Raw genomic sequence first — 54745 nt, 5'->3', positions numbered from 1 at the left:
GCGATGCGCACCGGCTGCCGGCCGTCGGAGCGGAGCTTCCGGGGACGGCGACCGATGTACCAGACCACCGCGCCGATCCCGAGCCCGAGCAGCCCGAGCACACCGCTCGCGTACTGCGCCCATCGGAAGCCGGGGAAGGGCCCGAGCTCCTTCTGCAGCAGCGGGATCGCCGAGACGAAGAGGCCGCCCCGGTGGGTGAAGCCGTCCCACATCACGTGGCTGGCGGCTCCGATCGCGATGCCGGCGGCCGCGAAGACGAGCACGCGGATCCATGCGGCGGCCCCGCGGGGAGGCGAGCGCCGGGGACGCAGGCGCGAGCGGACCAGCGCGGGCGCGAGGTCGCGCCAGGCCGGAGCGACGACCGCGCTCCACAGCGCGAGGCCGAGCATCCCGAGCAGCAGGTCGACGGTGACGACGCCGAGGAGGGAGTGGGTGGACTCGCGGGCGACGGCGATCGGGAGGTACATGCCGATGTCCGGGACCATCGCGCCGATGGCCACGGCCGCGGCGGGGATCCGGCCGTTCGAGAACGCGAGCGCGACGACGGCGTGGCTCGGCGTGAAGGGCATGACACGCACGCTATCCCGGCAACGCGACCGGCGAGTGTCCGCGTCGCGAAGCGCGCGTCACCGATCGCGGTCCGGCTCCTGCGCTCCGCTCCGGCTCGTCGGCCTCCCGGGGCCGGCGGTCAGCCCGAGGAACGTGATCCCCAGGACGAGGAACACCGGCCAGACCGGATTCCCGAGGACCGCGAAGACCGCTCCCGCCGCGAGGAACAGCGGACCCGTGACCGCGTTCCAGCGCCGGGACGCCTCCTCCGACGACATCCGACCCGAACCCTTCCCGTCCTGTGCGCGCGCCATCCCTCCACGCTAGATCGCCTCCGCGGGGCCCGCCTCCCCCGTCCGGCGGAGCCGCGCGCTCGGGGAGCTCCGAGCGCGGCGACCGTAGAATCGTCCGGAAGTCCGGCCCTCCGGGCCCAGCGGCGACGGATCGGAGCGGGTGTGCGGAAGGCGTTCGCGATCCTCCGCCTGGCCCTCGCCGGGCTGGGCGCGGTCGGACTCGTCGGCGACTTCTTCTACACCCTGGGCTTCCGCGCGTTCCAGATCGACAACTTCTTCGCCTACTTCACGACGCAGTCGAACATGGCCGGGGTCGTGGTGCTGGGCCTGTCCGGCCTGGTCGCCCTCGCGCGCGAGCGGGAGCCGCGCTGGCTCAGCACCGTGCGGGCGCTCGTGCTCACCTACATGGTCGTGTCGGGGATCGTCTTCGGGCTGATCGCGGTGGAGGCCAACAACCGCGGCGTGCGGGTCGACGTGCCCTGGTCGAGCGCGCTCCTGCACTTCGTGATCCCGACGCTCGCGATCCTCGACTGGATCCTCGGACCCGGCCGCCGCCCGGTCGCCTGGCGCGGGGCGCTGACCGTGCTCGGCTTCCCGATCGTCTGGGGCGTCATCACCCTGGTCCGCGGGGCCCTCATCGGCTGGTACCCGTACTTCTTCCTCGACCCCGGCCAGGTCGACGGACCCGTGATGTTCGTGCTCTACGACGTGATCGTGCTGAGCCTGATCTCCGGCATCGCCGCGTTCGTCCTCGCGCTCAGCCGGGTGCGGCCGCTCGGGGCGGCGCACGCGTCGGAGTGGAGGGGCCCGCTGGCGCGGCTCCGCGAGCTCGTCAGCCGGGGACGACGGCGAACGGCTCGAGCGCCGTCTGCGCGAGGGTGACCAGCTCGTCGTCGCTGAGGTCCTGCAGTGAGAGGGCCTGATCCGCTCCGACCAGCCCGACGAGCACCGCCTCGCCGGTCGACGGCTGGAGGTTGAGCCACTCGGTGATGCCCGCCTCGGAGCCGACGAGCGACCAGCGCGCGGGGGCGTCGGCCTCCCAGAACGCCTCGTCGAAGCGCAGCCACAGCGCCTCGACGACACCGGAGCCGAGGGCCGCGACGGCCGCGCGCTGCGCGAACGGGAGCGGCGGGTCGAAGGCGATCGCGTCCGTCTGGAGCACCCCGATCGGCACGGTGACCAGCACCCGGTCGGCTGTGAACGACTCGCCGGTGCCCAGCCGGATGCTGACCCCGGTGTCCGTGTAGCCGATCCCGCTCACCACGGCGCGCAGCGAGACCTCGACGTCGGCGAGCAAGGTGTCGACCAGGGGCGCGAGCCCGTCGGTCAGCAGCGCGTCGCCGGAGTCGTCGCTCAGCTCCTCCGCGGTCGTGGCGGCGGAGGCGTCGCCCAGTCCGTACCAGGAGGAGAGCTCCTCGGGAGCGGCGCCGGTGCGCAGTGCGGTCGTCCCGGCGAGGTGCGCCGCCACGCGGGCGGCGTCGCCGTCGCCGGAGCCCGGCTCGGCCTCGGCGGGATCGGGCGCTCCGGAGCCGGCGAACGACTCGGCGAGCGCCAGATCCTCCGGCTGCTCCGCTCCCCACTCGAGAGCACGGGTCAGGGCGTCGGCACCCGTGGTGCCGGTGTCGAGAGCCGCGCCGTCGGCATCGCTCGAGCGGACGTCGGCGAGGTCGACCGCGGTCGTGACCACGCCCGCGTCCGCGATGCTCTCGCGCAGGGCGGCTCCCGCGCCGGTGAGGGCCCAGGCTCCGGTCTCGACGGCGATCGGCCAGCCGTCCGGAGTCGCGGTGGCGATGCGGCCGCCGGTGCGCTCGCGCGCCTCGACCACGGTGACGTCGAAGCCCGCGTCGGACAGGCGCCGCGCGGCGACCGCTCCGGCGAGACCGGCCCCGACGATCGCGATCCGCTCGCCCTCGTCGGCGACGGCGCTGATCTCGGCGGCCGCGCGGACCCCGGAGCTCCAGGCGCCCTGGAGCGTGCCGGGCGCCTCCGTGTCGGTGGCCTCGCCCGCGAGGAAGACGCGGTCGAGGACCGCCGTGCCCAGGTCGGTGCGGTGCTGCGGCGTCGCGCCGACGGGCAGGTACGAGACGGAGCCGAGCGCGTACGGATCCTCGGCCCAGGCGGAGCGCACGAAGGCGGCCGGCGCGGGGACGGCGGTGGTGCTCGGCGTGGGCACGGGGGCCTTCGTGACGGAGCGGGTCGGCGTCGGACGCGACGGCGTGCAGCCCGCGAGAGCCAGGAGCCCGACTCCCGTGGCGGCTCCCGAGAGGAAGAGGCGGCGTCCGATCGTCATCCCGGACATCCTACGTTCTCGGCGTTCGGCCGGGGCGGCGTGTGCGGCGCGGTGCTGACGCCACCGGGCACGCGGCCCGCTCGGAGGTGGGGGGTGACGGCGGGACGGCGAGCGGATAGCGTCGGGGCAGCGCGGACCGGACCGCGGCGACGGGGGACGCGGCATGGACACGACACGGACGCGGACCGCGACGACGACGGCCGGGGCCCCTCCCCGCAGTCACCTCCACGCGGTGCTGCTCGGCGCGCTGGGCATGATCGTGGTCCCGCTGCTCATCGTCCTCGCGACCACGGCCTGGTCCTCCCCCGGTCCCGAGGAGTACGTCCGCATGGCGCTCGGCTCGGTGGTCGCGGCGTGCGTCTCGGTGGTCGGCGCCTGGTGGCTCGCCTTCGAGCGGCGCAGCGCCGGGGCACCCGGTCGCACCTGGTTCTGGGGCGTCGCGTGCCTCTTCACGGTCAGCGCGGTCTCGACCGTCGGAGCCGCCGCCGACCGCCTCACCGGCCTGATCACGGGCTGAGCGGGTGGACGTCCAGGCGCGGTCACCGCGCTCGCCTCACTCCTCGGCGACCGCCCCGATGGCCCCGAGTCCCGCCTCGAGCGAGCGGCAGCAGCATCGGCGCCGGTGATCGCCCCGACGAGACGACCGAGCGGCTCCGGCTGTTCCGTCCCGCCGAGAGCAATCTGGACGAGCTGTGGCGGCTGTACTCCGACGAGCGGATCGCGGCGGGCGACCCCCTCCTCCGACACGGCTCCGTCGAGCAGACCCGGGCGGTGCTCGCCCACCGGACGGCGCAGCGGGAACGGGACGACCTCAGCAGCTGGGTCGTTCGGGTGCGGAGTACCGAGGGCTGCGCGGACGGCGCGATCGGGGTCGGCGGCTGCACTCTCCTCACCGACACGGCCTGGAACGTCGCATTCACCGTCCATCCGGACCACTGGGGCAGGGGGTACGCCCAGGAGGTCGCCTCCGCAGGGATCGCTCGGGCGCGGCGGCTCCGGCCGGAGCTCCCCGTGACCGCGGTCGTCGCGGAACGGAACGAGCGATCGCACCGCACGGTCGCTCGACTCGGTCTCGAACGGAGGTGGGCGGGCCCCGACGCGCACAGCCCCGACCCCGCGGCTCGCATCGTGCTCTACTCCGACCGCCTCCTCTCCGAGGACGAGATCGGCCGCCTCACGAGCTGAACGCGCCGCGTGACGCTGATCGCCGCAGGCAGCAGCGGAGCCGAGACGCCTGCGCGAGACCGCGACGTCTCGTTCCGGTGCGCCTCCTGGCCCCATCTTTCTTCCCGGCGGGCGGCGCTGCGCACGAGTGGGTGGGTGGGCGGCGCGGCACTCGCGCCGACCCCTCTCGCGATCGCGCTCAGCGGCCGCCCGCGAGTCGGGGCAGGAAGGGCGCGGAGGTACTCGCCGGACGGAGCATTCGAAGCCCGTCACCGCGAGGGGCGTTAGCGTCATCGGATGGCGAGCATCACGTACCCCACGCCCCTCCGCGCCGGAGGCCGGGTGGAGGTGCCCGCGCCCTCGATGGGAGTCCCCGAGCCCCTGCACGACCGGCTGCAGGACGCCGCGCGCCGACTCGGCTCGGCGGGCTACGACGTCCGGGTCCGGCCGCACGCCCTCCTCGGCGGACTCGCTCCGGCGTCCGCCGCGGATCGGGCGGCCGACCTGCACGACGCCTTCCGGAGCGGGGACGCGGTCCTTCCTCCGTGGGGCGGCGAGCTCGCCGTCGAGCTGCTGGAGAGGCTCGACTGGCACGCCCTCGCGGAGGCCCGGCCCTGGTTCGTCGGCTGGTCGGACGTCTCGACGCTGCTCCTGCCCCTGACGACGACGACCGGGCTCGCGACGATCCACGGCGCCAATCTGATGGACGAGCCGTGGGAGCTGCCGGTCGGATTCCACCGCTGGACGGAGGTCGCCGGCCTCGAGCCCGGAGCCGCGTTCACGCAGCACGCCGCGCCGCGACGCCGGAGCCGTCCGTGGGGTGCGTGGGCGGACGAGCCGCTCGACCGCGATCGGGCCTACGAGGAGCCGACCCGCTGGCGCTCGCTCGACGGGTCAGCGGACGCGGCGATGTCCGGCCGCTTGATCGGCGGATGCCTCGAGACGGTGTCCCTGCTCGCGGGCACGCCCTACGGCGACGTTCCGGGCTTCGCTCGCCGGCACGCGCCGGAGGGGACTGTCGTCTACCTGGAGGCGGCCGGGTCCGACTCCGTCTCGGTGCTCCGGATGCTCACCTCTCTCCGGCTCGCGGGCTGGTTCGAGCAGGCGACCGGCGTCCTGATCGGCCGGACCGAGGGCGCCTGGCTGCCCGAGCTGAGCCAGGAGGACGCGGTGCGGCGGGCTCTCGGCGATCTCGGCGTGCCGGTGATCCTCGACGTCGACATCGGGCACCAGCCGCCGCAGATGCCCCTGGTCAACGGCGCGCTCGCCGAGATCGCGCTGAGCGGGCCGACGGCCTCGATCACGCAGCGGCTCGTGCCCTGACGGCGCGTGCGGAGAGATCCCGTCGAGCAGTGCCGCCGCCTCGAGGCAAGGCCGCCGCCGCCCCGGCCCTCCTCCGCCCGCCGAGCGCAAGGCCGAGCGGCGGGGAGGCGCCGAGTGGTAGACCTGGGGGCATGAGCAACGACATCCGCGCACTCGCCGAGGGCGAGAGCTACCTCGCCTTCTTCCAGGGCGGGCCGTTCGACGGCCAGACCGAGAACCGCGTCAGCACCGAGGGGGGCTACGAGAAGGAGGTCGACGTCTACGCCGCCGTCGACGGCCAGGAGACGCACCTCGTCTACAACGCCGTCTCCGCGAAGGAGGTCGGCGAGGCGGTCCACGTGACCTACTCGATCGACACTCCCGACTCCGACCCGATCGAGGACCCGGAGGACCGTGGCGGCGGCTTCCAGTAGTCCGCACCACCCTTCGGATGCCGCTCCGGCGTCGCGCTCAGCGCGGCCGGGGCGGCATCGGCATGTGAGGACGCGCCACTCCGGAGACCACGCCTCCCGCCGCTCCTAGGATGATGGTTCCTCACTGTCTCGGCCGATTCAGGTCCGCGTTCCTCGGGAGCCGCCGTGTCCGATCCGCTGATCCGCCCGATGCCCCTCCGCGGCGACTCCGCCCGGCACTGGCTGCGGGCCCGCCACGCCGAGGCCGGGCCCGACCCCGCTTTCGCCGTCACCGGGCAGGAGGCCGCCGTCGAGGGCGTGCTCCTCCGGCGGATCTGGCACACGGCCGGCACGATCGACTTCCGCCCGAGCCCCCGCGCCGACCCGGGGTCGGTGGTGCTCCTGCTCCCGCTCGAGGGCGCGTTCACCGTCGCCAGTCGGGAGGAGCGCGAGTTCGTCGGCCGCGGCACCCTCGCGGTACTGCCCGCCCGATCGGGAGCGTCGATCAGCACGAGCGCACCCAGCTCCCGGCTCGTCCTGGTCGTGCGGCCCTCGGGCGAAGCGGATCCGCCCGCCGGCCTCACCGTGGTCTCCTCCCCCGCGGCACCGGTGCTGGTCGCCGCCGCGAACGCCGTGCTCGACGCCGGGCTGCCCATGAGCCCCGGGCTGCACACCGCGCTGCGGGGCCTCGCCGCGGCCGTCGTCGCGGAGTGACGGGAGCTGTCAACCCTCCCCGCCCCGGCCATCCGCTCGCAGGGACGTCCTCGAACATCATGTGACGCCGATCGTCGGCGCCGGAAGGAGCACTCGCCATGGCCGAGATCACCGCCCACCACGGACTCTTCAAGGACACGGACCTGCACGTCGACGACACCGGCGGATCGGGCCGCCCCGTGGTCCTCATCCACGGCTGGCCCCTCTCGGGCGAGTCGTGGAAGGAGCAGGTCCCCGCGTTCGCCGAGGCCGGCTACCGCGTCGTCACCTACGACCGCCGCGGCTTCGGGCGCAGCGACAAGCCGCTCACCGGCTACAGCTACGACACGCTCGCCGAGGACCTGCACACCCTCCTCACCGAGCTCGACCTGCAGGACGTCACCCTGGTCGGCTTCTCGATGGGCGGCGGCGAGGTCGCCCGCTACTTCACGAAGTACGGCGCCGATCGCCTGCACAGCGTCGTCTTCGCCTCGGCCGTCCCGCCGTACCTGATGAAGACGGACGACAACCCGGACGGCCCGCTCGAGAAGGCGCAGGCCGCGCAGATGACCGCGGGCCTCACGAAGAGCGAGGACGACTTCTACGACCGGTTCACCACCGACTTCTTCTCGGTCGACGGCGTGCTCAAGGTGACGGAGGAGCAGCGCCAGGAGGCGATCGCTCTGGCGAAGCAGTCGGCCAAGCACGCGGCCCTCGCCTGCATGACGGCGTTCGCGACCACCGACTTCCGCGAGGACCTGCCCAACGTGTCGGTGCCCGCGCTCGTCATCCACGGCGACGGCGACGGCACGGTTCCGTTCGAGGGCTCCGGCGCCCGCACCCACGCGGCGATCCCCGGCTCCGAGCTGCACGTCGTCCACGGCGCCCCGCACGGAGTGACCGTGAGCCACCCGGAGGAGTGGAACCGCGTCGTCCTGGAGTTCCTCGCGAAGTAGCGGCGGCACTCCCGCATGCTGGTCGAGCAGCCCCGCAGGGGCGTATCGAGACCCGTCGCACGGACACGGATCTCGATACGCGCCCTGTGCGCTGCTCGATCAGCAGGAACCGGTCACCCACGCGTGATGCTCGCTCAGCAGGAGCCGGAGCCCCCGCGTCAGCCCTTCTCCGCGCCCTCGGTCGTGTTCATGATCCGCCGCTGGAAGACGAAGAACAGCACGGCCACCGGGATCGACATCAGCACCGCGGCCGCGAGCTGCAGCGGGTACTGGTTGCCGGTGCCCAGCTGCTGCCCGCTCTGGAGGCGGCGCTGCGCTGGCTCCGCGACGACGGCGACTCCGACGGCGACGGGTTCCTCGAGTACGTCGACACCACGGGGCACGGCCTCGCCAACCAGGGCTGGAAGGACTCGGGCGACTCGATCCAGTGGCGCGACGGCACGCTCGCGGAGGGTCCGATCGCGCTCTGCGAGGTGCAGGCCTACGCCCACGAGGCCATGGTCGGCGGAGCGGCGCTGCTCGAGCACCTCGGCCGTGACGGCTCGGAGTGGCGCGAGGCGGCGTCGACGCTGAAGGCGCGCTTCGCGGAGGCGTTCTGGATCGACGACGCCGACGGCGGCTACCCGGCGATCGCGCTCGACGCGGCCGGGCGCCCGGTCGACACGATCACCAGCAACCTCGGCCACCTCCTCGGCACCGGCATCCTCTCCCCCGAGCACGCCGCCCGGGTCGCCGAGCTGCTGGTCTCCCCCGGGCTCGACTCGGGCTTCGGCCTGCGCACCCTGGACACCGGCTCGGGCGGCTACTGGCCGCTGTCGTACCACGGCGGCTCCGTCTGGGCCCACGACACCGCGATCGCCGTCACCGGGCTCGCCCGGGAGGGCTTCGGGGCGGAGGCGACGACCCTCTCGCGCGGACTGATCGCCGCGGCCGAGGGCTTCGGCTACCGGATGCCCGAGCTGCACTCGGGCGACCCCGCCGCCGAGGTGCACGCGCCGGTGCCGTACCCGGCGGCCTGCCGACCGCAGGCCTGGTCGGCGGCCGCCTCCGTCGCCGTGCTGTCGGCGGCGCTGGGGCTCGCTCCCGGAGGCGACACCCTGGTCGTCGCGCCGCTCTCGCCCGCGCTCGCCGGGCCGATCCGCGTGGACGGGATCCGCTACCGCGGCTCCGTGGTGCCGGTGGACTGGGACGGCAGGATCTGAGGCGCCGCGCCGCTCAGGGCGGACCGGCTCAGATCAGGCCGGCTCAGGGCAGGCGCGCTCAGGGCAGGCGCGCCACGACCGCGCGCGCGATGCGCCGGCCCGAGCGGTTCGCCCCGATGGTCGAGGCCGTCGGGCCGTAGCCGGCGAAGAAGACGCGCGGATCCGTCAGCGAGGCTCCGTCGGCGACCGCGATGCCGCCCTCGCGCTCGCGCAGCCCGAGCGGAGCGAGGTGGCGCAGCTCCGGCCGGAAGCCCGTCGCCCAGATGATCGCGTCGGCGCGCGTGAAGGAGCCGTCCGGCCAGCGCACGCCCTCCTCCTCGATCGACGAGAACATCCCCCGCTCGTGCAGGAGCCCGCGCTCGATCCCGGCGACCACCCGGCGGGTGCGCTGCACGCCCGTGCCGCCGACGATGCTCGGGAGGGGCAGCCCGGCGCGGGCGGCGCGGTCCTGCTCGGCCACCGCCTCCACCGCCGACTCCATCGCCAGCTGCTCGCCGTCGTGGTAGACCACCGGTCGCCGCGTCGCCCACGTCAGGGAGCGCGCCACCCGCTCGAGCTCCAGCAGGAAGCCGATCGCCGAGGTGCCGCCGCCGACCACGAGCACCTGCTTCCCGGCGAAGTCCTCGGCGCGGACGTACTCGGTCGGGTCGATCTGCACGCCGCGGAAGCGGTCGCGCCCGGGGTAGTGCGGGACGAAGGGCGATCCCCAGGTGCCGGTCGCGTTGACGAGCAGGCTCGCGCGCTCGACCGCGCGGTCGGACTCGACGACGAGCGGCGACCCCGTGTCGTGCGGCGTCGCACTCGTGACGCGCCGCACCGACTCCGGACGGCGGATCTCGAGACCGAGCTCCTCCTCGTAGCGCCCGTAGTACTCGCGGACCACGTCCCGTGCCGGTCGCCGGTGATCGGCCGTGCGGAACGAGAGCCCCATCCGCTCCATGCCCGGGAGATCGTGCACGCGGTGCGCGGAGCCGAGCCGCAGTGCCTCCCAGCGGAACTGCCAGGCCCCGCCGGGCTCCGGACCGCGGTCGAGGACGATCAGGTCGCGCCCGGGGACGAGGCCGAGACGGCGCAGGTAGTAGGCCACGGACAGACCCGCCTGGCCCGCGCCGATCACCACGACGGGACGCGGTGGGGCGACGCTGTCCACGGTGCTCCTGACGCGGTCGAGGATGGGCGGCCGTCCGGCAGATCGAGGCCCGGGGTGGCGTGTCCCCCGTCTGCTAAACTACCGCGTAGATTTCAACTTTCCCTGTCTGCTCTTTTCCCCAGCCGGCTCACTGCCCGTCTGGCCTGTCATCGTGAGGGGGTCACCCATGGGGCGCGGCCGTCAGAAGGCGAAGAACACCAAGATCGCCCGTGAGCTGAAGTCGTTCAGCCCGGCGGTCGATTACAGCGCGCTCGAGCGCGAGCTCAGCCACCCGGACGAGCCGGACTACTCGAAGTGGATCGACGCCGAGGACGACGGCGACGACACGGACCTCGTCGAGGAGCCGCACCAGAAGCGTGCGTGACTCCTCCCGTGAATCGGGGCCGCTCCCTCGGGGCGGCCCCGATTCGCGTGCGGACGAGGATCCGGCGGGCGAGCGACCCGAGGTCGAGGAGCCGCTCCGCGCAGCCCCCGCCGACGTCGCCGTCCGGCAGCTGTCGACGCGGGTCGCCTACGAGACCCCGTGGATCCGCGTCCGCGAGGACGAGGTGCTCTGGCCGGGCGGGACGCGCGGCGTCTACTCGGTCGTCGAGCGCGACGACTACGCCCTCGTGCTCCCGCGGGAGCGCGGCGGGTTCTGGCTGGTCGAGCAGTACCGGTACCCGATCGGCCGCCGCGCGTGGGAGTTCCCCGCCGGCGGCTGGCCGCACGGCTCGGCCGGCGGCGACCCCGAGGCTCTCGCCCGTGCCGAGCTGCGCGAGGAGACGGGCCTCCGGGCCGAGCGCCTGACGCACCTGGGCAGGCTCGCGGAGGCGTACGGCTTCGTCGCGCAGTCCGTGGACGTCTTCCTCGCCGAGGGTCTCGAGCACGGCGAGCACGAGCGCGAGGACACCGAGCAGGACATGCGGCAGCAGTGGTTCCCCGATGCGGAGATCGCGGAGATGGTCCGCTCCGGGGCGATCGTCGAGACGGCCGCGGTGGCCGCGCTCGCCCTCTTCCACCTGGAGCGCGGGTCGCTCGGCTGAGCACGTTCTCCCGCTTTCCGCCACTGAGTGCAGAATGTCGGTGCCCCCTGGGACACTGACCGGATGAGCACTTCCCCGCCCGCACGGCTGCCCGTGTGGCAGTCGGAGCGTCGCGGGAACGACCTCGACGAGGCGCGCGACTTCTACGCCGGCTCGTACAACGGCTCCGGCTTCCGGGCCGAGCGCTCGGTCGTGCCGTTCGCGTTCCGCTACACGACGACCGGGCCCGGGCCCGTGAGCCTCCACTCCGCCTCCTTCCTCGGCCGGGTGCGCGGCACGGTGGCCCCGAGCGACGTCTACGTCGCCCTCTGGCTGACCGCGGGGCGCGCCTCCCTCGACCTGGGGCGCGACGAGCACCGCCTCGTCGTCGGACGCCCGGCCATGTTCCCGAGCGGCCGGCCCTTCGGCTTCGAGGCCCTCGAGTACCGCGACGCGCTCGTGCACTTCGAGGCCGCCCACCTCGAGGCGATCGCCGCCGAGCTGCACGGCACCGAGCCCGGCCCGCTGCGGTTCGCCCCTGTGGCGCGCGACACGACCGCCTGGTGGGCGGCGATCCGGCTCCTGCGCGACACCCTCGCCTCCGCGCACACGCCCACCGTGCTGCAGCGCGACGGCGTCGCCCGCATCGCCGCGCTCGCCGCCCTGCAGACCTTCGCCCACCGCATCGCCCCGCTGCCGGCCGTGCCGCCCTCGGTCAGCGCGCGGCGCCTCCGCCGGGCCGTGGAGTTCGTGCAGGCCAACGCCGATCTGCCCCTCGGAGTGGCCGACATCGCCGACGCAGCGGGGCTCACGGTCCGCGGCGTGCAGCTGGCGTTCCAGCGCGCCTTCGGCGAGACCCCGCGGCACTACCTGCGCGACGTCCGCCTCGAGCGCGCGCACGAGGAGCTCGTGTCCGGGTCGGCCGGCTCACTGGTGGTCGGCGACGTCGCCGCCCGCTGGGGGTTCATCAGCGGTGGCCGCTTCGCCCAGCACTACGCGACGCGCTTCGGCGAGCTCCCGAGCGAGACCCTTCGCCGCTAGTCCCGCCGATCCCCGACGGCGGTTCCGCCGAGGGGCGTTCGGGCGTACTGTCCGAGGACCGCCCGCTGCCCCGCGGGCCCGCGTCGATGGAGTCGCGAATGTTCGAACCCGGAGGATCCGCGCGGCCTGTCGCGCGGGTCGGCTACGTCACCGCCGCCCTGCTGGTCGGCGCGATCCTGGTGGGCGGCGCGGTCGGCGCCGCCGTCGCCCTGGTCCTCTACCTGCCCGGCGTCCTCGCCGCCGACGGCCCGCCCGGGCTGGTGAGCTTCGGCCTGCTCATGGGAGCGGCCTCCGGCGCGGGCATCGGAGTCGTCGGAGGCGCGGGAGCGGTCGCCGGCATGGTCGCGGTGCGCGTCGCGAGCCGCCGCGACGGCCCGTTCGTGCTCGGCACCAGCGCGGGCGCCGGCCTCGGCGTGCTGGTCGCCTGTGCGAACCTGCTCGTCAGCCGCGACGCCCCGACCTGGGCGACCGCTCTGCTCGCCACCGCGGCCGCCTGCGCCCTCTGCGCGGCGGGCTCGTGGCTGCTGACCCGGCACGAGCACTCCTGGGAGCGCGCGCACGCCGCACCGCGCTGATCCGCGGCGCCTCCGGGGATCAGCCCGCGTAGGACCCGACCAGGCGGACCGCTCCGCCGTCGACGCCCTTCGCGCCCTGCTCGAAGCCCTCGAATGCGCGCGCGGCGGTCGAGACGCGGCCCGCGACCCACGACGGGACGCCCGAGCGCTCGAGGCGCGCGATCACGCCGTCGGCCGCCTCCGCCGCGACGACGGCGAACATGCCGATGCCGAGGTTCCAGGTGCCCTCGGTGCTCTCGAGCGTCGCGCCGGACATCCCGGCGAGCGCGCGGAACACGTCGGACGGGCTCCAGCTCGCCCGCTCGACCTCGACCCAGGAGCCGCGCGGCAGCACCCGGGCGAGGTTCGCCGCGATCCCGCCGCCGGTGACGTGGCTGATGGAGTGGACGGCCGGGCCGAGCTCGGCGTCGTCGAGCAGGTCGAGGAGGGGCCGGGTGTAGAGGCGGGTCGGCTCCAGCAGCACCTCGCCGACCACGCCGCCCAGCTCCTCGGAGCGGTCGGTGAAGCCGATGCCGCGCTCGGCGAGGATGTGGCGCACGAGCGAGTAGCCGTTCGAGTGCAGTCCGGAGGAGGCCATCGCCACCACGACGTCGCCGTCGCGCACGCGGTCGGCGCCGCGCACCTGGTCGGCCTCGATCGCGCCGACCGCCGCGCCCGCCACGTCGTAGTCGTCGGGTCCGAGCAGGCCCGGGTGCTCGGCCGTCTCGCCCCCGACGAGCGCGGTGCCCGTCTCGGAGCAGGCGCGCGCGATGCCGGCGACGATGTCGGCGATGCGAGCCGGGACGACCTTGCCGCACGCGATGTAGTCGGTCATGAAGAAGGGGCGGGCGCCGACCACGACGATGTCGTCGACGACCATGCCGACGAGGTCCTGCCCGATGGTGTCGTGCTTGTCGATCGCCTGGGCGAGCGCGACCTTGGTGCCGACGCCGTCGGTCGAGGTCGCGAGGAGGGGGGCTCGGAAGTCGCGGAGGAAGGAGACGTCGTAGAGGCCCGCGAAGCCGCCGACCCCGCCGAGGACCCGGCTGTCGTGCGTCGCCGACACCGCCGACTTCATCAGCTCGACGGCGAGGTCCCCCGCCGCCGTGTCGACTCCTGCGCGGGCGTAGCTGCTCGTCTCATCACTCACGCGACGACCCTACCGACTGCCCTCTCCCGCCGCGGCGCGGATCCGGGTCCGCCGCACCGGCGGCTCCCGCTCCGCGCCCGCGGTCACGCGTCCCAGGCCACGTAGTGCAGCTCGGCGCGGTCGCGGCTGCGGTGGAGGTCGAGGTAGGACCGGGCGATGACCTCGGCCGCCGCGTCCGGGTGGCCGCCGTCGATGAGCGCGGTGATCGCCACGTGGGCGGCGTAGACGCCCCGGGGCTCGAGCGCGGAGTGGAGGTTGAGGACCCAGTTCCGCAGGCCCGCGGCGGCGATGTTGATGTTCGCCAGCGCCGCGTGCGGGGAGACGGAGCCGCCGCCGGTGGTGACGAGGATCGTCCCGCTGCCGGCGGCGATCATGTCCGGAACCACCTCGCCGACGGCGCGGAGCGCGCCGCCGAGGTAGAAGTCGATCTGCGGCTGCAGGTTCTCGGGCGTGACGTCCAGGACGCCGACCGGGGTGAGAGCGGAGTCGGCGGGGGAGAACTCGAGGACGTCGATCGGACCGAGGTCGGCACGGATCGCCCGCAGCGCGGCGGTCAGGGTCTCGGGCTGCGCGATGTCGGCGGCGAACCCCGTCGCCTCGATGCCCTCCTCGGCGAGGCGGGCGGCCAGGCCGTCCAGCTTCTCCTGGTTCCGCGAGACGAGGGCGACGGTGAAGCCGGCCCGGCCGAAGACGCGGGCGATCTCGAGGCCGAGGCCGGGGCCCGCGCCGACGACGGTGAGAAGGGGCATGGGAGGTCCTGTCGTCGTGCGCCCCGGGGCGCGATGAGCGGGGCTGCTAAGTTGAGGTCAGCCTCAAGACTCATTGGACCATAAGTTGAGTGGCACCTCAAGATCATCGGGAGGATCGCGTGGACGAGCAGAAGGTCCTGCGCCGGGATGCGCAGCGGAACGTCGAGAAGCTGCACGCCGCCGCCCTCGAGGTCTTCGGCTCCCGCGGCCTCGCCGCCCCCCTCGAGGACATCGCCCGTCACGCCGGCGTGAGCATCGGCACCCTCTACAACCGCGTCGGCTCCCGTGAGGAGCTCATCGACGCCGTCGTCCCGGCCGTCGCCGGCGAGAAGCTGAAGGGCCTGACCGAGCGCGCTCTCGCCGAGCGGTCCTCCCGCGGACGCCTGGAGCGCTTCGTCTCCGGGATGATCGACCTCCAGCTGGAGGACCCCGCCCTCAACGACGCGATGCTGCGCCGCTTCCCCGACGCAGTCGCCCTCATCGAGGCCTGCGACCGCTCGATCGAGCTCGGCCGGGATCTCGTCGAGGCCGCCCACCGCGACGGATCCCTCTCCCCCGACTTCACCCACGACGACCTGATGGCCCTGCTCTGGATGGCGGGCACGACCAGCCGCGAGTCCGCGGCTCCGCAGGGCTGGCGCCGCGTCCTGGACCGCAGCCTCGCCGGAGCCTGGACGGCTCCGAGCAGCTGAGCGGCCGCGCGGCTCCCCGACCGACCGCCCGGCCGATCCGCCGGTCGACGGCGCCCTGAGCACCCCCGCGACCACGGATCCGCCCACGGCGAACCATTAGGGGATGAGTCCCCCGCGTGCCAGGATGGACCGTCAAACCCCCCTGCTATCCCCTTGGGAGCCCCTCCGGCATGTGCGGAATCGTTGGGATCGTGTCCTCCGGACCGGTCAACCAGTCCATCTACGACAGCCTCTCCCTCCTGCAGCACCGCGGCCAGGACTCGACCGGCATCGCGACCGCCGACGGCAGCACCCTGCACATCAAGAAGGCCGCGGGACAGGTCCGCGAGGCGTTCCGCACCCGCGACATGCGCTCGCTGCTCGGATCCATGGGCCTCGGCCACGTGCGCTACGCGACGAAGGGCAACGCCGAGCGCGAGGAGGAGGCCCAGCCGTTCTACGTGAACGCGCCGTACGGCATCATCCTCGTCCACAACGGCAACCTCACGAACACGCGCGAGCTCACCGAGGAGCTCTTCCGCATCGACCGCCGCCACCTCAACACCACCTCCGACACGGAGCTGCTGGTCAACGTGCTGGCGAACGAGCTGCAGGCCTCGATGTCGGGCCGCGACCTCGACGCCGACGAGGTGTTCGACGCCGTCGCCCGCGTGCACGAGCGCGTCGAGGGCTCCTACGCCACCATCGCGCTGATCGCCGGCGTCGGGCTGCTGGCGTTCCGCGACCCCTTCGGGATCCGCCCGCTCATCGTCGGCCGCCGCAGCAACACCGGGGCGCCGGACGACTGGGTCGTCGCCTCCGAGTCGCTCGTGCTCGAGGCGCAGGGCTTCGAGATCGTCCGCGACGTCGCTCCCGGCGAGGCGGTCTTCATCACCCCCGACGGCCGGATGGCCAGCCGCCAGTGCGCGAAGGATCCGCGACTCATCCCGTGCTCGTTCGAGTACGTCTACCTCGCCCGCCCCGACTCCGTGATGTCGGGCATCTCGGTCTACGAGGCGCGCCTGCGCCTGGGCGACCGCCTCGCCGACACCATCGCGCAGTACACCCCGGGCGGAGCGATCGACGTCGTCATGCCGATCCCCGACTCCTCCCGCCCCGCCGCGATGCAGGTCGCGCAGAAGCTCGGGATCGAGTACCGCGAGGGCTTCTACAAGAACCGCTACGTCGGCCGGACGTTCATCATGCCCGGGCAGGCGGTCCGCAAGAAGTCGGTGCGGCAGAAGCTCAACGCGATGTCGAGCGAGTTCAAGGGCAAGAACGTCCTGATCGTCGACGACTCGATCGTCCGCGGCACCACCTCCAAGGAGATCGTCGACATGGCCCGCGCGGCCGGCGCGAACACGGTCACCTTCGCATCCGCCGCGCCTCCCGTGCGCTACCCGCACGTGTACGGGATCAACATGCCCTCGCGCCAGGAGCTCGTGGCCCACAACCGCCGCATCCCCGAGATCTCGGAGGCGATCGGCGCCGACCAGCTGATCTACCAGGAGGTCGCCGACATGAAGGCGGCGATCCTCGAGGGCTCGGACGTCACCGACCTCGAGACCAGCTGCTTCACCGGCGAGTACGTCACGGGCACCGTCACCCCGGAGTACCTCGACTGGGTGGAGCGCACGCAGCTGAGCTGAGCTCTGCACAGCGCCGGGCGCGGCGCAACGGGTGCCGCGGATCCGTGCGCCGCTCCATGATCGGAGGGTGCGCGGCCCCGCGCGCATGCACCCGAGGAGTCCCCCGTGATCTACCGAATCCTTCCGTTCCTGCTCACCTTCGTGGCCAAGAAGATCTCGAAGTCGCAGAAGGCCAAGCGCGCCGCCGCCAAGCGCCCGACGTCCAGCGCGAGCAGCAGCCGCCGCTCCTCGTCGCGCCGGGGACGCTGACGCCGCGGTCCCGTCCGCGAGCGCGAGCCGCGGGCGGGACCTTCAGCGCAGGGCGAAGTGCAGCGGCCGCAGGGCGGCCCGCCTCCGCCGGCTAGACCCGGTCGGACCCCGTCCGCGGGTCGTCCTCGTCGGACGTCGTGCGCACGTCGGGCAGGGCCTCCTCGGCCACGGGCTCCTCGGCCGCGTCCTCGCGCTCGACGATCCGCTCGGCGGTGGTCCGGACGACCTTCCGGCCGACGACCCGGTCGAGCAGCACCACGACGAGCCCCGCGAGAGCGCCGAACAGCGTCACGAAGAGCAGCAGGCTGAAGCCGAAGACCTGCCCGCGGGAGAAGCCCTGAGTCTCGGGCAGCGCGAAGGTCAGCACGAAGGCCGCGATCGCTCCGAGCCCGACGCCGAGGGTCAGGATGCGCCAGACGCGCGGGGAGCGGCGGACGTCGACCTCTTCGCGGGTGACCTCGGGGCGGGCGGGATCGCTCATGCCTCCATTCTCCCCCGCGCGGGCGAGGGCGAGGCACCGTGATCGCTCAGAGCGCGTGCACGAGCCGGCCCGCCTGGGCGCGCAGCTCGCGGACGACGGTGCGGACCGAGAGCCGCTCCGCCCGGTCGGGCCGCATCAGCGCGACGATGTGCCGCACGGAGTTCACTCCACGGAGCGGCTTCACCACCACTCCCGCGCCGCCCGCCGTGTAGCGCGGGAGCACCGCGATGCCCAGGCCCGCCGCGACGAACGCCTCCGTCACGCGGGTCGACGCGAAGCGCTGCTCCACCCGCACCGCCTCGCCGGACGCGGTCTCGATGTCCTGCATCACGCGCTCGAACGGGAACCCGTCCGGGACGCCGATCCAGGTCTCGCCGACCAGATCCGCCGCCGAGACCGTCGCCCGGTCCGCGAGGCGGTGCCCGGCCGGCAGGCCGATGTCGAGAGGCTCGATCATCAGCTCCGCCATCGCGAGGCCGCGGCCGGCCCAGGCGCTTCTGCCGGTGGGCGAGTGGGCGAGCACGATGTCGAAGTCGGCGGTCAGGTCGGCGAACTCGTCGGTGCCGGGGTCCGCGTCCTCGCACTGCACGACGAGTCCCTCGACGCTGCGGAGCGCGACCAGCGCGTTCGGGAGGAGCATCTGGCCCGCAGTGGGGAAGGTCGCGATGGTGACCTCGCCGATCGGGTTGTTCTTGAACGTCTGCCAGACGGCGTCGGCCCGCTCGAGCGCGATCGCGATCTCGGTGGCGCTCCGGGCGAGCTCGCGTCCCGCCGCCGTGAGCACCACACCGCGGCCGGAGCGCTCGATCAGCGGCACGCCGGCCTCGCGCTCGAGCACCTTGAGCTGCTGCGAGACCGCGGAGGGCGTGCGGTGCGTCGCCTCCGCCACGGCCGTGATCGAGCGGCGCATCGAGAGCTCGCGGAGCAGTTCCAGCCGTCGCACGTCCATGTAGAGAAACTACACGTCAGGGCAAGAACAGTTCGATTGTCCTACGGAACACGGGGCCGGACACTGGACGTTGTACACAGCATCCCGGCGGATCGATCAGAAGCCGCCGCAACGAAAGGCAGAACACTCATGAGCATCGCAATCCTCGTCGTCCTCAGTGGCCTCGCCGCGTGGGGCACGGTGTCGACGGTGCTCGTCGCCAGCCGCGACGGCTACCGTCAGGTCCCCGCGCAGCACTGAGCCCCGCCGCTCCGCGACAGCACCTCATCGCGTTCCGACGCCGTCTCCCGACCGGGAGGCGGCGTTCTCGCGTCTCCGGGGGCTGCTGCCGCTCCTCGGGGAGCGCCCCCCGCCACGGCTCCCGGGGGTCGACCATCGGCTCGCCCGCACACGACGACGGGCCCCCGACCGGAGTCGAGGGCCCGTCGTGCGCGCGGTGCGGCTACTTCGCGGCGGTGCGGCGGCGCAGGCGCGCGACCGTCATGCCCAGACCGAGCAGCAGAGCGGCGATCCCGGCGGCGAACGCGGGGGTCGCGTCCACTCCGGTCTCGGCGAGGTGGTGCGAGCCGGCGACCGGAGCAGTGGTCGGCGTCGGCGCGGGGCCCGTGGTGGGCGGCGTGGTCGGCGCGGGCGTCGGCTCCGTGGTCGGTCCGGGAGTCGGGGTGCCCGCTCCGGCGCCGGCCGCGACGGCGAAGCCGACGCTGATCTCGGTGCCGGTGGTGTCGAGCACGAACGTCGCGGTGTGCGCGCCGCCCGCCAGACTCTCGTCGATCGGGACCGAGAACGAGGCGCGACCGGTCGAGTCGTCGGTGACGGCCCGGGTCGGGTCGATCGTCGCGGTGCCGACGACGGTGCCGTCGACGCTCGCGGTCACGGTGGTGTCGGCCGCGGCTCCGGTGCTGAACAGGAGCGAGGAGAGGTCGACGGTCATCGTGTCGCCGACCGCGTACTCGCCCGAGTCCGGGACGTTGTCGGTCAGGCCGATCGTGCGCTGCACGGGGTCGGGGCTGACGGTGCCGAGGTCCTGGATGTAGCCGACGAAGGCGTCCAGGTCGATGCGGCCGGAGTCGGCCGTGCCGGTGCCCTCGGTGAAGGTGCTGAAGCCGTCGCCGCCGCTCGCGAGGAAGCTGCTGGTCACGACGGTGAAGGTCGCGGCCGGGTCGATCGGCTCGTTCTGGAAGAACACCTGCGAGATGCGCGAGCCCTCGGGCGCCGTGGCGTCGAAGACGTAGGTGAGGTCCTTCGAGGTGGAGAGGTTCAGCTGCGGGTGGCTGGAGCTGCCCACCCACTGCTCCTCGAGCAGGTCGGAGATCTGCTCGCCGGTCAGCTGCAGGGTCACCAGGGTGTTCGCGAAGGGCTGGGCGTCGGAGGCCTCGGCGTAGGTGACCACGCCGTCCGCGTCGCCGGGCTGGTCCGGAGTCGCGGTGTAGGACAGGTCGTCGCGCAGGCCGCCCGCGTTCGAGAAGGCGATCTGCGTGCCGAGCTCACGGGTGGCCCACAGCTGGGCGTCCGAGACGAGGTTGCCGAGGGTCGACTCCGAGCCGCGGTTGGTCGTGGTGCCGTCCGGGCGGTAGGCGCGCGAGATGTCCTCGGTGATGGTGCCGACCTTCACGCTGCCCTCGCGGACGGCGACGGCCTGGGCGTCGGCGACGATGGTCTCGACCTCGGGGTCGGGCTCGAAGGCGCCGACGACGATCGTCTTGGCCGGGTCGTCGGAGGTCGGGTCGTCGACGACCTTCGTCAGCGGCACGACCTCGCTGGTGAGCGAGGTGAGCTGCTTGGTCGCCGGGTCGACGGTCAGGGACATGCGGCCGATGTTCTCGGCGTAGCTGCCGGTCTGCGACACGACGGTCGGGAAGGCCCGGCCCGCGTCGATGCCCGCGTCGTACTCCTGGTGGCTGTGGCCCGAGACGATCGCGTCGACGTTCGGGGCGACCGCGTTGACGATCGCGCCGAACTTGGGGTCCGCCTCCGGAGTGTTCAGCTCGGCCGCGTCGGCGTCGGCTCCCTCGTGCAGGAGCAGGACGACCACGTCGGCCTCGTCGTTGGCGGCGTCGCCGTCCTGGAGCTGCGCGGCGACCTCGTTGACGTTCTCGGCGATCGGCTCGATGGAGAGCGTCGAGATCGTGGCGGGGCTGACGAGCTTGCCGAGGTCCTCGGTGATCGCGCCGATGAAGGCGACGGAGACGCCGTCCTGCTCGGTGATCACGTACGGGGAGTAGGCGCGCTCGCCGGTCGCGGTGTCGTAGAGGTTCGCGTTCACGTAGGGGAACGCCGAGGCGTCCACGACGCGGCCGTCGACGTCGGCGCGGCCCTGGTCGAACTCGTGGTTGCCCAGGGTGCTGACGTCGAGGCCCATCGCGTACAGCGAGTCGAGCGTGGGGATGTCGCCCTGCACCTTCGACACGAAGGTCGAGGCGCCGATGTTGTCGCCGGCCGAGACGAACAGCGTGTTCGGGTTGGCGGCGCGGTAGGAGTCGACGGCACCGGCGAGCACGGCGGCTCCGGCGACGGCGCGGTCGGCGGCGAGCCGCCCGTGGAAGTCGTTGATCGAGAGGATGTCGATGGCGACATCGCCCTCGGCCGCCGCGGCGGGCGTGGCGCCGAGGAGGGCCGCTCCGGCGACGGCGCCGACGGCGGTCGCGGAGAGGAGTCGGGTGAGGCCGCGTCGGCCCGGGGAAGTACTGCGCATCGTGAAGGGGACTCCAAGCATCGAGCGGTGGATCCGGAGAGGATTCGTGCCGCGTGAGGGGGTTATTCCCAGACAACCCGACGGCGGAGCCCAGGTCAAACGTTCTGGAGACGGCTCGCCGCCGCGTTTACGAGAAGTTAACTCGCCGACGCTCAGCCGACGCGCAGGATGGGAAGGAACGGCGTGAGGTCCGCGCGCACTCCGGAGGCGTGGATCCGCCCGCTCGCGAGACCCTCGCTCCACGGCAGCGAGCCGGTCGCGAGCGGCAGCCAGGTCGCCGCGTCCATCTCGATCACGTTCGGCGGAGTCCCGCGGGTGTGGCCCGGGCCCTCGACGCACTGGGCCGCGCCGAACGGCGGAACGCGCACCTCGACGCTGCGCCCGGGGACGTTCGTCTCGATGATCTGCAGGAGGAACCGCACCGCCGTCGCCGTCGTGTTCCGGTCCGCTCCTCCGGCGAGCGCCGCCCGCACCGCGGACTGCCCGCTCGCCTCGTCGATCCTGCCCTTGGCCATCCACCCATCCTGCCGCCGCCGCTCGCTCCCGGAGGCCTCCGCGGGGCTCCGCCCGGCGTGTCGGCGTCCGCAGCGCCGCCCTGCGGAGGAGGACGTCACAGGGACCAGCCCCGGCGCGGGGCGCCCTATCCTGTCAGGGTGAAGATCCTCGTCCTCGGTTCGGGTGCCCGTGAGCACGCCATCATCACGGCTCTCCTCGCGGAGGAGGAGCACCACGAGATCATCGCGGCGCCCGGCAACGCCGGCATCGCGCGCGACGTCGAGGTCATCCACTTCGACACGAACAGCCCCCGGCTGGTCAGCGACTTCGCGGTGGAGCAGGGCATCGAGCTCGTCGTCATCGGCCCCGAGGCGCCCCTGGTCGCCGGAGTCGCCGACGCGCTCCGCAAGCGCCGCATCCCCACCTTCGGCCCCGACCGGGCCGCCGCCGCACTCGAGGGCTCGAAGACCTTCGCGAAGCGCGTGATGGACATGGCCCGCGTGCCCACCGGCCGCGCGACCCGCGTCTCCACCCTGGTCGACGCCACCCGCGCCATCGACGAGTACGGACTCCCCTCGGTCGTCAAGGCCGACGGCCTCGCCGCGGGCAAGGGCGTCCTGGTGACGGAGTCGCGCAGCGCCGCGATCGCGCACGCCGAGTTCTGGCTGCAGTCCGGCGACGTCCTCATCGAGGAGTTCCTCGCCGGCCAGGAGGTCTCCCTCTTCCTCCTCTCCGACGGCCACGACGTCGTCCCCCTCTCCCCCGCGCAGGACTTCAAGCGCCTGAGCGACGGCGACGAGGGGCCGAACACCGGCGGCATGGGCGCCTACTCCCCGCTCCCCTGGCTCGCCGACCGCTGGGAGAGCGAGCGCGCCTTCGTCGACGAGGTGATCGACACGGTCGCCATCCCGACCGTCCGCCAGCTCGAGCGCGAGCGCACCCCCTTCGTCGGACTCCTCTACTGCGGCCTCATCGTGACCGACGCGGGCCTGCGCGTGATCGAGTTCAACGCCCGCTTCGGAGACCCCGAGACCCAGGTCGTCCTCCCCCGCCTCGCCTCCCCGCTGTCCGCGCTGCTGCACGCGGCGGCCACCGGCGCGCTCGCCTCCGTCCCGTGGCCCGCGTTCACGGACGAGGTCGCCGTCACCGTCGTCCTCGCGAGCGAGGGCTACCCCGAGAACGCCGTCACCGGACGGACCATCACCGGACTCGACGCGGCGGCGGACGTCCCCGGCGTCACCATCGCCCACGCGGCGACCCAGCTGGTCGACGGGAGCTTCGTCGCCACCGGCGGCCGCGTGCTCAACGTCGTCGCACGCGGCGCCGACTTCGCCGAGGCGCGGGAGCGGGCGTACCGCGCGCTCGACCTGATCCATCTCGACGGCGGGGTGTATCGGAGCGACATCGCGGCGAAGGTCGCGCAGTAGCGCGACCTCCGACGTGCTGTCGGCCACGCCTCTCCCCGCGCGGCGTGGCGCGGTCGGCTGGGAGAGTGGCCGGGTCTCGGGGAGCGATCGGCGCGTCCGACACGCTCGGCACGCATTCCGGTCGACGCCTCGAGGGTGGCCGTGGGTGGAGTGGACCCGCGCTCGGACTCGGACCTCCGCGACACGGGCTCGCGGCGGAGGTCGGTCGCCTCGCGGGGGGCGGGTCAGGCCAGGGTGCGGAGGGCCTCGGCGAGGTGGGGGTGCGCGAAGGTGAAGCCGGCGTCCTCGAGGCGGGCGGGCACGACCCAGCGGGACTTGAGCAGGAGCTCGGACTCGGTGCGGAGCAGGAGCGTCGCGGGCTCGAGGACGAAGCGCGGAGCCGGCACGCCGATCCGGCGGCCGACGGCGGCGCGGAGCAGCCGGGAGAGCTCGGTGTTGTCGCTCGGATTCGGCGACGCGAGGTTCACCGGCCCGTCGAGGGTCGACTCCTCGAGGAAGCGGATCGACCGGTGGACGTCCTCCACGTGGATCCAGCTGAAGTGCTGACGGCCGCGGGTGCGCCGGTGCTCGTGGTGCACGCCGGCCTCGCGGCGCGCGCGCGTCGAGGGCCACGGCCCATCGAACTGCGGACCGCCGAGGCCGAGCCGCGCCAGCCGCAGCAGGATCGCCGTCGCCGGACCGTCTCCGAGCACGATGGACATCCGCAGCGCCACGCGCCGCACGCCGGGCGTCTCCCCGGCGAAGAACTCCGACTCCCACGCCCGCGCCACGTCGACCGAGAAGCCCTCGCCGAGCACGCCCTCGTCCTCGGTGTTCGCCCGCTCCTCCTCGTGCCGGTAGATCGTGGCCGTGCTCGCGTTCATCCAGACCGGCGGAGGAGTCGCGGCCGCCGCGACCGCCCGGTGCAGCTCCGCGGTGGTCGCCACGCGCGAGCGGAGGATCTCGGCGCGGTTCGCCGCGGTGTACCGGCAGTCGACGCTCTTGCCGGCCAGGTTCACCAGGAGGCGCGCACCGTCGAGCACGCGGGTGATGCCGACGGTGTCGCCCCAGCGCGCGTCCGGCCCGGAGCGGCCGATCCTCCGCACCGTCCAGCCGTCGGCGGTGAAGCGGCGGGCGAGGTCCGTCCCGAGGAATCCGCTCGCACCGGCGAGGACGACGACGGGGTCAGCGGTGCTGCTCATCGCCCCATCGTGCCGCACGGCGCCGGAGTCACGGGGAGGACTCGTCGCAGGCGCGCTGCCGGGACGCGGAGTGGGTGGAGGCGGGCCTCGATCAGCCGCCGAGCGACCCCGCATCGCGGAGGAGACGCGCCGCGGCGAGCGCCCCGGCCAGCCGCTCGGCGAACCCCGGCGGCACCTCGGCGGGCAGCGCGTCGACCGGCCACCAGGCCACGTCGTCGCTCTCGTCGCTGACGGTCACGGGAGCGTCCGGATCGGCGATCGCACCGTAGCCCACGTCCCAGTGGCGGGAGCAGCGGCCGAAGCCGTCGCCGAGCGCGTGCCGGTCGAGGTCGAGGGGCAGGACGCCGAGCGGCTGCAGTCGTGCCGCTCCGCTCTCCTCCTGCGCCTCGCGGAGGGCCGCGTCGGCCGTGGAGTCGTCACCGGGCTCGACATGACCGCCGAGCTGCACCCAGAACCGGCCCTTGCGGTGGAAGCAGAGCAGCACCTGCGCCAGATTCGGCGCGAGCACGAAGCAGCTCGCCGTGACGTGCTCGGGGCCGCCGTCGCGCTCGAGCGCCGACTCGCCGCGCTGCTCGAGGAACGCCAGGTACTCGTCCCGCAGGTCCGCGAGCGCGCCCGCGTCCCACTCCCGCAGCTCGTCCGCCAGCCGCGTCCCTCGCTCCCCCGTCACGCGATGGACCCTACCTCCCCTCCGTGAGCTGCCCCTCCGGTGCGCGACACGGCGTGCGTGGCGTACCGGAGCGGCAGCTTCCGGGGAGGGAGGAGGGACGGGAGCGTCAGACGGAGAGGCCGGAGAGGCCCTCGCGGTCGACGCGGCGGTGGAAGCGCATGCCGGCGAGACCGCCGAGCACGGCGCCGACCAGCGCGACGACCAGGGCGGCGAGCGCCGTCACGACCGCCGCGGCCGTGGCGTCGCCGGCGTCCAGGGGGATCGTCGGGAAGCCGCTCACCGCGGAGAGCGCCTGGCTGCCGCCGGTGATCGCCGAGACGATGCCCACGACGATCGCGACGACGACCGCCCAGGCCCACACTCCGACGCCCTGCTTCGCTCCGCTGAAGCGGGCCATGCGGCCAGCCACGTAGCCGCCGCAGTAGTAGGCGACGAGGAGGATGACCAGCAGTGCGATCGCGCCCGCCCAGCCGAACGCGGCGGGGTCGGCCGCGAGGTCGCCGGTGACGTCCTGGGTGCCGATGACGGCGGCCCCGATCGCGGTGACGAGGGCGGTCAGGAGGACGGCGAGTCCGGTGGCGGCGAGCCAGCCGAAGAAGGCGCAGCCGATCTTGAAGCCGCCGAAGCGGTCGCGCTCGCGCTGGTGGATGTCCTTGCGCGCGGCCGCACGGGCCTGCTTCGCCTCGGCGGAGTCGGGGTCGACGGCCGCGCGGTGCTCGGGGGCCGAATGCGCGGAGTCGGAGCGGTCCGTCGAGGCGGAGCGGTCAGGAGTCGCGGAGCGGTCCGTCGCCGCAGCCGCTCCCGTGTCCCCCGCCGAGTCGATGCGCGCCGTGCCGCCCGCCGCCGAGCCCTCTGCGCGTCGCGGCAGTCCGCCGTCAGCCGGATCCCTGTCTGTCGTGCTCATGTCGAACCTCCTGGCCGAGCGCCCCGAAGAAGGGCGACACGCTCAGTCAAGACCCAGGGAGCCCTCGGTGTCGCGGGCTTGACGACAGGACGGAGCGGTCCGGGCGTCAACCCCCTGCGCCCCCTCCCTCCCACCCGCTTGCATGGAGGGACCGACCGACGACACGAGAGGGAGAGTCATGACTCCGGAATCCCCCGAGCAGACACCGCCCGGCACCGAGGCCGAGCTGACGCCGAAGGCCGACCACGGCGAGACCAGCTACCGCGGCACCGGCCGCCTCAGCGGCAAGGTCGCCCTCATCACGGGCGGCGACAGCGGCATCGGCAAGGCCGTCGCGATCGCGTTCGCGCGCGAGGGCGCCGACGTCGCGATCTCGTACCTCGACGAGCACGACGACGCCGAGGACACCGCGACGTGGGTCCGGGAGGCCGGCCGCGAGGCGCTGCTCCTCCCCGGCGACCTGCAGGACCCGGCGCACTGCCGCGCCATCGTCACCGAGACCGTCGAGCGCTTCGGCCACCTCGAGGTGCTCGTCAGCAACGCCGCCTTCCAGATGAGCCGCGAGAGCGTCACCGACATCCCGGACGAGGAGTGGGACCGCACGATCGCGACGAACATCAGCGCCTACTTCCACCTCGTGAAGTCGGCGCTGCCCCACCTGAAGGAGGGCGCGTCGATCATCGCGACGAGCTCGGTGCAGTCCGACCAGCCGTCGTACCAGCTGCTCCCCTACGCCGCCACGAAGTCGGCGATCCTCAGCCTCACCGCCTCGTTCGCGCAGGCGCTCGGCGAGAAGGGCATCCGCGCCAACTCGGTCGCGCCCGGCCCGATCTGGACGCCGCTGATCCCCTCGACCATGCCGGAGGAGGCCGTCGCCGAGTTCGGCGAGCAGGTCCCGCTGGGCCGCCCCGGGCAGCCGGCCGAGGTGGCCCCCGCCTACGTCCTCCTCGCCTCCGACGAGGCGAGCTACATCAGCGGGTCGACGATCGCCGTCACCGGCGGGAAGCCGATCCTCTGATCACGCTCCAGGGCACCGCTCACCCGCAGGATTCCGCGATAGGTTCCTGCGGGTGAGTGTGCACATCCGCAGCATCGAGACGGCGGTGCCGACCACGGTCCTGCGCCAGTCCGAGGTGCGCGACCTCTTCGCGTCCCAGCCCGCGATGACCCGGCTCGGGTCCCGCCTGATCGGCGCGGCCTTCGACGCGTCCGGGATCGACACCCGCAGCACGGTGGTCGACGAGCTCGACCGGGTCGAGCGGGAGGGTGCGAGCGTCTTCTACGACGCGGGGAGCGGCCTGGTGCTCGACCCGGGGACGGCCGCGCGCAACGCCGTCTACACCGAGCGCGCTCCCGAGCTCTTCACGGAGGCGGCCCGCCGCGCCCTCTCGTCCGCGTCGATGACCCCCGAGGACGTCACCCACGTGGTGACGGTCTCCTGCACCGGCTTCTACGCCCCGGGGCCCGACTACCAGCTGGTCCGCCGCCTCGGCCTCGCACCCTCGACGCAGCGCTTCCACCTCGGCTTCATGGGCTGCTACGGCGCCTTCCCCGGCCTGCGCGCCGCCCGCCAGTTCTGCGAGGCCGACCTGGAGGCGGTCGTCCTCGTCGTCGCGGTCGAGCTGTGCACCATCCACCTCACCAACTCCAACGACCCGGAGCAGATCGTCGCGACCTCCGTCTTCGCCGACGGCGGTGCGGCGGCCGTCGTCACCGCCCGCGAGGCCGCGCCCGGCACCCCGGTGCTCGAGCTCGACGCGCTCGCCACGACGCTCACCGACGAGGGCGAGACCGAGATGGCGTGGACGATCGGCGACCACGGCTTCTCGATGCGGCTGAGCACCTACGTGCCCTCGATCATCGGAGCGAACATCGAGGCGGCCGTCGCCCCGCTGCTGGCCGGCGCCGAGGTCGAGCGGAGCGACGTGCAGCGCTGGGCGATCCACCCCGGCGGCCGCAGCATCCTCGACAAGGTGCAGGCCTCGCTCGCCCTCAGCGACGAGCAGCTGGCCCCGTCGCGCGAGGTGCTGCGGACCAACGGCAACATGTCGAGCGCGACCGTCCTCTTCATCCTGCGGCGCCTGCTGCACGGCGAGGCGGCCGACGGCGAGCGGATCGGCGCGATGGCGTTCGGCCCCGGCCTCACCGTCGAGCTCGCGCTGCTCACCAAGCGGGGCGGGGAGTGACTCCGCGAGCCCCTCTCGCGCCGGACCTGCGCCACCGCGAGGTCTCCGAGCAGGAGCTGATGGACGACCCGGACTGCGACCGCACCCTGCTCGACGCCACCTACGCCCGCTTCGGCACCGTGAACCGGCTGGTCTCGGGGTGGCGTGGCCTCTACCGCTCGCGCCTGCGTCCGCTGCTGCGGCCCGACGAGCCGTTCCGCCTGCTCGACATCGGCTCCGGAGGCGGCGACGTCGCCCGCTCCCTCGCCGGCTGGGCCCGCGAGGACGGCCTCCGCCTGGCGATCACCGCCGTCGATCCGGACGAGCGCGCCTCCGCCTTCGCCACGTCGACGCCCGCGCCGCCCGGAGTCGAGTTCCGCCGCGCGAGCAGCGCCGACCTGGTCGCCGAGGGCGAGCACTTCGACCTGGTGACCTCCAACCACGTGCTGCACCACCTGTCGCCGGAATCACTCGCCGACCTGCTAGCCGACAGCGAGCGCCTGGCCCCGCGCGCCCTCCACAACGACATCGAGCGCTCGCGGCTGGCCTACACGGCCTACCTGCTGGCCACACGACCGATCGCGGCCGGCTCGTTCCTCCACTACGACGGGTCGCTGTCGGTGCGGCGCAGCTTCACCGCCGCCGAGCTGCGCGCGGTGGCGCCCGAGGGGTGGCGGGTCGAGCGCGCGGCGCCCTACCGGCTGCTGCTCGCGCGGGGCGAGGTGTGAGGACGCGGCGGAGGGTGAGCGCTTCCGGTCCGCTCTGGCTGCGCGCCGCCGCTGTCAGCTACTCCGCCAACTGCGCCCTCGGCACCGCCGTCGCCACCGGCGCTCTCCGCACGGGCCGCTGGCACTGGATCCATCACGCGCTCTACATCTGCACGTCGACGCTCACCGCTCTGGCCTGGGCGACGCTGCGACGGTCGGACACCCGCGCCGCGTCCGCGCTGGCTCCCGCCGCCGTCCCGCTGGCGGTGATCCCCTTCGCGGGGACGCACGGACGCCGGCACCCGGCGATCGCGCTGGCGGCGGCTCCGTTCGTGCTCGCCGCTCTCGGGCGGACGCGGCGGCCGGCGCGGCGCCGAGGAGTGCTCCAGCGTCTGAGGGCCGGGTCAGCCCTGCGCTGACGCGCCCCGGCTTCTAGCGCGGGGGCTCGACGTCGCGGTCGGGGTCGGAGCGGTACGAGCGCAGCGCCTGCCAGCCGGCGATCGCGAGGATCAGCGCGCCGCAGAGCATCGTCAGCAGGTTCGGCACCGAGAAGCCACTGCCCACGACCGAGTTGATGCCCGCGCCGAGCACGAACACACCTCCGAGAAGGTAGAAGATGACCCTCGTCTTCACCGTTCCACCGCTTCCCTCGAGCCTGCACAGGACCCTCGATGCTACCGTGCGCGCCCCGGGCCGCCGCCGCTCCCCCCTCTGCGCGATCGATCGGGGCAGGATCGAGGCATGGAGTTCCTCGATGTCGTCCGGCGCCGGAAGACCACCAACGGCGCGTTCCTGCCCGACCCCGTCTCCGAGGAGCACCAGCGGCTCCTGATGGAGGTGGCCGGCCGGGCGCCCTCGCAGCTCAACAGCCAGCCGTGGCGGTTCGTGCTCGTCGAGGAGCGCGAGACGATCGACCGGATCGCCGCGATCAGCGGCGAGAGCATGACCACCGCGATGTCGAACGGCACGTTCTTCGAGCGCTACAAGCCCTACTTCCGCTTCAGCAGCGAGGAGATGGAGCGGCGGCGCGACGGGATGCTGTTCGACAAGCTGCCGGCTCCGCTCCGCCCCTTCACGAAGCAGGTCTTCACGAAGCGCGGGCAGTTCCTGATGAACTCCCTCCGCGTCCCGCAGACGCTCGGCGAGGAGAACCGCCGGCTCGTCGCGGGATCGCCGCTGCTGCTCGGGGTGATGCTCGACCGCTCCGAGTACCGGCCGGGCGAGCTCTCCTCCTTCTACTCGGTGTTCAGCATGGGCGCCGCGATGGAGAACGTCTGGCTGAGCACGGTCGAGCTGGGGATGGGGATCCAGTTCGTGTCGTTCCCGATGGAGGTGCCGGGAGCGTGGGCGCGGATCGAGTCGCTGCTCGCCGTGCCCGACGAGCTGGAGCTGATGGCGGTGTACCGGCTCGGCTACCTGCCTCCGGAGCAGCGGCGGCCGGCGATCGACTGGTCCTCGCACCAGCGGAAGCTTCCGTCGCAGTACGTCTTCCGCGGCACCTGCGCGACTCCGCAGGAGGGGTGGGACGCGCCGGCCGGGCCGTGACGGGATCCTGAGCGGCGCGGCCGGCACCCGGAGGTGCCCGCGCTCGCTCCCGGGCCGGCCCCGGCCGACGGGAGATCCGCGACGGAGCATCGACTCTCGCTACATGCGTCGGCTAACGTGGCGCCCAGCACGCCCGGCAGTGCTACGTCCCGTCCGCGGGACTGTCAATGGGGGTCCGGCGTGTCTTCCGCCCGATTCCCCGCACCGGGGTCCGAGCGGATACCGTCCCCCGAGGAGCCGTCCGCCAGGGCCGGCCCGATGAACGAAGGGGGCCCGTGGCCACGCTCATCTACGGACCGCAGAACCTCGAGATCGAATTCGAGGAGCGCGTCCTCGCGCACCTGAAGGTCGCCGTCCTCTCGAAGCTGCGCCGCAACGAAGCCTTCTCGCTCTCGTGGATGGAGGACGCCTCCACCGGACACGGCCGGAGCTCCGTCTGGCTGCACCCGTCGGTGCCGCTGCACTTCCGCTTCACCGAGGCGCACCAGCCCAAGCTCAACCGCGCGTGGATCGAGCAGATGCTCAGCGTCGCCAGCATGCACGGCGAGCTCTCGGTCCTGCCGGAGCCCGAGGAGCAGCGCCAGGGCTCCTGAGCTCCGCCGCTCCTGGGCCCCGCTGCCCCCTGATCGCACAGCCGTCAACCCCGTCCCCTCTGCGGGGGACGCGAAGTACCGTCGAGAAGACGTCCCCGGAACCATCGGCGGACGTCGACGGACGGAGACGACCATGACGGACACCGCGCGAGCGACCGGCCTGCCCACCCTCACCCCGGTGCGGACGCTCCGCAAGGAGCAGCCGATCGAGCCGCGCCGCGTGCCGGACTCCGTCTCCGTCGGCTCCCAGCCGGTCATCGGCTGCCGGATCGACGTGAGCGGCCGCTCCTTCGTCGTCGAGCTCGACATGGCCGGCATCTTCCTGCGCCAGGTGCGCCGGAGCCTGCGCGAGGGCGAGGGCGGCCTCGTGCTGCTGCGCCACGTCGACGGGATCGAGATGATCCCGTTCTCGCGCGCGACGCCGTTCGACGTCTCGGACATCGTCTGCCCCGAGGGCGTCGAGCCCGCGGACGCCCGCTCGGCCCTGGGGCTCCGCGACCGCTGAGCCGCGACGGGTGGCGTGCTCCGCCCCGCGCCCGCCGCTGAGCGGGATCAGGCGGGGAGCGACGCCTCGATCAGGTCGACGATCCGCGGGTCGTCGGGCTCGACCGTCGGGCGGAACCGGTGGACCGTGCCGTCGGCCGTGATCAGGAACTTCTCGAAGTTCCACTTCACCCGGCCGGCCTTGCCGTTCTCGTCCTCCGCCTTGGTGAGCTCCGCGTAGAGCGGGTGCGCCGAGCGGCCGTTGACGCGGACCTTCTCGAACATCGGGAAGGTGACCCCCCAGGTCGTCGAGCAGTACGCCTTGATCTTGTCCTCGTCGCTCAGCTCCTGGAGGAACTGGTTGCTCGGGAAGCCGAGGACCGTGAATCCGCGCTCCCCGTAGCTCTTCTGCAGGGCCTCGAGCTTCTCGTACTGCGGGGCGAGGCCGCAGCGGGAGGCGACGTTGACGATCAGCCGCACGGGCGGGTAGTCGGCGAGGGTCGACGTGGTGCCGTCGATCGTGGTGAGGGGGATGTCGGCGATCGTGTCGGGCACGGAGGGCTCCTTCGGACGTGGTGCGTCGACGCTACTCCCCGCCGCCGAGGGAACCCCGAGTCGTGGAGGCGGCTCGCTGCGGGTTCCCGCGACGGTCCGGGGTTCCCTCGGCGCGCACCTGCCTCCACCATGGGGGGATGGCCGCCTCGCAGCAGATCGTCTCGGTCGGCGGGCGGAGGCTGCGGCTGACGAACCTCGACAAGGTCGTCTACCCGGAGACGGGCTTCACCAAGGCCGACGTGCTCTCCTACTACGCCTCCGTCGCCTCCGCGATGCTTCCCCATCTCGCGCGCCGCCCGGTCACCCGGAAGCGCTGGGTCGACGGAGTGGGCACCGCCGAGCATCCGGGCGAGGTCTTCTTCGAGAAGAACCTCCCCTCCTCCGCCCCCTACTGGCTGAGCCGGACCCGGCTCTCGCACTCGTCGCGCGACGTCGAGTACCCGCTGGTCGACGACGTCGCCGGGCTCACCTGGCTGGCGCAGCAGGCGGCGCTCGAGCTGCACGTCCCGCAGTGGCGGGTGGGCTCCGACGGCGAGCGCCGTCCGCCCGACCGTCTCGTGCTCGACCTCGACCCGGGCGAGGGTGCCGGACTCGCCGAGTGCGCCGAGGTCGCGTTCCTCGCCCGCGACCTCCTGGAGGGGATGGGGCTGTCTCCGCTGCCGGTGACCAGCGGGAGCAAGGGGATCCACCTCTACTGCCCGCTGGACGCCTCCGCCTCCAGCGACCAGATCTCGGCGGTCGCGCACGAGCTGGCGCGCGTGCTCGAGTCGGACCACCGCGACCTCGTCGTCTCGGACATGAAGAAGACCCTGCGCGAGGGCAAGGTCCTCGTCGACTGGAGCCAGAACAGCGCGGCGAAGACGACTATCGCCCCCTACTCCCTCCGGGGGCGCCTCCGGCCGGCCGCCGCCGCGCCCCGCACGTGGGAGGAGCTGGGTGCCGAGGACCTGCGCCACCTGTCGCCCGACGAGGTGGTGGAGCGGCTGCGGAGCGACGGCGACCTCCTCCGCCCGCTGCTCGCCGCCCGGGGTGCCGGGCTCGAGCCGACCCCGGAGAGGATGGCGGGCTTCGCCGCGACGGACGCCTCCTCCGACCGCTTGGCGACCTACCGCAGCATGCGCGACGCGTCGAGGACGCCGGAGCCGGTGCCCGAGGCGGGGTCCGCGGGGTCCTCCTCGGGCGACTCCTTCGTCATCCAGGAGCACCACGCGCGGCGCCTGCACTACGACTTCCGGCTCGAGCACGACGGCGTCCTGGTCAGCTGGGCGGTGCCGAAGGGCCCGCCGCTGGAGGGCGACCCGAACCGGCTCGCGGTGCAGACCGAGGACCACCCCCTCGAGTACGCGACCTTCGAGGGCACGATCCCGGCCGGCGAGTACGGCGGCGGCGAGGTGCGCATCTGGGACGAGGGCACCTACGCGCTCGAGAAGTGGCGCGAGGGGAAGGAGGTGATCGCGGTGCTGACCGGCCGCCCCGACGGCGGGCTCGGCGGCCAGCCCCGTCGCTACGCCCTGCTGCACACGGGCTCGAGGGAGGGCGCCGAGAAGAACTGGCTCCTGCACCTGATGGCGCCGGGTCCCGCTCACGGGCACGGGACGCAGCGACGGGGCCGGGCGGCCGCGTCCGCCGCGTCGCCCGCTCCCCGCCCCGCACCCTCCGCAGACCGCCCGGCCGAGGACTCCGCTCCGCGCCGCCACCGCCCCATGCTCGCCACGGCCGGACGCCGCGGCGACGTGGACCCCGGGGCCGCGATCGAGATGAAGTGGGACGGCTACCGCGCTCTCGTGCGGGTGCAGGGCGGCACCGCGACCCTCACGAGCCGCAACGGCAACGACCTGACCGCAGCGTTCCCCGATCTGCTCGCCCCGCTCGCCGAGGCCGCCGCCGACGCCGTGCTCGACGGCGAGATCGTCGCCCTCGACGCTCGCGGGCGCCCCGACTTCGGCGCCCTGCAGACCCGCGGCGGGCTGACGAAGCCGCGCGAGATCGAGGCGGCCGCCCGGTCCACTCCGGTGCACCTGATGGTCTTCGACCTGCTCGAGCGCGCAGGAGGGGACCTGACCGGGAGCGACTACGACACCCGTCGCTCGGCACTGGTCGAGCTCGTCGACGAGAACGAGCGCGTGCACGTCCCGTCCGTGTTCGACGGCGACCTGGAGGAGGCGATGGCCACCAGCCGCACCCTCGGCCTCGAGGGCGTGGTCGCCAAGCGCCGCGACTCGCGCTACCAGGAGGGCAGCCGCTCGCGCGACTGGATCAAGCTCACCCACCACCGGCTGCAGGAGGTCGTGATCGTGGGATGGCGCGAGGGCGAAGGCGGCCTCCAGGGGTCGGTCGGGGCGCTGCTGACCGCGATCCCCGGCGAGGACGGGCTCGCGTACTCCGGCCGTGTGGGCACCGGCTTCAGCGACCGCGAGCGCCGCGGACTGGCCGACCGCCTGGCCGAGCACGCCACCGAGGAGCCCGCCGTCTCCGTCCCTCCGCTCGAGTCGCGCGGAGTGCACTGGGTGTCGCCCGTCCTGGTCGGCGAGGTCCGCTACCGCGAGCGCACCGCCTCCGGCACCCTCCGCCAGCCGGTCTGGCGCGGCTGGCGCGCCGACAAGGCCGCCGAGGACGTCCGCGTGGAGGAGCCGGGCAGCTGACCCTCCGGTCTTCCGACTGCGAGGCCCGGCATCGCCGCTCGCGCCGCCGATCCGCTGCGGCCCCGGGCACCTCAGTCCAGGCGCACCCCGCGCAGCAGGAGGAGGGTCGCGCCGACCGCGGCACCGGTGCCGATGAGGACGCCGCCCGCTCCAGCCGCCGCCGCGAGGACGCCGAGGAGACTGGGCAGGGCGATCAGCCCGAGGCGGTTCCCGGCCAGGCGCAGCGCGAGGGCGCGGCCGTGGCGGTCGGCGGGGGTGCGCTCGATCAGCCAGGACATCGTGATGGGCTGGCCGATCCCGAGGCCCAGGCCGAGGGCGGCGACCGCGACGAAGAGGAGCACGGTCGGCGCGGGCAGGGCGACCAGCACCAGGCAGAGCGCCGAGATCAGGATGCCGCCCACCATCACCCGGGTGCGCCCGAGCCGGGCGGTGGCCGCGCCGAGGAGGAGCCGCGAGGCCATCGACGCGAGCGCGCGCACGGTGAGCAGGGCTCCGACGACGCCGGCCGGGAGCCCGCGCTCGGCGCCGAGGGCGGGGAGGTAGACGACGGTCAGGTCGACGGCGGCGACGACGGTCGCGCTGGTCAGCAGGGCGCGCGCGAGGCCCGGCACCCGGAGGAGACCGAGCGTCGAGCCCGGAGCCGCCGCCCCTTCCGCCGCGGGTCCGCGCGGGGACGGGCTGCGGATCCCCGCCGTCGAGACGAGCAGCAGCACCGCGAGGATCCCGCCCACGAGGAACAGCGGCGCCGGGTCGGGCCGCACCGAGCCGCCCGCGAGCACCGGGATGAACGCGGGCCCGATCGCCTGCCCGAGCGACGCGGCGAACGTGTAGTAGCCGAAGCGGCTGTCGAGCCGCGTCCCTCCGGTGCCGCCCGCGACGACGGTCTGCTGCCCGACCACGCAGCCCAGGTGCCCCGCGCCGAGCAGGGCGATGCCGAGGAGCAGCCCCGCGACGCTCCCGCCCGCCAGGAGCAGCACCGCGGCCGCTCCCACCGCGACGAGCGAGCCGACGGCCATCACCGCCCGGGCGCCGACCCGGTCGACCAGCCCGCCCACCGGCAGCGCGATCAGCAGCGGCACCAGCGCGAACGAGGCGCCGAGCGCCCCGAGCGCCCAGGCCGGCACGTCGAGCCGGATCGCCTGGTAGACGGCGGCCGGCCGGAGCAGGAACGCGACGGCCTGGATGAGCACGGCGTGCGCGAGCAGGGACGGAGTCGCCAGGCGGTTCCGCACGCGCGCTCCTTCCCGCGGCGCTCGGCCGAGCACCCGCTCCCCCATCCTCCTCCCGGTGCCGCCGCCGAGTCGCCCGGGAAGGATCGTCCTGCCCCCTCGAACGGGCCTTCTCGTGCGACTCAGCCCTGCGGCGGCGGCGAGGGGAGCGCGTGCGCGGGCAGGGTGCCGAGGCGGTGCCGGCCGCGGAGGAGGAACCAGGCCAGGCCGATCCCGACGACCGCGGCGATCACGACGACCGCGCTCCAGCGCAGCTCCTCCCCGTAGACCTCGACGCGCGGCCACGCGAGGTCGACCGTCATCGCCGCGCCCCAGAGCACCGCGACGACGTTCACCGGCAGGCCCGCGCGGCCGAGCGAGAAGCGCCCGGGCGCGGCTGCGGGCCACCGGCCGCGGAGCCGGGCGATCAGCAGCGGCACCGTCACCAGCAGGTAGGCGAGGTAGATCAGGATGACCGCCACGCTCGTCACGGCCGTGAAGATCGCCGGCGTCCCGATGTTCACGACCAGGATCAGCACCGCGAGCACCCCCACGACCAGCGCCGGCGCCACCGGTGTCCCGCGCCGCGGGTCGACGCGGGCGAGCACGCGGCTGCCGGGCAGGGCGTTGTCGCGGGCCATCGCGAAGATCAGTCGGATGGCCGCCGTGTGCACCGCCAGCGCGCACACCGTGATCGCGACGACAACGCAGAGCAGGAGGACCGATCCGAGGGGGCCGCCGAGCACCTGCAGCACGATCCGCTGCAGCCCGCCCGACGCCTGCCCGAGCGCCGGGTCGGCGAGGTCGGGCGCCGAGAGGATGCCCAGCAGCAGGATGAGGCCGCCGAGGACGAAGGAGGCGGTCACCGCCCGCAGGATCGCCGTCGGCGCGGTCCGGCGCGGATCGACCGTCTCCTCGCCGAGCGAGCCCGCGGTGTCGAACCCGTACATCACGTACGCCGACGCGATCGCGGCGATGAGGAACGCGCCGGCGTACCCGCCCGGCGTGCTCCCGCCGTAGCCGCTGGTGTCGAGCAGCACGGTCGGCGGATGCACCACGTTCACCGCGAGCACCGCCACCAGCAGCACCGCCGCGACGAGCTCGATCAGCACGCCGACGCTGTTGATCCGGGCCATCAGCCGCACGCCGCGCGCGTTGACCGCGGTGGTGAACGCGATCAGCAGCGCTCCCCAGACCACCGCGCTCACCCCCGCGGAGCCGCCGAGCTGGAACCCGCTCCAGATCTGCGGGAGCGTCGCCTGGTACGCCAGCACGACGGCCGCGAGCGTGACCACGGACGCGGTGGCCATCAGCCAGCCCGCCAGCCAGCTCACCGTCGGCCCGGCGAGGCGCTTGCTCCAGTTGTAGACGGAGCCGGCGACCGGGTAGCGGGCGGCGAGCTCGGCGAAGCACAGCGCGACCATGAGCTGCCCGGTGAACACGATCGGCCAGGACCACCAGTAGGCGGGACCGCCGAGCGCGAAGCCGAAGGAGAAGAGCTGGAACGTGCCGGTCAGGATCGAGATGTAGCTCACGCCCGCGGCGAAGCTGCCGAAGCGGCCGATGCCGCGGGTGAGGGAGGGGCGGTACCCGAACTCAGCGGTCCCGTCGTCGACGTCCTCGGTGGTGCTCATCGGGCTCCCCCTCGCGGGCGCGCTCGTCGCACCGAGGTCAGGATGCCAGCCGCCGCCCGGCCGCACGACTCCCCCGTCCCGGGCGTCCGTCAGCGGGTGCTCAGCGCTCGCCCCGCTCCCGGTGCACAGGACTCGGGCGGCCCCCGCGGACGGGAGCGGCGTCAGCCGTGCGCCGCGAGCCGGGTGCGCTGGGGCACTAGGAGCTCGAGCAGCTCCTCGACCCCGTCGACCCGCTGCGGCTCGACCGGGTGCCCGGGTCCGCACGGCTTGTAGGCGAGCGGATCCACGTTCAGGACGTGCCCGACGGGCCGCCCCTTCTCCCAGACCGTGAGGAGGAAGGCGCCGTCCCGCTCGTCGGGGGCGCCGATCTCGAAGACCCGGCCGCGCACGATGGCGCACTGCGGCTCCTTGCGCGCGAGGCGCACCCAGAAGGGATGGTCTCCGGTCATCGTGCCCGTCCTCCCCGGCCGACCCGCGGCCGTGCCCGTAGCGGTCGACCGGTGATCGTGTCGTCGGTGACCCTCAGGGCCACGGTACGTCCGCCTCCCCTCAGCCGATCAGGGGGTTCACTGCGGAGCCTCGCAGTGGTAGCGGACGCCGGTCGCGCCCGGACGCGCACCACGGGGAACCACTCACTGCTCGTAGGAGTCCTCGTAGTCGGCACCACTGGTCAGCTCGCCGTCGCCGGGTTGCACGGGATGCTCGCCGGTGAGCGCGTCGATCCGCGCGCGCAGCCGTGCCACCTCCGCCGCGTTGTCCGGTTCGGGCAGGTCGCTCGGCGTGGTCTCGACGATGAGTGCGGCCGCGGCGTTCACGAGGAAGGTGGCGTCGACCGTCCCGCCGTCGGCGCCGATCCCCGTGTACTCGACGGTGTCGGCCGCGCCCTTCGAGGCGAGGGCGACGGCGTATTCGACGAGTGCGTCGGCCGCCTCGTCCCCCACCAGGATCGTCTTGTCGGCGAAGAGGATGTGCTTCATGCCGCCCATGCTCGGCAACGCCGGCTGCGTGGAGGGAGGAGGTTGACAGAGGACCGCCGCTGACGGAAGACCTGGACAGATCGAGCAGAGAATGGCAGGCCGGGTTGTCGGATCCCTCCGGTCTGCGGAAGGGTGGTGGCAACGGCGGGCGCCTGCCGGCCGGAGATCAGGGGCTGGAGACGCCGATGGGGAAGCTGCACTACGACGGGACCGTCGAGATCGACTTCGAGGACCGCGTGCTCGCGCACCTGCAGATCGTCATCACCGCGAAGCTGCGCCGCAACGAGTCGTTCCTGCTCAGCTGGCGCGACGACCACAGCATGGGCGACGGCCGCAGCGCGATCTGGATCCACCCCTCCCACGCGCTCCGCTACAAGTACTTCGGCGGCCGGATGCCCCGCATCAACCCCGCCTGGATCTCCGCGCTCACCGACCTCGCGAACTCCGCGGGCGGGCTGTACGTGATCTCGGAGCCCGCCGAACCGGTGCGTCCTCCGGCGAAGGGCGACCAGCTGTGAAGCGCATCGACCTGATCTACAACGGCACCGCCTACACGGTCAACAACAGGAGCCTCGAGGAGTTCCGCGCCGAGGTCGAGGCCGCCCTCGCCTCCCCGACCCCGCAGTGGCTGACCGTCAACTACGGCGAGGGACGCGCGAACCCGGCGCTCCTCCTCATCACGCCGTACACCCCGCTGTCGATCATCACGAACGACTTCGACGAGCTCAACGCAGAGCACGAGTAGCGGCGGACCTCGGGGAGGTCAACCACGTCGTCCGGTCGATCCGCGCCCCGTACCGTCGGGCAGGACCTCGTCGACGTCGTGCGCGGACCCCGCACGGCGACACCCGATCGACACCGCCCGCGCCCCGGCGCGCAGAACAACGGCCGCGGACACCCGGCCAGGAGCCGTGATGACAGATCCCGCCTTCGCCGTTCTCGACGACCTCATCGCCGCCCTCGAGCGTCCCGGCTCGATCGACCCCGGCCTGAGCCGCTCCGTCGCCGTGCAGGCCGCCGTCCTCCGGCTCCCGTCGCCCCGCACCATGCACCGTCCGCGCCCGACGAGCCGCTTCACGGGCCGTCGCCTCGTGCGCCCGGGCAGCGCAGCCAGGCGGGCTCCGGCGCGTCACCGCGTCGTCGTCCCCGCCGGTCCGGCGGAGCGTCGCGCCGAGCGGAGCCGACGGCTAAAATGGGCGCGGTGACCGACTCCGACGCTCTCTGCGACCCGTATCTGCGCGGGTACCCGATCGACGGCGTCGCGATCTCCACGCTCGGCAGCCCCTTCGGCGGCGAGACCGTCGCCGCGAGCGACAGCACCGCGAGCCGGCTGGACGAGATCCAGATCGACCTCGGCGAGGGCCCGTGCTGGGAGGCGATCCGCGCTGCCGGCCCCGTCTCGGTGCCGGACACCGGCGCGGAGGAGCGCTGGCCGCTCTTCACCGAGGCGATCGGCCCCACGGCGGTGCGCGCGGTCTTCGCCTTCCCGCTCTCGATCGCGGGGCTCTCGATCGGCGCGGTCGACCTCTACTCCCGCCGCCCCACGTCGCTCAGCGACTCCCTCCTCGGCCGGATCAGCGCCTCGACCACCGCGACGGCGCTGCTGGTGCTGGCCGCGGTGCTGCGCGACAACGAGGTCGAGGAGAGCACGAATCCGCGCTCGCGACGCGTGGTGCACCAGGCGACCGGCATGATCATCGCGCGCTACGGCAGCACGGCCGAGGAGGCGCAGCTGCTGCTGCGCGCCCACGCCTTCGCCCAGCAGCGCTCCGTCGTCGATGTCGCCTCCGGCATCGTGGCCCGGCACGACGGGTTCCCCGACCGCCCTCTCACCGCCCAGGACGACACATGGTGACGAACTCCCGCGAGCGCAGCGTCATCCAGACGTTCGTCGCCCTCTCCGACACGCTGGTCGACGACTACGACGTCGTCGACTTCACGCAGACCCTCGTGGAGAGCAGCGCGACCCTCTTCGACGCCGTCTCGGCGGGGCTCGTCCTCGCCGACTCCTCCGGCTCCCTCGAGGTGCTCGCCTCCACGGACGAGGACACCCGGCTGATCGAGCTGCTCCAGCTCGACAGCGGGTCGGGCCCGTGCATCCAGTGCTTCGAGACCGGGCGGCCGGTGATCGTCGAGGACGCCCGCGCCGTGGGCGAGGAGTGGGCGGAGTTCCGGACGCTGGCGGTCGAGCTCGACGTGCTCTCGGCGCACTGCGTGCCGATGCGCTCGGCGGGGACGACGATCGGCTCCCTCAACCTCTTCCAGGCCCGGCCGGGGCGGCTCGATCCGGACGACATCGCGGTCGTGCAGGCGTTCGCCGACGTCGCGACGATCGGGATCCTGCACCAGCGCGCGCTCCAGCAGAGCACGGTCACTCAGGAGCAGCTGCAGCACGCCCTCGACAGCCGGGTGCTGATCGAGCAGGCGAAGGGGATCCTCGCCTACGCCCACCGCACCACGGTCGAGCAGGCCTTCGAGGTGCTGCGGGTCCGCGCGCGAGCGACGTCGACCCCGATCACGACGCTCGCCCAGGAGATCATCCGCGACTACCGGCGCTGACGCTCCGCGCGCGCGGAGCAGGAGCGGGGCGGATCCGCGCCGGCGGCGCCGCGGCTCGGAGCTCAGTACTCGTTCTCGAGCTCCCACGTCGCGCGGGGGTCGACGTCCGAGGCGGGCACCGGTCCGCCCGCACTGTCGAGCGCGTCGAGGCGCTCGAGGATCTCGGTGCTCGACTCCGCCGCTGCGCTACCGGCCCCTGCGACCACCAGGGGGACGCCGAGCCCGACGGTGAGCGTCACGACGGAGGAGGGGGCCGAGTCGTCGGCGACGCTGACCGTGCTCATCCGGTGCCGCTGCGCGAGCGCGAGCGAGTAGCGGACGACGGCGTCGGCGGTCGCGTCGTCGAGGGAGAGGGAGCCACCGGTGTGGAAGAGCGTCGTCATGGTCAAGTCCTCGCAGGGCAGGCGGATGGGCATGGTTCCGTCACCGGGGGCCAGGATGCGGTGGGCTCACGCTACGCCCTGGGCGCTCGGGGGTGCAGGTCTTGCGCCGAGGCGTGCCCCTGGCGCATGGTTCGCTCCCGACGCCGGAGCAATTCCCCCATGGCTCTGAGGCGGCTCACACGTTAACGTGAACACACGCGTCGGTCCCCTCGGCTCGACGCATCCCTCCCCTGAAGGAAAGGTCTCGACGATGAGACGACGCTCCCCGGAGCCCCCTGCCGCCGCGCCTCGGCGCCGCGTGCGATCCCTCTTCCTCTCCGCTCTCGCCTGCACGAGCGTCGCCCTCACCGGCGCTCTCGTCCCCGTCTCGGCGCAGGCCGTCGACGTCCCGGCGCCCACCGCGCACTACGACATGTCGCACGCCGGCTCGGCCCTGCTCGACATCTCGGGCAACGGACGCAACGCCACCCTGACCGGCCTCACCGACGCGTCCTTCGCGAACGCCAGCGGCGACCAGGTCGCCCGGTTCAAGAACGACGGCTACGCGAGCCTCCCCCAGGGCCTGGTCACCGGAGCCGACAACGCCTTCGCCGTCGAGTACACGGTGAAGACGCAGACCACCGCCAACCAGTTCGGCTGGGTCATCGGCGACGGCGTCGGCCCGTGGAACACCACGCAGCTCGGCAACCACGTCTTCGTGAACCCGCGCAACCCCGACGGCTCGCCCAGCGGACAGGTCCTCGCGGGCATCCGCGTCAAGGAGCCCACCAACAACGGCGAGACCCGCATGCCGTTCGGCGGCACGCTGAACCCCGGGTTCACGACCCTCACGCTCGTCGGCACCGGCACGGGGTCGAGCACCGTGCTGACCCTCTACCGCGACGGCACGCAGATCTCGACGGCGAACACCACGAAGTCGATGGCGAGCATCGTGCCGACCGGGTCCACTCTCGGCTACCTCGGCCGCTCGCTCTACTCCGGCGACGCGCTCGTGACCGCCGACGTCACCGACGTGAAGTTCTGGGACACCTCCCTCACCGCCGAGCAGGTCGCCTCGAGCATGCCGACCGCCACGGCGAAGGCGTCCGCGACCTCCGCCCTGCTGCGCTCGGACATCCAGCCCGTCCTGCTGGCCGGCAACCCGTCGCTGACCCAGGTCTCCTCGAACCTGACGCTACCCGCCTCCAGCAGCGGCGTCCCGCTCACCTGGACCTCCTCGAACAGCGCGGTCGTCTCGGCCACCGGCGTCGTCTCGCGCTCGATCGCGCAGAACACCCCGGTCACCCTGACGGCGACCACCGCCCAGGGCGCGACGATCGCCTTCGAGGTGGTCGTGCTCGCCCCGAGCATCAACGACGACCTCGACGCGCTGAAGCTCGCCACGCGCACCACCGAGAACCTCCCCCTCGCAGTGAAGGGCGCCCGTAACGGCACCGACATCACCTGGACCTCCTCGGACCCGGCCCTCGTCACTCCGACGAACACCTCCTACGCGGCTCCGGCGGTCGGCGCGGCCGACCCCTACCGCGGCGGCGGCGTCGTCACCCGGCCGGCCTACGGCTCCGGAGACAGGACCGTCACCCTCACCGCGACGGCCACCCTCAACGGCGTCGCCGAGACGCGCGCCTTCACGCTGACGGTCGCCGAGCTCGGCCGCACCGCTCCCGACGCGGGCTACGCCTCGGCGTACTTCAAGTCGGACGGCGACGAGAAGATCTACCAGGCCGCGACCTCGGGCAACGACTTCTTCACCTTCTCGCCGGTCAACGGCGGGAAGGCGGTCATCACCTCGACGACCGACACGAAGGGCCTGCGCGACCCGTTCATCCTCCGCTCGCACAACGGCGACAAGTACTACATGGTCGCCACCGACCTCTGCATCTCCTGCGGCACCGGCTGGGGCGACGCCCAGTCCAAGGGCAGCCTGAAGATCGAGGTCTGGGAGTCGACCGACCTGGTGCAGTGGACCCGCACCAACGGCGCCGACACCGGCATCACGGTGAACCAGCCGGCCGCCGGAATGACCTGGGCGCCCGAGGCGTACTGGGACGACGCCCTGCAGTCCTACGTCGTGTTCTTCTCCTCGCGCCTCTACTCCGACGCGACGAAGACCAACAACGACAAGCTCTACTCCCGCGTCTTCTCCGTGATCACCCGCGACTTCCGCACCTTCACCGCTCCTCCCGCCACCTGGCAGGACACCGGCTACGCGCGGATCGACTCGACGATCACGAAGATCGGCGACTACTACTACCGCTTCACCAAGAACGAGGAGGGCGGCGCCGCCGGCACCCTCGAGGCCGGAAAGGACATCTTCCTCGAGAAGTCGAAGGTCCTGACCGCCGGGACGACCTCCTCGAACTGGAGTGCCGACCCGAACACCACCTGGCAGCTCACCGACACCCGGATGACCTCGCTCGAGACCGGCCAGGCCGGTGAGGGACCCGAGATCATCAAGCTGAACGCGGGCGACCCGAACGACACCACCGGCGCGGGCGACGGCTACGCGTTCCTCGTCGACAACTACGGCGACGGCGGCTACAAGGCCTTCATCACCTCCGGAGCGGCCATCGCCGGCAGCTCGCAGACGAACCGCCTCTCGCAGTCGGCCGACTGGAACGTCTCGCCCAAGAGCCGCGCCGGCCTCCCGGCCAGCCCGCGGCACGGTGCGTTCGTGAGCGTCCCGCAGACGGTCCTCACCGCCATGAAGAACTGGACCGGCGTCACCGCCGTCGACTCCACCACGACCCTCACCGCCGACGGCCGCACGGTCACGGCGACGGTCGCGGCGGCCGACAAGGGCGACGTCGTCGGCTCGGTCACCTTCACCGGCGGCTCGTGGACCTCGACCGTCCCGCTCTCCGGCGGCTCGGCGAGCGTCTCGGTCCCGGCGGGCGTGACCGCCGTCACGGCCTCCTACACCGGGTACGCGGACAAGCTGGTGCGCACGTCGGTCTCGGCCGCCGTCCCGCTGGACACCCTCGAGCTCGTCCCCGCCGTCGCCACGCGCTGCGTCGCCGGCAAGATCGTGCTCACCGCGACCGTGAAGAACACCGACACCGCTGCCGCGGACGTCACGATCACCTCGGCCTACGGCTCGAAGTCGTTCACCGCGGTCGCTCCCGGCTCGTCCGCCTCCGCCGCCTTCACCACCCGCCTGGCCTCGATGCCGGCCGGCACGGTGACGGTGACCGGATCGGCGACCGGCCAGCCCGCGTTCACCGCGACGGTCCCCGTCGCCGCCGCGCGCTGCTGACGCACTGACGACGAAGGGCCCCCTCCTGCGCTCGCGCGGGAGGGGGCCCTTCGTCGTTCCCGGGTCAGACGGTGGGAGCGAGCAGGTCCGCGTGGTGGGCGGCCGCCACGTTCGGGTGGGCCCGGAGGCGGTAGCGCAGCGCGTTCTCGCCGTAGGTCTCGAGGATCGGCGCGTTCGTCGGGTCGACCGAGAGGCCGGACTTGAGCTCCTCGGGCAGCGGGAGCGAGGGCATGGTGGCCGAGAGCGCGGGATTGAAGAAGAACGGGATCGAGATCCGGTCCGTTCCGATCAGCGGCGAGATCACGCGGTGCAGCGTGGCCTTGAGGTAGCCGCCCGTGGCGAGCTCCAGCATCTCGCCGATGTTGACGACGAACGCGCCCTCCATCGCGGGTGCCTCGATCCACGAGCCGTCGTGCTCGACCTGCAGGCCGCCCTTGCCGGGCTCGACCAGCAGCAGCGTCAGCACGCCGCCGTCGCGGTGCGCGCCCACGCCCTGCTTGGGCTCCGGGTCGGAGGTGCCCGGGTAGCGGACGACCTTCACCAGCGAGAACGGCCGCTCGGCGAACGCCTCGTCGAACACGTCCTCCGGGGCGTCGAGTGCGACGGCCCAGGTGCGCAGCAGCCGGATGGCGACCGCAGCGAGCTCCGCGTGCCAGCGCTCGAAGACCTCGCGGAACTCCGGCAGCGCCTCGGGCCAGAGGTTCGGCCCCTCGAGGCGCTCGTAGTCGGCGACGCCGGGCCCGGCGGGAACGGCCGGTCGGTCGATGCCGATGTCGACCTGCTCGCGGTAGTCGACGTCGCCGTTGGTGAGCTCGGCGCCGAAGCGGGTGTAGCCGCGGAACTGCGGGCTGAGGGTGTTCTCGATCGCGAGCTTCTCCTCCTCCGGCAGGTCGAAGAAGCGGCGGGAGACGGCGACGACGTCGTCGAGGAGGTCCTGGGGCACGCCGTGGCCGACGAGGTAGAAGAAGCCCACGTCGTGCGTGGTCTCCCGGAGGTCGCGGCGGAAGGCGGCGGCCTCCGCCTCCCCCTGGTCGAGGCGGGACAGGTCGAGGATCGGCAGGGAATCGGTCATGCACCGACTCTCGCGCACGAACCTGCACAGCAGTCGATTGTTACGACAACCAAAACGGCGGGCCCCGCCACGGCACGGAAGAGGGTTCCTCCGCGCCGCGACCGGGCCCGCCGTGAGCGCCGAGTGTTACGGCGTGGGCATGCCGCCGTTGACGTGCAGCGTCTCGCCGACGACGTAGCTCGACTCCGGGGAGGCGAGGAACACGTAGGCGGGAGCGAGCTCGGCCGGCTGGCCCCAGCGTCCGAGCGGCGTCTGCGAGCCGACCTCGGGCAGCTTGTCGGACGGCTGGCCGCCCGCGGTCTGCAGCGGCGTCCAGATCGGGCCCGGGGCGACGACGTTCACGCGGATCCCCTTGGGCGCGAGCTGCTGCGCGAGCGCCTTCGAGAACGTGTTGATCGTGGCCTTCGTGCTGGCGTAGTCGACCAGCATCGGCGACGGCTGGTAGGCCTGGATCGACGAGGTGCTGATGATCGCGGAGCCCGGGGCGAGGTGCGGCACGGCCGCCTTCGTCATCCAGAACATCGCGTAGACGTTGGTCTTGAAGGTCTCGTCGAACTGCTCGTCCGAGAGCTCGAGGAAGTCCTCGACGTGCTGCTGCTTGCCCGCGTTGTTGACCAGGATGTCGAGTCCGCCCAGGCCCTCGACGGCCTTCGCGACGGCGCCCACCGCGAAGTCGTGGTCGGTGATGTCGCCGGGGATGGCGACGGCGGTGCGGCCGGCCTCCTCGATCAACGCGACGACCTTCTTCGCGTCGGACTCCTCCTCGGGGAGGTAGACGATCGCGACGTCGGCGCCCTCGCGGGCGTAGGCGATGGCGACGGCCGCGCCGATGCCCGAGTCGCCTCCGGTGACGAGCGCCTTGCGCCCGGTCAGACGGCCGGAGCCGCGGTAGGTCGACTCGCCGCGGTCGGCGGGGTCGTCCATCTTCGAGTCGAGGCCGGAGCCCTCCTGGTACTGGGCCTCCGTGTCGATGTCGGCGAACATCGCGGTCGGGTCTTGGAACGTGTACTGGTCGTTCTGCGGAGTCTGGTCGTTCTGCGAAGTCATGTCTCGACGCTAGGCGCGCGGGATCGGCGGCCGCGCGTGCTTGACAGCCCCGATCCGCCAGGACACAGGAGGTCTTCAGGAGCCGCGGAGCCCCCCGGATCGGGGAGAATGGTGCGGTGACCCGCGACGACTCCCTGTCCTTCGACACCACGGCGCCGCTGCCCGGCTGGCAGCACGCCTACTCCGGCAAGGTGCGCGACCTCTACACCCCCGACGACGCCGACCCCGTGCTCGGCGCCGACCGCATGCTCGTCGTCGCCAGCGACCGGGTCAGCGCGTACGACGCGGTCCTCGAGCCCGGTATCCCCGGCAAGGGCGAGCTGCTGACCACGCTCTCCCTCTGGTGGTTCGCGCAGCTCTCCGACGTCCCCAACCACCTGATCCCCGGCGACATCCCCGAGGCGGTCCGCGGCCGGTCGATGCTGGTGAAGACGCTCGACATGTTCCCGATCGAGTGCGTCGTGCGCGGCTACCTCTCCGGCAGCGGTTGGAAGGAGTACCGGGAGACGGGCTCCGTCTGCGGCGTCCCGCTCCCCGAGGGCCTCCACGACGGCGACGCGCTCCCCGAGCCGATCTACACCCCCGCGTGGAAGGCCCCGCAGGGCGAGCACGACGAGAACATCACCTTCGAGCGCACGGTCGAGATCGTCGGGGAGGAGGCCGCGGAGGCGCTGCGCACCCTCTCGCTCGCCGTCTTCCGCGAGGCGTCCACCATCGCCCTGGCCCGCGGCGTGCTGCTGGCCGACACGAAGTTCGAGTTCGGGGTCGACCGCGGGACCGGAGTCGTCACCCTCGGCGACGAGGTCCTCACGAGCGACTCCTCCCGCTACTGGGACGCCGACGACTACGACGCCGACATCCGCGGCCGCTCGTTCGACAAGCAGATCGTGCGCGACTGGCTCTCCGACAACTGGGACGGCCAGGGCCTCCCGCCGACCCTCCCGTCCGAGATCGTCGAGCGCACGGCCGCGCGCTACCGCGAGCTCATCGAGCGCCTCACGCGCTGAGGCACCGGAACGACCTGTGGACGATCACCACCCTCGCGTCCGGCTGGAGGCCCGCGGCGAGGATCCGGACGAGGCGCGGCACAGCCTCGCGCGGCTCTACAACGGCGACGAGTGGCGCGCCGCCACCACCGCTGCAGACTTCAGCTACCGCTACGCCGCCATCGGCGACGGCGGGATGACCCTCCGCACCTCGCGGATGTCCGGGCGCCTCGCGGGCGGCGTGGGTGACTCGGACGATGTCGTCGTGCAGTGGATCGTGGGCGGCTCCGGCCGGATCGACGTCGGCCGCGCCTCGATCGCGATGGAGGAGAACCGTCCCGTCCTCTTCCCCGTCGGCCGGCCGTTCGCCTTCGACTACGTCGACTTCGACCAGCGCCTGGTGCACCTCGACCGGGGAGTGGTCGACCGGGTCGCCGCCGAGCGCGGCCTCGTCGGCTCCCTCGTCTTCGACTCCGAGCACCGCCCCGACGCCGCGGCGATCCGCCGGTGGCGCACGGCCGTCGCCGACTCCGCCCGCGCGCTGCGCAGCGAGCGCGTCGAGCAGCTGCTCTGGGACGAGCTCACCCGTGCCACAGCCTCCGCGCTGCTCGACCTCTACCCTCCGGAGTCCGCTCCGGTCCCGCCCGAGCTCCTCGCCCCCCGGAACGCACGGATCCGCACAGCCGTCGAGTACGTGCACGCCCACTGCAGCGAGCCGATCGGCCCCGCCGAGATGGCGGCGGCGTCGGGCCTGACCGTCCGGGGCCTGCAGTCCGCGTTCCAGCGGGTGCTCGGGATGCGCCCGATCGCCTACCTGCGCCTGGTGCGGCTCGACCGCGCCCGGGAGGAGCTCGCCGTGAGTCCGCCCCTCGGGACGACGGTCGCCGCCGTCGCCCGGCACTGGGGCTTCGGGAACGCGGGCCGCTTCAGCGCGGCCTACGCGGAGCGGTTCGGCGAGTCGCCGAGCGCCACGCTGCAGCGCTGATCAGTCGACGAGCTCGGGCGGCGGCTGCCCCTCGAGGATGCGGCCGAGGCCGTCGAGCAGCACCGCGACGGTCGCGGCCTCCGATTCGGGCACCTTCGCGACCATCGCGCGGATCTGCTCGTAGGTCGGGTCGTCGGTGCCGACGATGGCCTTCTGCGCGCGCTCCGTCAGGCAGAGGATGCGGCCGCGGCCGTCGGACGGGTCGGGAGTGCGGTTCACGTAGCCGGCGCGGGCGAGGCGGTCGACGAGGAGGGAGACGGCCGCCGTCGTGATCGACAGGGCCGCGGACAGGTCGACGGCGCGGACGATCTCGTCGCGCCGCTCCCCGACCCCGATCAGCCGCAGGGCCGCGAGATCCGTGGCGCCGATGCCCAGGCGGCGCTCCACGCGGCCGTCGTAGTCGCGCTCCGCCGTGCGCAATCGCGCGAGCAGAGCGAACAGGTCTGGCCGAGCGTCCATCGAGGTGCACCTTCCGAGCGGCAGGCGCCCCGGACGGGAACTCGCTGCCCCCATCGAACCACTTCTCCGGCGATCGGACGGCGTGTGTCCCGAAAGCGCAGTCGGCGCCGAGACTGTTAGTCAACCGACTTAGCAATACCTAGTGTCGACGGTGCGGCACGCCTTCCGTGCGCCGCCGACGGTGAGGAGGTGCGCGCGATGGGACGACTGCTCTACGGCGCACCCGCCAGCTCGCACTCCTTCGAGGACCGCGCCCTGGCCCACCTCCAGACCGTGATCACCTCGCGGTTCCGCCGCGGCGAGGGCTTCCTCCTGACGATCGAGGACGCCGAGGGCCGCCGGTCCGAACTGTGGCTCCACCCCGGCATCCCCACCCGCTACGAGTACGACGGCACCGCCGCGATCGAGCTGAACCCGCACTGGCTGCGCGAGCTCTCGAACGCCTCGAACGGCCGCCTCGGCCTCCACCTCCTCCCCGAAACCTCGTCGCCCGACGACCTCTCCGTGAAGAAGATCCCCGCATGAGCGACCACAACGGCACACTGTTCCGGCGCGGAGGCACCGTCCGCTTCGTCCGCTGGATCTCCTCCCGCGACGGCGGCTGGGCCCCCGAGATCGTGCAGGGGCGCTACCTCGAGCGCGACGACCGCGGCTGGCTGGTCGAGATCGAGGGCACCCCGACGGTGCTCGCGAAGGACGACTGGGCCGTCTACCGCTGACCGGCCGTGCGCTCGGCGTACTGTTGAGCAGGTGCGTTCTCGTGATCGCCGCGGCATCACCTCGGCTCCCCTCCTCCTGACGACCATCGGAACGACGAGCCTCGTCTTCCTCTGCGCGTTCGAGTCGCTCGCCGTGACGACGATCATGCCGATCGTCAGCGCTGACCTCGACGGCCGCGCCCTCTACCCCCTGGCCTTCGCGGCGACGCTCGCCGCCGCCGTGGTCGGGATGGTCGCGGCCGGCTCCTCGGCCGACCGCCGCGGCCCGACGCCGTCGCTCGTGGTCGCGATCCTGCTCTTCACCCTGGGTCTCGTCGCCGCGGGTGCCGCGCAGTCGATGCCGGTCTTCGTGGCGGCCCGCCTGCTGCAGGGGCTGGGCAGCGGAGGGATCACCGTCACCCTCTACGTGCTCGTCGCGCGGGTCTATCCGAGCGAGCTGCATCCGAGGATCTTCGGCGCCTTCGCCGCGGCCTGGGTCGTGCCGTCGCTGGTGGGGCCGCTGGTGGCCGGAGTCGTCGCCGAGCTCGCGAGCTGGCACTGGGTCTTCTTCGGAGTCGTCGCCCTGGTGGCCCTCGCGAGCGCCGCGATCGCGCCGACGCTCCGCTCGCTCGAGCCGCGCGAGCGCCTCCCCTTCGATCGCCGGGCAGTGGGCCGCATCGCCCGCGCCGTGGTCGTCTCGGCCGGAGTCGTCGTGCTGAGCACGAGCGCCGAGCTCGCGCCCGACCTCGCCGGGCTCCTGGCCGCGGCCGCTGTGGTGGTCGTGGTCGTGGCGGTTCGCGCGCTCCTGCCCGCCGGCACGCTGCGCGCCCGGGGCGTCCTGCCGTCGGTGATCCTCCTCCGCGCCCTCGTCGCCGCCGCGTTCTTCGGCACCGAGGTCTACCTGCCGCTGCTGCTCTCGGAGCAGTACGGCCTGCCGCCCTGGCTCTCGGGCGCCATGCTCACCGCGGGCGCCGTCTCCTGGGCTCTCGGCTCGAACATCCAGGGACGCCCGGGCACCCGCCTCAGCCACGGCGGAGCGATGCGGCTCGGCTCGTCGCTCGTGCTCGCCGGCATCGGAGTCGTGCTGCTCGTCACGGTGCTCGCCCTCAGCCCGATCGTCGCGGGCGTGGGCTGGTTCCTGGCCGGCGGCGGCATGGGCACGATGTTCCCGCGGATGGGGACGATGACGCTCGCGCTCTCCGCTCCGGGCCGGGAGGGCTTCAACAGCTCGGCCCTGCAGATCGCCGACTCGACCGGCGCCTCGGTCTCCCTCGCGCTGACGGGCCTTCTCGCGGCGGCGGTCACCGGGCTGATCGGGGCCGGGACCGGGGTCTTCGCCGCGACCTTCTCGTACGCCGCGCTGATCGCGATCGTCGCGGTCGGTCTGGCCGGCCGGCTCGACGGGCTCCTGCGCCGCGAGGGACGCCGGGAGCCCGCCGAGCAGGCTCAGCTGTAGAGCGACTCCGGCACGTCGAGGCCGTAGATCGCGCGGCCGGACGACCAGATCACCGAGCAGGCGGCCCGCAGCAGATCGGTCGCGTCGTCGCCGGCGTCCACGATCACCACGGAGTCGCCGTCGAGGCGGACCTTGGCGCCGCGGACGGCGTGCGTGCCGTTCCGCGAGACCGTCGTCGCCGGGTAGGGCAGGTGCAGCTCGCGAAGGTCGCCGAGGATGTACGTCGGCCGGAGCTTGGGCTCCGCGGCGAGGAGCTGCTTGGCCCGGTCGATCCCGGTGAGCACATGGGCGCTCTCCATGTCGGCGCCGTTCGCGCCGGCGATGTCGGTGTCGAGCCGGTCGCCGAGGAACAGCGGGTTCGTCGAGCCGAAGCGCGCGGTCGCCGCGTCGAAGATGGCCCGCTCGGGCTTGCCCGCGACGACCGGGAGCCGGCCGACCGCGGTGTGCACGGCCGAGACGAGGGTCCCGTTGCCCGGGGCGATGCCGCGCGCGACGGGGATCGTCCAGTCGGTGTTCGTCGCGACCCACGGGATCCCCGTGTGGAGCGCGAACGAGGCCTCGGCCAGCTGCTCCCAGCCGACCGTGGGCGCGAAGCCCTGGATGACCGCCGCCGGCGAGTCCTCCGCGCTGCGCGTCACGGTGAACCCGGCGCGCTCGACCTCGGAGGTGAGGCCCTCCGCCCCGACGACGAGGATCGTCGAGCCGGCCGGCACCAGGTCGGCGAGCAGCACGACCGCCGCCTGGGGGGAGGTGACGACGTCCTCGGGCCGGACGCTCAGCCCCAGCTCGGAGAGGTGCCCGGCGACGGAGGCGTCCGTGCGGGAGGCGTTGTTGGTGATGTAGCCGACCCGCAGCGTCTCGGCCGCGCGGTTGAGGCTCTCCACCGCGAAGGGGATCGCGTCGGCGCCCTTGTAGACGACCCCGTCGAGGTCGGCCAGGACGGAGTCGCGGCCGTCGAGCGGGGTGGGCTCAGTCCTGCTGCTGCGGAACATCGGCGTCCTCCTCGGTGGTGTCGGCGCGTTCGACCGACTCGTCGGCGGTCGGCTCGGCCGGGTCGAGAGCCTCATCCGGGTCCGTCTCGGCGAGATCGTCCGACTCGAGGGACTCGTCCGCGAAGGTCGGCTCGTCCGTGTCGACGAGGTCGGCCTCGGCGCCAGCGGTCGCATCAGCGTCGTCCGCGTACGCGTCGTCGTCGTCGGCGGCGATCTCCTCGGAGACGGTCCGCCGGGCGTCGTCCTCGTCCGCGTCGTCGACGGCAGTCGCGACGTCCTCGTCCGCGTCGTCCAGGTAGTCGTCCGCGTCGTCGACCGCGGTCCCTTCCTCGGCGCGATCGGGAGCGGACGCGGCGTCGGCCGACTCGTGCTCCTCCTCGATCACCTCGATCGTCTCGTCGTCACCGCCGCCCTCGGCCGCGAAGACGGCCTGCGCCGCGATGTCGGCGCGACGCTGCCACTCGGCCGCCTCCTCGGAGCGCCCGACCTCCTCGAGGACGAGCGAGTAGGCGGCGAAGAGATCCGGGCTGTACGAGAACGCGCGGTCCGGGTCCAGCTGCGGGATCTCGAGTTCCATGAGAGCGAGCTCCGCCTGCCCGAGGTCGAGGCGGGCGCCGGACATGGCGATCGCCAGCGACACCTGCGCGCCGGGGCTCAGCGTGGTGCGGTCGATCGACCGTCCCAGCTCAAGCGCCTTGTCGGGTCGGCCGACGCCGCGCTCGGAGTCGACCATCAGCGGCACCTGCTCGTCCGAGCCGGAGATCCTGCGGAACGTGCGCAGCTCGCGCAGCGCCAGGGCGAAGTCGCCCGTCGCGTACGCCGAGATGGCCAGCGACTCGCGGACCACGGCGATACGTCCCGCGCGGCGGGCCGCCGAGAGCACGTGGCGGTGCGCCAGCTCGGGGTCCTCCTCGAGGAGGCGGCCGGCCATCACCAGGTGACGGGCGACCCATTCGGCGTTGTCCTTCGAGAGCGTGCGCAGCTCGTTGCGGGCGACCTTGTCGAGGTCCTTGGCCTGCACGTCGTCCGGAAGGTCCGGGTCGTCGTGGCGCGGGCGCACCGACTGGAGGGAGCGCCGCTCGCGCTCCTCCTCGGTGAGCTCCGGCTCCTCGCGGGGGCCGCCGCGTCCGCCGCCGAAGCCCTCGCGTCCGCGTCCGCCGCCCTGGCGGTCTCCGCCGCCCCGACGATCGTCCGACCACGGCCGGCTTCCCCCGTCGCGCGATCCACCGCGGAACGGAGGGCGGGAGTCACCATCCCGCTGCGGACGTGAGTCCCCACCTCCACGGTAAGGAGGCCGGGAGTCCCCGTCACGCTGGGGCGAGTCGCCACCGCGATAGGGAGGACGCGAGTCACCGTCCCGCTGCGGACGGGAATCCCCACCACCACGGTACGGAGGACGCGAGTCCCCATCACGCTGCGGACGCGAATCCCCACCACCACGGTACGGAGGACGCGAGTCACCATCACGCTGCGGACGCGAATCCCCACCACCACGGTACGGAGGACGCGAGTCCCCATCACGCTGCGGACGAGAGTCGCCGCCACCGCGATAAGGAGAACGAGACTCACCATCGCCCTGTGGACGGGAATCCCCACCACCACGGTAAGGAGGACGAGAGTCGCCGTCTCGCTGCGGACGAGAGTCGCCACCGCGATAAGGAGAACGAGACTCACCATCGCGCTGTGGACGGGAATCCCCACCACCACGGTAAGGAGGACGAGAGTCACCATCGCGCTGCGGACGGGAATCCCCACCACCACGGTAAGGAGGACGAGAGTCACCATCACGCTGCGGACGGGAATCCCCACCACCACGGTAAGGAGAACGAGACTCACCATCACGCTGCGGACGCGAATCCCCACCGCCACGGTAAGGAGGACGGGAGTCCCCGTCGCGCTGCGGACGGGAGTCCCCACCACCACGGTACGGAGGACGCGAGTCACCATCCCGCTGCGGACGCGAATCGCCGCCACCGCGGTACGGAGGACGCGAGTCGCCGTCACGCTGCGGACGGGATTCACCACCACCCCGGTACGGAGGACGCGAGTCACCATCACGCTGCGGACGGGAGTCGCCACCGCCACGATAGGGAGGACGAGCATCACCGTCGCGGCGGGGGCGGGAATCGCCCGAGCCGCCGCGATCGTTCGAGGAGCGGCCGGGGCCGCCGGCGCGAGGCGGCCGCTCGTCACGACGTCCGGAGTCCCGGTCGTTGCGGTCGGATCCTGAGTCGTCCATGCGTTCCTCGCCTGTCGTGGTGATGCTCTGTGGAGTTGACCCGCCCGAGGGCGGGGAGGACGGCCGTAACCGTCGCACCACCCTAACCCGCACCGCGCTCCAGTGAGCAGCGGGGATCCGAGGTGGTGGTTAAACAGCGATGGCCACCCATTTCTGGGTGGCCATCGTGAATGGTGTCCGGCGGTGTCCTACTCTCCCACAGGGTCCCCCCTGCAGTACCATCGGC

59 protein-coding genes and 2 pseudogenes (1 of these 61 cut by a window edge) are annotated in these 54745 nt (G+C 73.1%); 35 read left to right on the top strand and 26 right to left on the bottom strand.

Translation table 11 applies throughout. The features are described 5' to 3' along the window. Both C5C33_RS07755 and C5C33_RS07750 read right to left on the bottom strand, forming a co-directional pair. A protein-coding gene (locus tag C5C33_RS07755) for a DUF4184 family protein (protein WP_104260852.1) crosses the window boundary here: on the bottom strand, nt 1-569 show its 5' portion. The gene continues 205 nt to the left of window position 1, outside the view; 569 of the gene's 774 nt are visible here — the first part of the coding sequence; it begins with the start codon at nt 567-569; its stop codon lies beyond the left edge, outside the window. Nucleotides 570-626: 57 nt separating this feature from the next. Beyond that, nucleotides 627-863 (bottom strand): hypothetical protein, encoded by a 237-nt coding sequence (locus C5C33_RS07750; protein WP_146076574.1) that lies wholly within the window; start codon nt 861-863, stop codon nt 627-629. 141 nt (nt 864-1004) lie between these two features. Between C5C33_RS07750 and C5C33_RS07745 the strand changes: the two genes are divergently transcribed. Further along, nucleotides 1005-1724 carry a Pr6Pr family membrane protein gene (locus C5C33_RS07745; protein ID WP_104233845.1) on the top strand — a complete coding sequence of 240 codons (720 nt, stop codon included), beginning with the start codon at nt 1005-1007 and terminating at the stop codon, nt 1722-1724. Here the strand turns inward: C5C33_RS07745 and C5C33_RS07740 are convergent. Beyond that, nucleotides 1675-3132 (bottom strand): NAD(P)/FAD-dependent oxidoreductase, encoded by a 1458-nt coding sequence (locus C5C33_RS07740; RefSeq protein WP_181136216.1) that lies wholly within the window; start codon nt 3130-3132, stop codon nt 1675-1677. The two genes, C5C33_RS07745 and C5C33_RS07740, sit on opposite strands and share 50 nt — an antisense overlap. Before the next feature lie 163 nt (nt 3133-3295). On the opposite strand from C5C33_RS07740, the gene C5C33_RS18460 reads away from it, so the two are divergent. The 6 genes from C5C33_RS18460 to C5C33_RS07715 all read left to right on the top strand — a co-directional run bounded on the left by C5C33_RS18460 (nt 3296) and on the right by C5C33_RS07715 (nt 7660). Further along, on the top strand, nt 3296-3649 hold the full coding sequence (locus tag C5C33_RS18460; protein WP_181073421.1) for a hypothetical protein: 354 nt from the start codon (nt 3296-3298) through the stop codon (nt 3647-3649). Beyond that, on the top strand, nt 3574-4317 hold the full coding sequence (locus C5C33_RS07735) for a GNAT family N-acetyltransferase (RefSeq protein WP_181136215.1): 744 nt from the start codon (nt 3574-3576) through the stop codon (nt 4315-4317). Before C5C33_RS18460 ends, C5C33_RS07735 begins: the two co-directional genes overlap by 76 nt. A gap of 276 nt (nt 4318-4593) precedes the next feature. Further along, complete coding sequence (locus C5C33_RS07730) at nt 4594-5619, top strand: S66 peptidase family protein (protein ID WP_104260849.1); 1026 nt, start codon at nt 4594-4596, stop codon at nt 5617-5619. 131 nt (nt 5620-5750) lie between these two features. After that, the gene (locus C5C33_RS07725; RefSeq protein ID WP_104223758.1) at nt 5751-6032 is read left to right on the top strand and encodes an oligoribonuclease; all 282 of its coding nucleotides are present in this window, start codon (nt 5751-5753) and stop codon (nt 6030-6032) included. 165 nt (nt 6033-6197) lie between these two features. Further along, a complete protein-coding gene (locus C5C33_RS07720) occupies nt 6198-6725 on the top strand; it encodes a hypothetical protein (protein ID WP_104260848.1) in 528 nt (175 codons plus the stop codon). A 98-nt stretch (nt 6726-6823) separates the two neighbouring features. Continuing rightward, nucleotides 6824-7660, top strand: coding sequence for an alpha/beta fold hydrolase (locus C5C33_RS07715; protein ID WP_104260847.1), 837 nt, complete (start codon nt 6824-6826; stop codon nt 7658-7660). Nucleotides 7661-7818: 158 nt separating this feature from the next. On the opposite strand, the pseudogene C5C33_RS07710 reads toward C5C33_RS07715, so the two are convergent. Next, a pseudogene (locus C5C33_RS07710) lies at nt 7819-7965 on the bottom strand (carbohydrate ABC transporter permease); the annotation flags it as partial. Here C5C33_RS07710 and C5C33_RS07705 point away from each other — a divergent pair. Next, nucleotides 7948-8712, top strand: a pseudogene (locus C5C33_RS07705) (amylo-alpha-1,6-glucosidase); the annotation flags it as partial. The pseudogenes C5C33_RS07710 and C5C33_RS07705 overlap by 18 nt on opposite strands. Nucleotides 8713-8920: 208 nt before the next feature. Here the strand turns inward: C5C33_RS07705 and C5C33_RS07700 are convergent. Next, nucleotides 8921-10012: an FAD-dependent oxidoreductase gene (locus C5C33_RS07700; RefSeq protein ID WP_104226818.1), complete on the bottom strand. Its 1092-nt coding sequence runs from the start codon at nt 10010-10012 to the stop codon at nt 8921-8923. A 166-nt stretch (nt 10013-10178) separates the two neighbouring features. On the opposite strand from C5C33_RS07700, the gene C5C33_RS07695 reads away from it, so the two are divergent. From C5C33_RS07695 to C5C33_RS07680, 4 genes are all read left to right on the top strand, one after another. Continuing rightward, a complete protein-coding gene (locus tag C5C33_RS07695; protein WP_097167615.1) occupies nt 10179-10376 on the top strand; it encodes a DUF3073 domain-containing protein in 198 nt (65 codons plus the stop codon). Then, nucleotides 10369-11037 (top strand): NUDIX hydrolase, encoded by a 669-nt coding sequence (locus C5C33_RS07690; RefSeq protein ID WP_258069199.1) that lies wholly within the window; start codon nt 10369-10371, stop codon nt 11035-11037. The genes C5C33_RS07695 and C5C33_RS07690 overlap by 8 nt, the downstream gene beginning before the upstream one ends. A gap of 63 nt (nt 11038-11100) precedes the next feature. Further along, complete coding sequence (locus tag C5C33_RS07685; RefSeq protein WP_104257888.1) at nt 11101-12057, top strand: AraC family transcriptional regulator; 957 nt, start codon at nt 11101-11103, stop codon at nt 12055-12057. Between the two features lie 98 nt (nt 12058-12155). Continuing rightward, nucleotides 12156-12632, top strand: a complete 477-nt coding sequence (locus C5C33_RS07680) for a hypothetical protein (protein ID WP_104256048.1) — start codon at nt 12156-12158, stop codon at nt 12630-12632. A 19-nt stretch (nt 12633-12651) separates the two neighbouring features. On the opposite strand, the gene purM is transcribed toward C5C33_RS07680, so the two are convergent. Next, the gene (gene purM / locus C5C33_RS07675; protein ID WP_104260846.1) at nt 12652-13761 is read right to left on the bottom strand and encodes a phosphoribosylformylglycinamidine cyclo-ligase; all 1110 of its coding nucleotides are present in this window, start codon (nt 13759-13761) and stop codon (nt 12652-12654) included. An 83-nt stretch (nt 13762-13844) separates the two neighbouring features. Further along, entirely contained in the window at nt 13845-14510 is a 666-nt protein-coding gene (locus C5C33_RS07670; RefSeq protein WP_104260845.1) for an SDR family NAD(P)-dependent oxidoreductase, read from the bottom strand. A 119-nt stretch (nt 14511-14629) separates the two neighbouring features. On the opposite strand from C5C33_RS07670, the gene C5C33_RS07665 reads away from it, so the two are divergent. From C5C33_RS07665 to C5C33_RS18455, 3 genes are all read left to right on the top strand, one after another. Then, the gene (locus C5C33_RS07665) at nt 14630-15202 is read left to right on the top strand and encodes a TetR/AcrR family transcriptional regulator (protein ID WP_104233833.1); all 573 of its coding nucleotides are present in this window, start codon (nt 14630-14632) and stop codon (nt 15200-15202) included. 170 nt (nt 15203-15372) lie between these two features. Next, complete coding sequence (purF, locus tag C5C33_RS07660) at nt 15373-16830, top strand: amidophosphoribosyltransferase (RefSeq protein WP_104223766.1); 1458 nt, start codon at nt 15373-15375, stop codon at nt 16828-16830. Nucleotides 16831-16935: 105 nt separating this feature from the next. After that, nucleotides 16936-17079: a hypothetical protein gene (locus tag C5C33_RS18455; RefSeq protein ID WP_181028791.1), complete on the top strand. Its 144-nt coding sequence runs from the start codon at nt 16936-16938 to the stop codon at nt 17077-17079. A 91-nt stretch (nt 17080-17170) separates the two neighbouring features. Here C5C33_RS18455 and C5C33_RS07655 read toward each other — a convergent pair whose 3' ends face one another. The 4 genes from C5C33_RS07655 to C5C33_RS07640 form a co-directional block, all read right to left on the bottom strand. After that, a complete protein-coding gene (locus C5C33_RS07655) occupies nt 17171-17560 on the bottom strand; it encodes a hypothetical protein (RefSeq protein ID WP_104233832.1) in 390 nt (129 codons plus the stop codon). A 46-nt stretch (nt 17561-17606) separates the two neighbouring features. Continuing rightward, entirely contained in the window at nt 17607-18509 is a 903-nt protein-coding gene (locus C5C33_RS07650; RefSeq protein ID WP_104223768.1) for a LysR family transcriptional regulator, read from the bottom strand. A gap of 442 nt (nt 18510-18951) precedes the next feature. Continuing rightward, entirely contained in the window at nt 18952-21201 is a 2250-nt protein-coding gene (locus tag C5C33_RS07645; RefSeq protein ID WP_181136214.1) for a bifunctional UDP-sugar hydrolase/5'-nucleotidase, read from the bottom strand. A gap of 152 nt (nt 21202-21353) precedes the next feature. Continuing rightward, nucleotides 21354-21716: a sterol carrier family protein gene (locus C5C33_RS07640; RefSeq protein ID WP_104223770.1), complete on the bottom strand. Its 363-nt coding sequence runs from the start codon at nt 21714-21716 to the stop codon at nt 21354-21356. Nucleotides 21717-21854: 138 nt separating this feature from the next. Here C5C33_RS07640 and purD point away from each other — a divergent pair, with 138 nt between their 5' ends. Beyond that, nucleotides 21855-23123, top strand: a complete 1269-nt coding sequence (purD, locus tag C5C33_RS07635; protein WP_104260843.1) for a phosphoribosylamine--glycine ligase — start codon at nt 21855-21857, stop codon at nt 23121-23123. Nucleotides 23124-23347: 224 nt separating this feature from the next. Here the strand turns inward: purD and C5C33_RS07630 are convergent, their stop codons facing one another. The 3 genes from C5C33_RS07630 to C5C33_RS07620 all read right to left on the bottom strand — a co-directional run bounded on the left by C5C33_RS07630 (nt 23348) and on the right by C5C33_RS07620 (nt 25878). After that, nucleotides 23348-24304 (bottom strand): epimerase, encoded by a 957-nt coding sequence (locus C5C33_RS07630; RefSeq protein WP_104226810.1) that lies wholly within the window; start codon nt 24302-24304, stop codon nt 23348-23350. 91 nt (nt 24305-24395) lie between these two features. Next, complete coding sequence (locus tag C5C33_RS07625) at nt 24396-24974, bottom strand: NUDIX hydrolase (RefSeq protein ID WP_258069198.1); 579 nt, start codon at nt 24972-24974, stop codon at nt 24396-24398. Nucleotides 24975-25080: 106 nt separating this feature from the next. Next, complete coding sequence (locus C5C33_RS07620) at nt 25081-25878, bottom strand: hypothetical protein (protein WP_104233827.1); 798 nt, start codon at nt 25876-25878, stop codon at nt 25081-25083. 178 nt (nt 25879-26056) lie between these two features. Here C5C33_RS07620 and C5C33_RS07615 point away from each other — a divergent pair, with 178 nt between their 5' ends. From C5C33_RS07615 to C5C33_RS07600, 4 genes are read left to right on the top strand one after another with little or no spacing between them, the layout of a single operon-like run. Further along, on the top strand, nt 26057-26896 hold the full coding sequence (locus C5C33_RS07615) for an SDR family oxidoreductase (RefSeq protein ID WP_104260842.1): 840 nt from the start codon (nt 26057-26059) through the stop codon (nt 26894-26896). 52 nt (nt 26897-26948) lie between these two features. Further along, a complete protein-coding gene (locus C5C33_RS07610) occupies nt 26949-28064 on the top strand; it encodes a type III polyketide synthase (RefSeq protein WP_104260841.1) in 1116 nt (371 codons plus the stop codon). After that, nucleotides 28061-28771 carry a class I SAM-dependent methyltransferase gene (locus C5C33_RS07605; protein ID WP_258060494.1) on the top strand — a complete coding sequence of 237 codons (711 nt, stop codon included), beginning with the start codon at nt 28061-28063 and terminating at the stop codon, nt 28769-28771. Before C5C33_RS07610 ends, C5C33_RS07605 begins: the two co-directional genes overlap by 4 nt. Nucleotides 28772-28785: 14 nt before the next feature. Beyond that, nucleotides 28786-29169, top strand: coding sequence for a hypothetical protein (locus C5C33_RS07600; protein ID WP_104247377.1), 384 nt, complete (start codon nt 28786-28788; stop codon nt 29167-29169). A 13-nt stretch (nt 29170-29182) separates the two neighbouring features. Here C5C33_RS07600 and C5C33_RS07595 read toward each other — a convergent pair whose 3' ends face one another. Next, on the bottom strand, nt 29183-29383 hold the full coding sequence (locus C5C33_RS07595) for a hypothetical protein (RefSeq protein ID WP_104223776.1): 201 nt from the start codon (nt 29381-29383) through the stop codon (nt 29183-29185). A 108-nt stretch (nt 29384-29491) separates the two neighbouring features. Between C5C33_RS07595 and C5C33_RS07590 the strand changes: the two genes are divergently transcribed. From C5C33_RS07590 to C5C33_RS07580, 3 genes are all read left to right on the top strand, one after another. Then, nucleotides 29492-30295, top strand: coding sequence for a nitroreductase family protein (locus tag C5C33_RS07590; protein WP_104233823.1), 804 nt, complete (start codon nt 29492-29494; stop codon nt 30293-30295). Between the two features lie 275 nt (nt 30296-30570). Beyond that, on the top strand, nt 30571-30888 hold the full coding sequence (locus C5C33_RS07585; protein ID WP_244229547.1) for a hypothetical protein: 318 nt from the start codon (nt 30571-30573) through the stop codon (nt 30886-30888). Nucleotides 30889-31021: 133 nt separating this feature from the next. Further along, complete coding sequence (locus C5C33_RS07580) at nt 31022-31393, top strand: hypothetical protein (RefSeq protein WP_104223778.1); 372 nt, start codon at nt 31022-31024, stop codon at nt 31391-31393. Nucleotides 31394-31440: 47 nt separating this feature from the next. Here the strand turns inward: C5C33_RS07580 and C5C33_RS07575 are convergent, their stop codons facing one another. Beyond that, the gene (locus tag C5C33_RS07575) at nt 31441-31926 is read right to left on the bottom strand and encodes a glutathione peroxidase (RefSeq protein ID WP_244229546.1); all 486 of its coding nucleotides are present in this window, start codon (nt 31924-31926) and stop codon (nt 31441-31443) included. A 137-nt stretch (nt 31927-32063) separates the two neighbouring features. On the opposite strand from C5C33_RS07575, the gene C5C33_RS07570 reads away from it, so the two are divergent. Continuing rightward, nucleotides 32064-34568: an ATP-dependent DNA ligase gene (locus C5C33_RS07570; RefSeq protein WP_104260840.1), complete on the top strand. Its 2505-nt coding sequence runs from the start codon at nt 32064-32066 to the stop codon at nt 34566-34568. A 71-nt stretch (nt 34569-34639) separates the two neighbouring features. Here C5C33_RS07570 and C5C33_RS07565 read toward each other — a convergent pair whose 3' ends face one another. The 4 genes from C5C33_RS07565 to C5C33_RS07550 all read right to left on the bottom strand — a co-directional run bounded on the left by C5C33_RS07565 (nt 34640) and on the right by C5C33_RS07550 (nt 38387). Continuing rightward, a complete protein-coding gene (locus C5C33_RS07565) occupies nt 34640-35800 on the bottom strand; it encodes an MFS transporter (protein ID WP_159940156.1) in 1161 nt (386 codons plus the stop codon). A 119-nt stretch (nt 35801-35919) separates the two neighbouring features. Then, a complete protein-coding gene (locus C5C33_RS07560; RefSeq protein ID WP_104260839.1) occupies nt 35920-37410 on the bottom strand; it encodes an APC family permease in 1491 nt (496 codons plus the stop codon). A 161-nt stretch (nt 37411-37571) separates the two neighbouring features. Next, nucleotides 37572-37859 (bottom strand): hypothetical protein, encoded by a 288-nt coding sequence (locus C5C33_RS07555; protein WP_104260838.1) that lies wholly within the window; start codon nt 37857-37859, stop codon nt 37572-37574. A gap of 183 nt (nt 37860-38042) precedes the next feature. Further along, nucleotides 38043-38387 (bottom strand): hypothetical protein, encoded by a 345-nt coding sequence (locus C5C33_RS07550; RefSeq protein ID WP_104260837.1) that lies wholly within the window; start codon nt 38385-38387, stop codon nt 38043-38045. A gap of 185 nt (nt 38388-38572) precedes the next feature. Here C5C33_RS07550 and C5C33_RS07545 point away from each other — a divergent pair, with 185 nt between their 5' ends. The 5 genes from C5C33_RS07545 to C5C33_RS07525 all read left to right on the top strand — a co-directional run bounded on the left by C5C33_RS07545 (nt 38573) and on the right by C5C33_RS07525 (nt 40946). Then, nucleotides 38573-38905 carry an ATP-dependent DNA ligase gene (locus C5C33_RS07545; RefSeq protein ID WP_104223784.1) on the top strand — a complete coding sequence of 111 codons (333 nt, stop codon included), beginning with the start codon at nt 38573-38575 and terminating at the stop codon, nt 38903-38905. Further along, the gene (locus tag C5C33_RS07540; protein WP_104226801.1) at nt 38902-39132 is read left to right on the top strand and encodes a hypothetical protein; all 231 of its coding nucleotides are present in this window, start codon (nt 38902-38904) and stop codon (nt 39130-39132) included. Before C5C33_RS07545 ends, C5C33_RS07540 begins: the two co-directional genes overlap by 4 nt. A gap of 169 nt (nt 39133-39301) precedes the next feature. Beyond that, a complete protein-coding gene (locus C5C33_RS07535) occupies nt 39302-39592 on the top strand; it encodes a hypothetical protein (protein ID WP_104260836.1) in 291 nt (96 codons plus the stop codon). After that, nucleotides 39580-40242, top strand: a complete 663-nt coding sequence (locus C5C33_RS07530) for a GAF and ANTAR domain-containing protein (protein WP_104223787.1) — start codon at nt 39580-39582, stop codon at nt 40240-40242. The genes C5C33_RS07535 and C5C33_RS07530 overlap by 13 nt, the downstream gene beginning before the upstream one ends. Continuing rightward, nucleotides 40236-40946 carry a GAF and ANTAR domain-containing protein gene (locus C5C33_RS07525; protein ID WP_104260835.1) on the top strand — a complete coding sequence of 237 codons (711 nt, stop codon included), beginning with the start codon at nt 40236-40238 and terminating at the stop codon, nt 40944-40946. Before C5C33_RS07530 ends, C5C33_RS07525 begins: the two co-directional genes overlap by 7 nt. Before the next feature lie 62 nt (nt 40947-41008). Here the strand turns inward: C5C33_RS07525 and C5C33_RS07520 are convergent, their stop codons facing one another. Next, complete coding sequence (locus C5C33_RS07520) at nt 41009-41329, bottom strand: hypothetical protein (RefSeq protein WP_104223789.1); 321 nt, start codon at nt 41327-41329, stop codon at nt 41009-41011. Nucleotides 41330-41627: 298 nt separating this feature from the next. On the opposite strand from C5C33_RS07520, the gene C5C33_RS07515 reads away from it, so the two are divergent. After that, nucleotides 41628-44585 (top strand): immunoglobulin-like domain-containing protein, encoded by a 2958-nt coding sequence (locus C5C33_RS07515; RefSeq protein WP_258069197.1) that lies wholly within the window; start codon nt 41628-41630, stop codon nt 44583-44585. Nucleotides 44586-44649: 64 nt separating this feature from the next. On the opposite strand, the gene C5C33_RS07510 is transcribed toward C5C33_RS07515, so the two are convergent. Beyond that, nucleotides 44650-45657 carry an isopenicillin N synthase family oxygenase gene (locus C5C33_RS07510; protein WP_104223790.1) on the bottom strand — a complete coding sequence of 336 codons (1008 nt, stop codon included), beginning with the start codon at nt 45655-45657 and terminating at the stop codon, nt 44650-44652. Nucleotides 45658-45783: 126 nt separating this feature from the next. Beyond that, nucleotides 45784-46704: a glucose 1-dehydrogenase gene (locus tag C5C33_RS07505; protein ID WP_104223791.1), complete on the bottom strand. Its 921-nt coding sequence runs from the start codon at nt 46702-46704 to the stop codon at nt 45784-45786. Nucleotides 46705-46820: 116 nt separating this feature from the next. On the opposite strand from C5C33_RS07505, the gene C5C33_RS07500 reads away from it, so the two are divergent. Next, nucleotides 46821-47711: a phosphoribosylaminoimidazolesuccinocarboxamide synthase gene (locus tag C5C33_RS07500; RefSeq protein ID WP_181136213.1), complete on the top strand. Its 891-nt coding sequence runs from the start codon at nt 46821-46823 to the stop codon at nt 47709-47711. A gap of 16 nt (nt 47712-47727) precedes the next feature. Continuing rightward, entirely contained in the window at nt 47728-48675 is a 948-nt protein-coding gene (locus C5C33_RS07495) for a helix-turn-helix domain-containing protein (RefSeq protein WP_104260834.1), read from the top strand. Here the strand turns inward: C5C33_RS07495 and C5C33_RS07490 are convergent, their stop codons facing one another. Further along, nucleotides 48676-49134, bottom strand: coding sequence for a MarR family winged helix-turn-helix transcriptional regulator (locus C5C33_RS07490; RefSeq protein ID WP_181136212.1), 459 nt, complete (start codon nt 49132-49134; stop codon nt 48676-48678). It abuts the gene before it with no gap. Nucleotides 49135-49332: 198 nt separating this feature from the next. Between C5C33_RS07490 and C5C33_RS07485 the strand changes: the two genes are divergently transcribed. The 3 genes from C5C33_RS07485 to C5C33_RS07475 are packed head-to-tail and all read left to right on the top strand — an operon-like array spanning nt 49333 to nt 51288. Then, nucleotides 49333-49659, top strand: coding sequence for a hypothetical protein (locus C5C33_RS07485; RefSeq protein WP_104223794.1), 327 nt, complete (start codon nt 49333-49335; stop codon nt 49657-49659). Then, nucleotides 49656-49853 (top strand): hypothetical protein, encoded by a 198-nt coding sequence (locus C5C33_RS07480; RefSeq protein ID WP_068256013.1) that lies wholly within the window; start codon nt 49656-49658, stop codon nt 49851-49853. Before C5C33_RS07485 ends, C5C33_RS07480 begins: the two co-directional genes overlap by 4 nt. A 31-nt stretch (nt 49854-49884) precedes the next feature. After that, nucleotides 49885-51288: an MFS transporter gene (locus C5C33_RS07475; RefSeq protein ID WP_104223795.1), complete on the top strand. Its 1404-nt coding sequence runs from the start codon at nt 49885-49887 to the stop codon at nt 51286-51288. Here the strand turns inward: C5C33_RS07475 and C5C33_RS07470 are convergent. Together C5C33_RS07470 and C5C33_RS07465 are read right to left on the bottom strand one after the other, a co-directional pair. Further along, entirely contained in the window at nt 51279-52280 is a 1002-nt protein-coding gene (locus C5C33_RS07470; RefSeq protein WP_104226795.1) for an HAD-IIA family hydrolase, read from the bottom strand. The genes C5C33_RS07475 and C5C33_RS07470 overlap by 10 nt on opposite strands. Then, on the bottom strand, nt 52258-53340 hold the full coding sequence (locus C5C33_RS07465; RefSeq protein WP_258069196.1) for a hypothetical protein: 1083 nt from the start codon (nt 53338-53340) through the stop codon (nt 52258-52260). The genes C5C33_RS07470 and C5C33_RS07465 overlap by 23 nt, the downstream gene beginning before the upstream one ends. Nucleotides 53341-54745: the final 1405 nt, after the last annotated feature.

This window comes from Rathayibacter sp. AY1H3 (assembly GCF_002932015.1).
The sequence above is the reverse complement of the archived record's forward strand: the minus strand, read 5'-3'. Positions and strand labels throughout refer to the sequence as shown.

Bases quoted from the DNA above. Each gene is read 5' to 3' on its own strand.
- C5C33_RS07490 (WP_181136212.1), bottom strand. From the start codon at position 49,134: ATGGACGCTCGGCCAGACCTGTTCGCTCTGCTCGCGCGATTGCGCACG.
- C5C33_RS07615 (WP_104260842.1), top strand. From the start codon at position 26,057: ATGACTCCGGAATCCCCCGAGCAGACACCGCCCGGCACCGAGGCCGAG.
- C5C33_RS07620 (WP_104233827.1), bottom strand. From the start codon at position 25,878: ATGAGCACGACAGACAGGGATCCGGCTGACGGCGGACTGCCGCGACGC.
- C5C33_RS07655 (WP_104233832.1), bottom strand. From the start codon at position 17,560: ATGAGCGATCCCGCCCGCCCCGAGGTCACCCGCGAAGAGGTCGACGTC.
- C5C33_RS07680 (WP_104256048.1), top strand. From the start codon at position 12,156: ATGTTCGAACCCGGAGGATCCGCGCGGCCTGTCGCGCGGGTCGGCTAC.
- C5C33_RS07480 (WP_068256013.1), top strand. From the start codon at position 49,656: ATGAGCGACCACAACGGCACACTGTTCCGGCGCGGAGGCACCGTCCGC.
- C5C33_RS07725 (WP_104223758.1), top strand. From the start codon at position 5,751: ATGAGCAACGACATCCGCGCACTCGCCGAGGGCGAGAGCTACCTCGCC.
- C5C33_RS07485 (WP_104223794.1), top strand. From the start codon at position 49,333: ATGGGACGACTGCTCTACGGCGCACCCGCCAGCTCGCACTCCTTCGAG.
- C5C33_RS07560 (WP_104260839.1), bottom strand. From the start codon at position 37,410: ATGAGCACCACCGAGGACGTCGACGACGGGACCGCTGAGTTCGGGTAC.
- purF (WP_104223766.1), top strand. From the start codon at position 15,373: ATGTGCGGAATCGTTGGGATCGTGTCCTCCGGACCGGTCAACCAGTCC.
- C5C33_RS07715 (WP_104260847.1), top strand. From the start codon at position 6,824: ATGGCCGAGATCACCGCCCACCACGGACTCTTCAAGGACACGGACCTG.
- C5C33_RS07580 (WP_104223778.1), top strand. From the start codon at position 31,022: ATGACGGACACCGCGCGAGCGACCGGCCTGCCCACCCTCACCCCGGTG.
- C5C33_RS07645 (WP_181136214.1), bottom strand. From the start codon at position 21,201: ATGCGCAGTACTTCCCCGGGCCGACGCGGCCTCACCCGACTCCTCTCC.
- C5C33_RS07650 (WP_104223768.1), bottom strand. From the start codon at position 18,509: ATGGACGTGCGACGGCTGGAACTGCTCCGCGAGCTCTCGATGCGCCGC.
- C5C33_RS07740 (WP_181136216.1), bottom strand. From the start codon at position 3,132: ATGACGATCGGACGCCGCCTCTTCCTCTCGGGAGCCGCCACGGGAGTC.
- C5C33_RS07630 (WP_104226810.1), bottom strand. From the start codon at position 24,304: ATGAGCAGCACCGCTGACCCCGTCGTCGTCCTCGCCGGTGCGAGCGGA.
- C5C33_RS07505 (WP_104223791.1), bottom strand. From the start codon at position 46,704: ATGACTTCGCAGAACGACCAGACTCCGCAGAACGACCAGTACACGTTC.
- C5C33_RS07545 (WP_104223784.1), top strand. From the start codon at position 38,573: ATGGGGAAGCTGCACTACGACGGGACCGTCGAGATCGACTTCGAGGAC.
- C5C33_RS18460 (WP_181073421.1), top strand. From the start codon at position 3,296: ATGGACACGACACGGACGCGGACCGCGACGACGACGGCCGGGGCCCCT.
- C5C33_RS07695 (WP_097167615.1), top strand. From the start codon at position 10,179: ATGGGGCGCGGCCGTCAGAAGGCGAAGAACACCAAGATCGCCCGTGAG.
- C5C33_RS07510 (WP_104223790.1), bottom strand. From the start codon at position 45,657: ATGACCGATTCCCTGCCGATCCTCGACCTGTCCCGCCTCGACCAGGGG.
- C5C33_RS07520 (WP_104223789.1), bottom strand. From the start codon at position 41,329: ATGACGACGCTCTTCCACACCGGTGGCTCCCTCTCCCTCGACGACGCG.
- C5C33_RS07730 (WP_104260849.1), top strand. From the start codon at position 4,594: ATGGCGAGCATCACGTACCCCACGCCCCTCCGCGCCGGAGGCCGGGTG.
- C5C33_RS07470 (WP_104226795.1), bottom strand. From the start codon at position 52,280: ATGTTCCGCAGCAGCAGGACTGAGCCCACCCCGCTCGACGGCCGCGAC.
- C5C33_RS07530 (WP_104223787.1), top strand. From the start codon at position 39,580: ATGGGCGCGGTGACCGACTCCGACGCTCTCTGCGACCCGTATCTGCGC.
- C5C33_RS07685 (WP_104257888.1), top strand. From the start codon at position 11,101: ATGAGCACTTCCCCGCCCGCACGGCTGCCCGTGTGGCAGTCGGAGCGT.
- C5C33_RS07535 (WP_104260836.1), top strand. From the start codon at position 39,302: ATGACAGATCCCGCCTTCGCCGTTCTCGACGACCTCATCGCCGCCCTC.
- C5C33_RS07670 (WP_104260845.1), bottom strand. From the start codon at position 14,510: ATGCCCCTTCTCACCGTCGTCGGCGCGGGCCCCGGCCTCGGCCTCGAG.
- C5C33_RS07590 (WP_104233823.1), top strand. From the start codon at position 29,492: ATGGAGTTCCTCGATGTCGTCCGGCGCCGGAAGACCACCAACGGCGCG.
- C5C33_RS07525 (WP_104260835.1), top strand. From the start codon at position 40,236: ATGGTGACGAACTCCCGCGAGCGCAGCGTCATCCAGACGTTCGTCGCC.
- C5C33_RS07640 (WP_104223770.1), bottom strand. From the start codon at position 21,716: ATGGCCAAGGGCAGGATCGACGAGGCGAGCGGGCAGTCCGCGGTGCGG.
- C5C33_RS07570 (WP_104260840.1), top strand. From the start codon at position 32,064: ATGGCCGCCTCGCAGCAGATCGTCTCGGTCGGCGGGCGGAGGCTGCGG.
- C5C33_RS07750 (WP_146076574.1), bottom strand. From the start codon at position 863: ATGGCGCGCGCACAGGACGGGAAGGGTTCGGGTCGGATGTCGTCGGAG.
- C5C33_RS07555 (WP_104260838.1), bottom strand. From the start codon at position 37,859: ATGACCGGAGACCATCCCTTCTGGGTGCGCCTCGCGCGCAAGGAGCCG.
- C5C33_RS07550 (WP_104260837.1), bottom strand. From the start codon at position 38,387: ATGAAGCACATCCTCTTCGCCGACAAGACGATCCTGGTGGGGGACGAG.